This window comes from Parapedobacter pyrenivorans (genome assembly GCF_014636865.1).
GTDB lineage: Bacteria > Bacteroidota > Bacteroidia > Sphingobacteriales > Sphingobacteriaceae > Parapedobacter > Parapedobacter pyrenivorans.
On sequence record NZ_BMER01000005.1, the window covers coordinates 246,584 to 304,254 of the forward strand.

The 57,671-nt window shown below is 52.3% G+C and carries 56 protein-coding genes (1 of these 56 cut by a window edge); 30 read left to right on the top strand and 26 right to left on the bottom strand.

From position 1 onward, the window contains the following. The 5 genes from IEV98_RS20080 to IEV98_RS20100 form a co-directional block, all read left to right on the top strand. The coding region (locus IEV98_RS20080) for a type IX secretion system membrane protein PorP/SprF (protein WP_188507821.1) at nt 1-289 on the top strand (289 nt) is incomplete at its 5' end. Between the two features lie 82 nt (nt 290-371). After that, the gene (locus IEV98_RS20085; RefSeq protein ID WP_188507822.1) at nt 372-662 is read left to right on the top strand and encodes a Smr/MutS family protein; all 291 of its coding nucleotides are present in this window, start codon (nt 372-374) and stop codon (nt 660-662) included. 2 nt (nt 663-664) lie between these two features. After that, nucleotides 665-1,009 (top strand): winged helix-turn-helix transcriptional regulator, encoded by a 345-nt coding sequence (locus tag IEV98_RS20090; RefSeq protein ID WP_188507823.1) that lies wholly within the window; start codon nt 665-667, stop codon nt 1,007-1,009. Between the two features lie 91 nt (nt 1,010-1,100). Beyond that, nucleotides 1,101-1,820, top strand: a complete 720-nt coding sequence (locus tag IEV98_RS20095) for a DUF8817 family protein (RefSeq protein WP_188507824.1) — start codon at nt 1,101-1,103, stop codon at nt 1,818-1,820. An 84-nt stretch (nt 1,821-1,904) separates the two neighbouring features. Next, entirely contained in the window at nt 1,905-3,413 is a 1,509-nt protein-coding gene (locus IEV98_RS20100) for a glycoside 3-dehydrogenase (protein WP_188507825.1), read from the top strand. 14 nt (nt 3,414-3,427) lie between these two features. Here the strand turns inward: IEV98_RS20100 and IEV98_RS20105 are convergent, their stop codons facing one another. Beyond that, complete coding sequence (locus tag IEV98_RS20105) at nt 3,428-4,564, bottom strand: calcium:cation antiporter (protein ID WP_188507826.1); 1,137 nt, start codon at nt 4,562-4,564, stop codon at nt 3,428-3,430. 306 nt (nt 4,565-4,870) lie between these two features. Between IEV98_RS20105 and IEV98_RS20110 the strand changes: the two genes are divergently transcribed. The 7 genes from IEV98_RS20110 to IEV98_RS20140 all read left to right on the top strand — a co-directional run bounded on the left by IEV98_RS20110 (nt 4,871) and on the right by IEV98_RS20140 (nt 15,132). After that, the gene (locus tag IEV98_RS20110) at nt 4,871-5,455 is read left to right on the top strand and encodes an RNA polymerase sigma factor (RefSeq protein ID WP_188507827.1); all 585 of its coding nucleotides are present in this window, start codon (nt 4,871-4,873) and stop codon (nt 5,453-5,455) included. A 51-nt stretch (nt 5,456-5,506) separates the two neighbouring features. Beyond that, nucleotides 5,507-6,628, top strand: coding sequence for a FecR family protein (locus IEV98_RS20115; protein ID WP_188507828.1), 1,122 nt, complete (start codon nt 5,507-5,509; stop codon nt 6,626-6,628). Between the two features lie 121 nt (nt 6,629-6,749). Then, nucleotides 6,750-10,037, top strand: a complete 3,288-nt coding sequence (locus IEV98_RS20120; RefSeq protein WP_229738876.1) for a SusC/RagA family TonB-linked outer membrane protein — start codon at nt 6,750-6,752, stop codon at nt 10,035-10,037. Between the two features lie 11 nt (nt 10,038-10,048). Continuing rightward, the gene (locus IEV98_RS20125) at nt 10,049-11,560 is read left to right on the top strand and encodes a RagB/SusD family nutrient uptake outer membrane protein (RefSeq protein ID WP_188507829.1); all 1,512 of its coding nucleotides are present in this window, start codon (nt 10,049-10,051) and stop codon (nt 11,558-11,560) included. A gap of 10 nt (nt 11,561-11,570) precedes the next feature. Continuing rightward, a complete protein-coding gene (locus IEV98_RS20130; protein ID WP_188507830.1) occupies nt 11,571-12,434 on the top strand; it encodes a PKD domain-containing protein in 864 nt (287 codons plus the stop codon). A gap of 24 nt (nt 12,435-12,458) precedes the next feature. Continuing rightward, nucleotides 12,459-13,574 (top strand): acyltransferase family protein, encoded by a 1,116-nt coding sequence (locus tag IEV98_RS20135; protein ID WP_188507831.1) that lies wholly within the window; start codon nt 12,459-12,461, stop codon nt 13,572-13,574. A gap of 4 nt (nt 13,575-13,578) precedes the next feature. Then, nucleotides 13,579-15,132 (top strand): DUF4832 domain-containing protein, encoded by a 1,554-nt coding sequence (locus IEV98_RS20140; RefSeq protein ID WP_188507832.1) that lies wholly within the window; start codon nt 13,579-13,581, stop codon nt 15,130-15,132. Nucleotides 15,133-15,143: 11 nt separating this feature from the next. On the opposite strand, the gene IEV98_RS20145 is transcribed toward IEV98_RS20140, so the two are convergent. Beyond that, nucleotides 15,144-16,049: a LysR family transcriptional regulator gene (locus IEV98_RS20145; protein ID WP_188507833.1), complete on the bottom strand. Its 906-nt coding sequence runs from the start codon at nt 16,047-16,049 to the stop codon at nt 15,144-15,146. A gap of 96 nt (nt 16,050-16,145) precedes the next feature. Between IEV98_RS20145 and IEV98_RS20150 the strand changes: the two genes are divergently transcribed. Continuing rightward, a complete protein-coding gene (locus tag IEV98_RS20150) occupies nt 16,146-16,745 on the top strand; it encodes an NAD(P)H-dependent oxidoreductase (protein WP_188507834.1) in 600 nt (199 codons plus the stop codon). Beyond that, nucleotides 16,738-17,634: an NAD-dependent epimerase/dehydratase family protein gene (locus IEV98_RS20155; protein ID WP_188507835.1), complete on the top strand. Its 897-nt coding sequence runs from the start codon at nt 16,738-16,740 to the stop codon at nt 17,632-17,634. The genes IEV98_RS20150 and IEV98_RS20155 overlap by 8 nt, the downstream gene beginning before the upstream one ends. A gap of 22 nt (nt 17,635-17,656) precedes the next feature. On the opposite strand, the gene IEV98_RS20160 is transcribed toward IEV98_RS20155, so the two are convergent. Then, complete coding sequence (locus IEV98_RS20160) at nt 17,657-18,574, bottom strand: SRPBCC family protein (RefSeq protein ID WP_188507836.1); 918 nt, start codon at nt 18,572-18,574, stop codon at nt 17,657-17,659. A 146-nt stretch (nt 18,575-18,720) separates the two neighbouring features. On the opposite strand from IEV98_RS20160, the gene IEV98_RS20165 reads away from it, so the two are divergent. The 3 genes from IEV98_RS20165 to IEV98_RS20175 all read left to right on the top strand — a co-directional run bounded on the left by IEV98_RS20165 (nt 18,721) and on the right by IEV98_RS20175 (nt 21,679). Then, nucleotides 18,721-19,719, top strand: a complete 999-nt coding sequence (locus tag IEV98_RS20165) for a GlxA family transcriptional regulator (protein ID WP_188507837.1) — start codon at nt 18,721-18,723, stop codon at nt 19,717-19,719. A gap of 11 nt (nt 19,720-19,730) precedes the next feature. After that, complete coding sequence (locus tag IEV98_RS20170; RefSeq protein ID WP_188507838.1) at nt 19,731-20,420, top strand: DUF1295 domain-containing protein; 690 nt, start codon at nt 19,731-19,733, stop codon at nt 20,418-20,420. Between the two features lie 68 nt (nt 20,421-20,488). After that, nucleotides 20,489-21,679, top strand: coding sequence for an ATP-binding protein (locus tag IEV98_RS20175; protein ID WP_188507839.1), 1,191 nt, complete (start codon nt 20,489-20,491; stop codon nt 21,677-21,679). Between the two features lie 27 nt (nt 21,680-21,706). On the opposite strand, the gene IEV98_RS20180 is transcribed toward IEV98_RS20175, so the two are convergent. Further along, nucleotides 21,707-22,678 carry a hypothetical protein gene (locus tag IEV98_RS20180; RefSeq protein WP_188507840.1) on the bottom strand — a complete coding sequence of 324 codons (972 nt, stop codon included), beginning with the start codon at nt 22,676-22,678 and terminating at the stop codon, nt 21,707-21,709. A 135-nt stretch (nt 22,679-22,813) separates the two neighbouring features. Between IEV98_RS20180 and IEV98_RS20185 the strand changes: the two genes are divergently transcribed. Both IEV98_RS20185 and IEV98_RS20190 read left to right on the top strand, forming a co-directional pair. After that, nucleotides 22,814-23,050 carry a hypothetical protein gene (locus IEV98_RS20185; RefSeq protein WP_188507841.1) on the top strand — a complete coding sequence of 79 codons (237 nt, stop codon included), beginning with the start codon at nt 22,814-22,816 and terminating at the stop codon, nt 23,048-23,050. Nucleotides 23,051-23,087: 37 nt separating this feature from the next. Then, nucleotides 23,088-23,435, top strand: a complete 348-nt coding sequence (locus tag IEV98_RS20190; RefSeq protein WP_229738877.1) for a putative toxin-antitoxin system toxin component, PIN family — start codon at nt 23,088-23,090, stop codon at nt 23,433-23,435. On the opposite strand, the gene IEV98_RS20195 is transcribed toward IEV98_RS20190, so the two are convergent. From IEV98_RS20195 to IEV98_RS20245, 11 genes are all read right to left on the bottom strand, one after another. Next, nucleotides 23,428-23,982 carry a DinB family protein gene (locus tag IEV98_RS20195; RefSeq protein ID WP_188507843.1) on the bottom strand — a complete coding sequence of 185 codons (555 nt, stop codon included), beginning with the start codon at nt 23,980-23,982 and terminating at the stop codon, nt 23,428-23,430. The genes IEV98_RS20190 and IEV98_RS20195 overlap by 8 nt on opposite strands. Nucleotides 23,983-24,045: 63 nt before the next feature. Next, nucleotides 24,046-24,585: a Crp/Fnr family transcriptional regulator gene (locus tag IEV98_RS20200; protein ID WP_188507844.1), complete on the bottom strand. Its 540-nt coding sequence runs from the start codon at nt 24,583-24,585 to the stop codon at nt 24,046-24,048. A 2-nt stretch (nt 24,586-24,587) separates the two neighbouring features. Beyond that, the gene (locus IEV98_RS20205; protein WP_188507845.1) at nt 24,588-25,418 is read right to left on the bottom strand and encodes a helix-turn-helix transcriptional regulator; all 831 of its coding nucleotides are present in this window, start codon (nt 25,416-25,418) and stop codon (nt 24,588-24,590) included. A gap of 96 nt (nt 25,419-25,514) precedes the next feature. After that, entirely contained in the window at nt 25,515-26,684 is a 1,170-nt protein-coding gene (locus tag IEV98_RS20210) for an ATP-binding protein (protein ID WP_188507846.1), read from the bottom strand. A 239-nt stretch (nt 26,685-26,923) separates the two neighbouring features. Further along, entirely contained in the window at nt 26,924-28,936 is a 2,013-nt protein-coding gene (locus IEV98_RS20215; RefSeq protein ID WP_188507847.1) for a hypothetical protein, read from the bottom strand. A gap of 10 nt (nt 28,937-28,946) precedes the next feature. Further along, nucleotides 28,947-29,972 carry a HEAT repeat domain-containing protein gene (locus IEV98_RS20220; RefSeq protein ID WP_188507848.1) on the bottom strand — a complete coding sequence of 342 codons (1,026 nt, stop codon included), beginning with the start codon at nt 29,970-29,972 and terminating at the stop codon, nt 28,947-28,949. 20 nt (nt 29,973-29,992) lie between these two features. Beyond that, nucleotides 29,993-31,252 carry a Gfo/Idh/MocA family oxidoreductase gene (locus IEV98_RS20225; RefSeq protein WP_188507849.1) on the bottom strand — a complete coding sequence of 420 codons (1,260 nt, stop codon included), beginning with the start codon at nt 31,250-31,252 and terminating at the stop codon, nt 29,993-29,995. A gap of 16 nt (nt 31,253-31,268) precedes the next feature. Next, complete coding sequence (locus IEV98_RS20230; protein ID WP_188507850.1) at nt 31,269-31,964, bottom strand: DUF4998 domain-containing protein; 696 nt, start codon at nt 31,962-31,964, stop codon at nt 31,269-31,271. Nucleotides 31,965-31,986: 22 nt separating this feature from the next. Further along, nucleotides 31,987-33,165, bottom strand: coding sequence for a DUF5000 domain-containing lipoprotein (locus IEV98_RS20235; protein ID WP_188507851.1), 1,179 nt, complete (start codon nt 33,163-33,165; stop codon nt 31,987-31,989). 40 nt (nt 33,166-33,205) lie between these two features. Next, a complete protein-coding gene (locus tag IEV98_RS20240; RefSeq protein ID WP_188507852.1) occupies nt 33,206-35,131 on the bottom strand; it encodes a RagB/SusD family nutrient uptake outer membrane protein in 1,926 nt (641 codons plus the stop codon). A gap of 27 nt (nt 35,132-35,158) precedes the next feature. Continuing rightward, nucleotides 35,159-38,332, bottom strand: a complete 3,174-nt coding sequence (locus IEV98_RS20245; RefSeq protein ID WP_188507853.1) for a SusC/RagA family TonB-linked outer membrane protein — start codon at nt 38,330-38,332, stop codon at nt 35,159-35,161. A gap of 215 nt (nt 38,333-38,547) precedes the next feature. Here IEV98_RS20245 and IEV98_RS20250 point away from each other — a divergent pair, with 215 nt between their 5' ends. The 7 genes from IEV98_RS20250 (at nt 38,548) to IEV98_RS20280 (ending at nt 45,038) form a co-directional block, all read left to right on the top strand. Then, complete coding sequence (locus tag IEV98_RS20250; protein WP_188507854.1) at nt 38,548-42,501, top strand: ATP-binding protein; 3,954 nt, start codon at nt 38,548-38,550, stop codon at nt 42,499-42,501. A 90-nt stretch (nt 42,502-42,591) separates the two neighbouring features. Beyond that, nucleotides 42,592-42,834, top strand: a complete 243-nt coding sequence (locus IEV98_RS20255; RefSeq protein WP_188507855.1) for a DUF6364 family protein — start codon at nt 42,592-42,594, stop codon at nt 42,832-42,834. Further along, a complete protein-coding gene (locus tag IEV98_RS20260) occupies nt 42,824-43,240 on the top strand; it encodes a type II toxin-antitoxin system VapC family toxin (RefSeq protein WP_188507856.1) in 417 nt (138 codons plus the stop codon). The genes IEV98_RS20255 and IEV98_RS20260 overlap by 11 nt, the downstream gene beginning before the upstream one ends. Before the next feature lie 39 nt (nt 43,241-43,279). Beyond that, nucleotides 43,280-43,546, top strand: a complete 267-nt coding sequence (locus IEV98_RS20265; RefSeq protein ID WP_188507857.1) for a hypothetical protein — start codon at nt 43,280-43,282, stop codon at nt 43,544-43,546. Beyond that, complete coding sequence (locus IEV98_RS20270) at nt 43,547-44,326, top strand: hypothetical protein (RefSeq protein ID WP_188507858.1); 780 nt, start codon at nt 43,547-43,549, stop codon at nt 44,324-44,326. Continuing rightward, a complete protein-coding gene (locus IEV98_RS20275) occupies nt 44,323-44,742 on the top strand; it encodes a DUF5675 family protein (RefSeq protein WP_229738878.1) in 420 nt (139 codons plus the stop codon). The genes IEV98_RS20270 and IEV98_RS20275 overlap by 4 nt, the downstream gene beginning before the upstream one ends. Then, the gene (locus IEV98_RS20280; RefSeq protein ID WP_188507859.1) at nt 44,739-45,038 is read left to right on the top strand and encodes a hypothetical protein; all 300 of its coding nucleotides are present in this window, start codon (nt 44,739-44,741) and stop codon (nt 45,036-45,038) included. The genes IEV98_RS20275 and IEV98_RS20280 overlap by 4 nt, the downstream gene beginning before the upstream one ends. A 298-nt stretch (nt 45,039-45,336) precedes the next feature. Here IEV98_RS20280 and IEV98_RS20285 read toward each other — a convergent pair whose 3' ends face one another. Then, the gene (locus tag IEV98_RS20285) at nt 45,337-45,531 is read right to left on the bottom strand and encodes a hypothetical protein (protein WP_188507860.1); all 195 of its coding nucleotides are present in this window, start codon (nt 45,529-45,531) and stop codon (nt 45,337-45,339) included. Nucleotides 45,532-45,816: 285 nt separating this feature from the next. Between IEV98_RS20285 and IEV98_RS20290 the strand changes: the two genes are divergently transcribed. Next, nucleotides 45,817-46,047, top strand: coding sequence for a hypothetical protein (locus tag IEV98_RS20290; protein ID WP_188507861.1), 231 nt, complete (start codon nt 45,817-45,819; stop codon nt 46,045-46,047). A 1-nt stretch (nt 46,048) separates the two neighbouring features. Here IEV98_RS20290 and IEV98_RS20295 read toward each other — a convergent pair whose 3' ends face one another. The 4 genes from IEV98_RS20295 to IEV98_RS20310 form a co-directional block, all read right to left on the bottom strand. After that, the gene (locus IEV98_RS20295) at nt 46,049-46,783 is read right to left on the bottom strand and encodes a LytR/AlgR family response regulator transcription factor (RefSeq protein ID WP_188507862.1); all 735 of its coding nucleotides are present in this window, start codon (nt 46,781-46,783) and stop codon (nt 46,049-46,051) included. Next, nucleotides 46,783-47,841, bottom strand: a complete 1,059-nt coding sequence (locus IEV98_RS20300; RefSeq protein ID WP_188507863.1) for a LytS family sensor histidine kinase — start codon at nt 47,839-47,841, stop codon at nt 46,783-46,785. Before IEV98_RS20300 ends, IEV98_RS20295 begins: the two co-directional genes overlap by 1 nt. A 65-nt stretch (nt 47,842-47,906) precedes the next feature. Next, a complete protein-coding gene (locus tag IEV98_RS20305; protein ID WP_188507864.1) occupies nt 47,907-48,779 on the bottom strand; it encodes a lysophospholipid acyltransferase family protein in 873 nt (290 codons plus the stop codon). 92 nt (nt 48,780-48,871) lie between these two features. Continuing rightward, nucleotides 48,872-49,012 carry a hypothetical protein gene (locus IEV98_RS20310; RefSeq protein ID WP_188507865.1) on the bottom strand — a complete coding sequence of 47 codons (141 nt, stop codon included), beginning with the start codon at nt 49,010-49,012 and terminating at the stop codon, nt 48,872-48,874. A gap of 286 nt (nt 49,013-49,298) precedes the next feature. On the opposite strand from IEV98_RS20310, the gene IEV98_RS20315 reads away from it, so the two are divergent. Then, a complete protein-coding gene (locus IEV98_RS20315; protein ID WP_188507866.1) occupies nt 49,299-50,285 on the top strand; it encodes an AraC family transcriptional regulator in 987 nt (328 codons plus the stop codon). Nucleotides 50,286-50,396: 111 nt separating this feature from the next. Next, nucleotides 50,397-51,836, top strand: a complete 1,440-nt coding sequence (locus IEV98_RS20320) for an AAA family ATPase (RefSeq protein ID WP_188507867.1) — start codon at nt 50,397-50,399, stop codon at nt 51,834-51,836. A 5-nt stretch (nt 51,837-51,841) separates the two neighbouring features. Here the strand turns inward: IEV98_RS20320 and IEV98_RS20325 are convergent, their stop codons facing one another. From IEV98_RS20325 to IEV98_RS20355, 6 genes are all read right to left on the bottom strand, one after another. After that, nucleotides 51,842-52,234: a YciI family protein gene (locus IEV98_RS20325; RefSeq protein ID WP_188507868.1), complete on the bottom strand. Its 393-nt coding sequence runs from the start codon at nt 52,232-52,234 to the stop codon at nt 51,842-51,844. A gap of 218 nt (nt 52,235-52,452) precedes the next feature. Next, nucleotides 52,453-52,932: a zeta toxin family protein gene (locus tag IEV98_RS20330; RefSeq protein WP_188507869.1), complete on the bottom strand. Its 480-nt coding sequence runs from the start codon at nt 52,930-52,932 to the stop codon at nt 52,453-52,455. Nucleotides 52,933-52,946: 14 nt separating this feature from the next. Next, a complete protein-coding gene (locus tag IEV98_RS20335) occupies nt 52,947-53,204 on the bottom strand; it encodes a hypothetical protein (RefSeq protein ID WP_188507870.1) in 258 nt (85 codons plus the stop codon). Nucleotides 53,205-53,301: 97 nt separating this feature from the next. Continuing rightward, complete coding sequence (locus IEV98_RS20340) at nt 53,302-54,837, bottom strand: Fic family protein (RefSeq protein ID WP_188507871.1); 1,536 nt, start codon at nt 54,835-54,837, stop codon at nt 53,302-53,304. A 178-nt stretch (nt 54,838-55,015) separates the two neighbouring features. Next, on the bottom strand, nt 55,016-55,846 hold the full coding sequence (locus IEV98_RS24660) for a helix-turn-helix domain-containing protein (RefSeq protein WP_307726872.1): 831 nt from the start codon (nt 55,844-55,846) through the stop codon (nt 55,016-55,018). 24 nt (nt 55,847-55,870) lie between these two features. After that, nucleotides 55,871-57,016, bottom strand: coding sequence for a hypothetical protein (locus IEV98_RS20355; RefSeq protein ID WP_188507874.1), 1,146 nt, complete (start codon nt 57,014-57,016; stop codon nt 55,871-55,873). Between the two features lie 152 nt (nt 57,017-57,168). On the opposite strand from IEV98_RS20355, the gene IEV98_RS20360 reads away from it, so the two are divergent. Beyond that, nucleotides 57,169-57,671 carry the 5' portion of a hypothetical protein gene (locus IEV98_RS20360; protein WP_188507875.1) on the top strand. It continues 403 nt past the right edge of the window, so 503 of the gene's 906 nt are visible here — the first part of the coding sequence; the start codon lies at nt 57,169-57,171; its stop codon lies beyond the right edge, outside the window.

The window sequence follows — 57,671 nt, forward strand, 5'->3', positions numbered from 1 at the left end:
CGCGGACTTCCAGTTCCGGCCGAGCGTGCTGGTGACGTACGCGGAGAGCCTGCGGCCGCAGGCGGAGGCCTCGGCGCTGGTGTTCATCAAGCGGACGTTCGGCATCGGTGCGAACGTGCGGAGCTACGGGGAGTTTGCGGGGATGGCGCAGTTCCACTTCGGGGGCTTCGGATTGGGCTACAGCTACCAGTTCAACCCGGGCAATGAGCCGCTGAACCGGCGCATCGGCAACACCACCCACGAGATCGGCCTGCAATACCGGTTTGCCGGGGTAAGTAGCCTGCTCTGATACGCAGCAATCTTTTTTAGAGACGCGCCTCAAAAACAGAGGCGCGTTTTTTTATGGTGTTTTATATGCCTATCTTCGTACCATGGCAGTCGTACAGGAAGTAGATCTGCATCTTCGCGCATTCATGCGCAACACGTCCGGATTGAGCGGCGAAGACATGGTACGGCTGAGTATCGAACGCATGCACGCCGCGCTGGATAAAGCCATCGCGGATGGTCGGCAAGAAATCCGCTTTATCCACGGCCATGGTACCGGCGCATTGCGCGAGCGCGTATACCACGAACTGCGTGTCTATGAGCAAAAGGGCCTCATTGAATCATTTGAACCCTCGTTTTTCAATCCAGGGATGGTGAATGTGATTATCCGCTATTGATAATGAACGAGTTTATCCACAATAATCGATTATACTACAACCCCATTGAGTTTGCCATGGCCCATATCGGCGGCACCTGGAAAATCCCCATTCTCCGCTGTCTCCGCAATGGAGCGATGCGCTATGGCGATCTGAAGCTAGCCATTCCCCGCATTTCCCACAAAATGCTGATCACCCAATTGCGCGAACTGGAAGATAAAAAGATGCTCACCCGGCACACCTTTAACGAAAAGCCGCCGCGGGTCGAGTACCGGCTCACTGCATTGGCGCAACAGGCATTGCCGGTTATCGACCAACTGGCCGAATACGGTATCGCCCTCATGAAAGAAGCTGGCATCGATAGTTGAATACGTCGACTCCTTTATATACAAAAAAGTATATAAACATGGCGTTGCAGGGCAAAGTGCCTAGGTTTGCGGCAAGCAAAAAACAACGGAAATGACAGACAAAACGCACAGTAAAACATGGACCACCGTGCCTAGCCTACCTTGTGTAGCTATCGAAGAAACGCTATCCTTTTGGGAGATGCTGGGATTTGAGATCACCTACAAGCAAACCCGTCCTTATCAATACGGTGTGGTGGCACGGGGTGGGTCCGAATTGCATTTCGGACGTGTGAAAGGGATGGAGGCCAGCGGCAATGAATATAACGGTTGCCTAGTAGTTGTACCCAGTATCGAGGCCGTGTATCAAGAGTTTACAGCTACGTTTAAGGAAAAGCTGGGCCGGATTCCGCACACGGGCATACCGCGCATTTCCCGGATGAAACCCGGTACCACCCGGTTTACGCTGACCGATGTTTCCGGCAACTCCATGATTTTCATCGATTCCGATTCGGGGGAAGAAGACCAGAATACCTGGGAAAAGGCCGACGACAAAAACCAGAGCCCGCTGCAAAAAGCCATCGCAATGGCCATCCGGTTCCGAGACTACAAAGAAGACGAACAAGCGGCAGCCAAAACCCTGGATGTTGCCCTGCGAAAGGCAGAAAATGAAGAAAATACCACCCTTGCTGAAGCGTTGGCAGTCCGCATGGACCTAGCGGTCTTCATGGGCAACCGCGTCCGCGCCGACGAATGTAACAAGCTATTAAGCCAGTTAGGCCTGTCGCAGGTGGATGTAGACCGTTTGATGCAGAAACACGGCACTGAACGCTAAATCGCGGCTGGAGATCAGCATTCCAGCGGATTTGATACATTGGATTTTTTTCCCCATTATTGTGTTGAAATAGCCATATATGCCATGAGCAATATCCTATCCAGAAGAAAATTTTTACGCAACACGGCAGCCGCCGCCGGTTTTTCGATTGTTTCCAGTCATGTTTTGGGCAATGTAACCGGCCATGTGGCGCCCAGTGACAAACTCCAGATTGCGGGCATAGGCGTCGGCGGGATGGGCCGCCGCAACTTAGCCAACATGGCTACCGAAAACATTGTCGCCCTCTGCGATGTCGACTGGCGATATGCTGCCAAAACCTTCGGCGATTACCCCAATGCCCGTCGCTTCAAGGACTGGCGGGTAATGTTTGATGAGCTTGGCAAATCCATCGATGCAGTGATGGTAGCTACACCGGATCATACCCATGCCGGTGTCACTGCCCACGCCATCACGCTAGGCAAACACGCCTACACACAAAAGCCGCTCACCCACTCGGTCTACGAATCGCGGTTATTGACCAAACTGGCCAAAAAGTACCGGGTAGCTACGCAGATGGGCAACCAGGGAAATTCTTTCGATTGGTGCCGGCGGATAACCGAGTGGATCCAATCCGGGGTAATCGGCGATGTGCATGAAGTGCATTGTTGGACAGACCGCCCCATTTGGCCGCAAGGGCTTATTGCACCTACAGAGGGCCAGCCCGTTCCCGATACGCTCGATTGGGACCTGTTTGTGGGGCCAGCCGTCAAACGCCCCTACCATTCGGTGTACACCCCGTGGAATTGGCGCGGCTGGTGGGATTTCGGTACCGGCGCCCTTGGCGATATGGCCTGTCACATTATGGATCCGATTTATTGGGCGCTGGATCTGCAATATCCGATTAAGGTAAGCGGCAGTTCTACACTCAGCAACCTCTACTCGCCGCCCCATGCACAGCAAGTACACTACACTTTTCCGGCCCGCCCCGCAAAAGATAAGGTAAACATGCCCGAGGTAAAGGTCACTTGGTATGATGGTGGCTTGCTGCCGGAGCGTCCGGCAGAACTTGCACCGGGCCAGATGATGGGCGATCCCAATGGCGGTATCATCTTCGTGGGCACCAAAGGTAAAATCATGACGGGCTGTTTCGGGATGAATCCTACGCTCCTGCCGGTTACGGAAATGGCTCATTTTGAAGAACCAACACCGTGGATACCCCGGATACCAGGCGGAAACGGCGACATCTGGGAAACCAACGCTCACGAGCAGGACTGGATTCGCGCGGCTAAAGAATCGCCACGGCGCCGAAAAGAAGCCTCCTCCCATTTCGGATTCTCAGGTCCTTTCAACGAAACCGTCGTCATGGGCGTATTAGCCGTGCGGCTACAGGGGCTGTACCGCGAGCTTCAGTGGGACGGTGAGCACATGGCGTTTACCAATATTGGTCCCGATGAAAAGATCAATGTAGTCTCTGTAGATAAATTCGAGGTGATCGACGGTGATCCCCGCTTCGACCGGCAGTTTACCGAACTGAATGCCGCGGATGCCGCAAGGGAATGGATCAATCATACGTATCAAAATGGTTTTACCCTGCCGGCCATGCCCAAAGAATAATGGATGTTTACTAATTAGGGATTAAAAATCAATAGGATAAATACAGCGAATAAGACGAGATGCATCACCCCCACAATGGGCCTGGTTCGCTTACCCAAGAATGTCATCACGCTCAGCAGCAGTGTGATGACGAAAAGGATGGTTTCGGTAGCGGTCATGCCGAACAATACGGTTTTTCCCGTGATGAGCCCGATGATCAAAACCGAGGGGACGGTGAGCCCCACGGTGGATACAAAAGCGCCATGGCAGAGGTTGATGGCCCGTTGAAATTCATTATTCAACGCTGCTTTCACCGCGGTCATCGATTCGGGCGTAAACACGATTACGGCAATCAGCACACCACCCAGCAAGGGCGGCAAATTGGCGGCTTTTATGCCAAAATCCACCACCACGGCCATGCTGTGGGAAAGCAGCACGATAGGCAATATCATGGCTATCAGGATGATCGAGCTGATCCATGCCACGCTGTTACTGCCACCAGCTGCTTGGTCATTTTCCCGATGGGTGAGGTTTTCGTCCATTCGTGCCTTAAAGGGGATCTCCATAGCACCTTGTTGGGGTTGCATATACAGATGCCGGTATCCCTTCATCTGCATAAATAGAAAGAAACCATATAAAAGGATGATCAGGGTGGATAACGAAATCGCCTGGGCATCGCTGAATACGCCATCCCCGGCACCTTCGATGTAATTGGGGAGCATCATGCCCAGGCCGCCCAGCATAATGATCATCGCCAGGTAAGACGTGGTGCCCTGTGCATTGTATTCCTGTTCCCCATATTTCAATCCGCCAAATAGGATGCACAGGCCGATGACCAGGTTCATGATGATCATCATCACCGAAAAAATGGAATCTTTACCGATGGTTGGGTTTTCTCCCGGCCCCAGCATCACCGCTGAGATCAGGATGACTTCGATAGACACGATAGACAAGGTGAGAATGAGCGTGCCATAAGGCTCCCCCAATCTGTGCGCAAGTTCGTCCGCTTCCTTTACCACGCCGAAAGCCGCCCCGATGATGGTAAACAAGAGGACCAGAAAGACGACAATGGCTCGCGTGGATGACATGGACTCCCCCATGATGGAATGACCGAATACCATGAAGAGCCCAACGATCAACCATACGAGTAAAAGACGGATGCGTGTTGACATAATTTGCACATGTTAAAAAACAGCACAAAATTATAATGAATAGCTCGAAACAAATTTATCATATGTTAAATAATGAACGGTAACCATCAAGCCAACGGCTTTCTGGAAAAGGATGATTTTTGAAAGTTAGGCAACCGGTTGCGTGCGCGTTGCCCTTGGCAGATTGAATTTCTTTTCTTAACGTTGCATTACGTTAAATACGCCAATTGTAAAAACGAAATCAAGATTGAGGTTGTGTGTTAGTGCTTGGCAGCGGCTATATCCGCGTCGGCGCTGAGGGCTGGAGCGATTATAAAAGTGAAGCGCATGGATCAAACGGATTTGCTGCACCGGATCAGTCAGAACGATGAGTACGCGTTCAGCGAACTCTATCGGGTATACCAGCCTGGGCTGCGCGACTTTTTCCGGCGATATGTACATGCCGATACGCTGGCAGACGACCTCTGCCAGGAGCTGTTTATCAAGCTCTGGGATAACCGGCGGCAGCTTGCCGGAATACGAGCATTCCGCCCCTACCTGTACGTCATTGCCCGCAACCTCGCCCTCAACTCCCTCAAGCGCATTGCCGTCTCGCAGCGTGCCATGGGCGAACTGCTTCGGCATTATCCCGTACAGCAGGAAGCCACGGAGCAAACGGTGATCGACCGCGAATACCGGATGCTGCTCAATCAGGCGCTCGCCCGCCTGCCCCGCCGGTCGCGCGAGATCTTTGCCCTATGCCGCGAACAGGGCAAGAGCTACGATGAGGCAGCCAGCGCCCTCGGCATCTCCCGCAATGCCATCAAAAACCACATGGTGAGCACACTCAAGGTATTGCGATCCTTTGCGGAGAAGCAATTGGGGGTAACCATCGGGTTGATGATCGGAATAATGAAATTTTTGCTACCCTAAATTCCGCTTGAGGTGTCCTTCTATCAAAAGGAAGGAATGCGACACCCCAAGATGGACAAAACTGAATTCTATAAGTTGCTCATCCAGCGGTATAAAGACAAAACCGCCACGGATGAAGAAATCGAGGTATTTTTCCAGCTGATTCGCGAAGGAACGCTTAGTGCCCCCCTCATGGATGAAATGGGCATCGATCTGGGCGATATCGGAGGGAAGGAGCAGCACGTCCGCCACAGGCGACCGTATTACATCGCCGCTGCCGCGATGCTCTTGATCGGACTCGGTGTAGCCTATCTGCTGATGGATCGTTCAGCTACACCGTCTACAGAATCGTCCTATTCATCTACTTCAAATGACGTGCCCGCAGGCGGTAGCCACGCTACGCTGACCCTGCCGGATGGTTCGCGCATCGCGTTGGATGATGCAGCGATCGGTGCAGTGGTACAAGAAGGAGGGGTGCGCATAGCCAAAACCGAAGATGGGCAGTTGGTTTACCAGGTGGCGCCGTCTGTGTCTGCCGGCACGGACCAGGGGATTGCGCCGGCATTGCATGAAATCAGTACCCCCCGGGGTGGCCAATATCAGGTTGTGCTGCCGGATGGCAGCCGGGTATGGCTCAATGCAGACTCCCGGCTCCGTTTCCCGCCGGTTTTTGCCGCTGGCAACCGCGAGGTGTTCCTGGTGGGCGAAGGTTTTTTTGCCGTAGCACACAGCAACCAACCGTTTATCGTTCATACCGAGGGTCAGCAGATCGCGGTATTGGGCACCGAATTCAATGTGAGGGCACATCCGGAGGAACCTACGGTCCAGACCACGTTGTTGCGGGGGAGTGTACGGGTCGATCTGGAAAATGGCCAGGCCAGCTACGTCCTTCAGCCCGATCAGCGGTCCGTGGTAGACCGACAGGCCCAAACAGCCCGTGTCGAAGCGGTGACAGCCTCCGAATACGCCGCTTGGAAAGACGGATACTTCACATTCCGCAACACGCCGTTGGCTACCGTGATGCAGGATGTCGCCCGGTGGTACGACGTGACCATCGATGCCGATTCGCTGCCAGACAAACGCCTGTACGCGGTACTTCCCCGCGATGTTTCGCTGGCCACACTGCTCGAAATGATCGGGTTGACCAGCGGCGTCAAGTTTGAGTTAACAGAAAGGAGGGTGTCTTTGGAGTGATAATACACGATCGGCAGGAAGCCAAAAACCGGAAGTGCGTCAACACCCCCGGTAAGCGTTAGGCAATCCTTGTCAACTGAATAGCGATCATTAACAATTTAACCACCTAATTCACAAATGTATGAAATTTAGCAAACATGCATGTAGCATTTTCCTTGCCATGAAATTAACCCTTTTCTTTGTGCTTTGGTTCAGTCTGTATGCATCAGCCGAAGCCTTATCGCAGGAAGTGAGCCTGCGGGTAAAAAATGCTTCGCTGGAAGAAGTCCTGCGTGAAATCCGGAGCAAAACCGGATTTACGTTCATCTACGACGCGCAGTACCTGCGCGAGGCAGCGCCCATTACGCTCAACCTTCGGGAAACACCCGTAGATGAAGCGCTGAAAGCCGTCTTTTCAGGCCAGCCATTCCGCTATGTGGTCCGGGAGAAAACGATCATCATTATCCCGCAGGACGGTACACGGACGGCTCCGGCCCAGGTCACCGTTAGCGGTACCGTGCTGGATGAGCGGGGCGAACCGATCGATGGGGCGAGCGTGCTGGAGAAAGGCACCACCAACGGAACGTCTACCAATGCCCGTGGCGAATTTACCCTCACGCTGCGTGGGCAGGGCGCCACGCTGGTTATCCAATCCATCGGCTACGGTACCCGCGAAGTTGCCGCAGACGAATCCCCGCTGCGCATCATGCTGCAAAGCGAAGAGGCCCTGTTGGAAGAAGTGGTGGTCAGCGTGGGGTACAGCCAGGTCAAACCCGAGGAGCTAACGAGCGCGGTGAGCGTCGTGAAGGCCGACAAACTGCTGGATGTGACCGCCAACAACGTCGGCACGATGCTTCAGGGGAAAATTCCCGGTCTGCAGATCATCAACAGTTCGGGCCAGCCCGGGGCAGCTCCCGAGATACGGCTACGGGGCGTGTCCTCCATCAATGCCTCACAGCAACCCCTGGTGGTGGTAGATGGCATCATCGGCGGCAATTACGATCCGAACGATGTGGAGAGCATTACCGTATTGAAAGATGCCGGTGCCACAGCCATGTACGGTTCGCAAGCCAACGCCGGCGTATTGATTGTTACCACCAAAACCGCCACGCAAGACCGGAATACGTTCGAAGCCCGTTTAACCACCGGCATCAAGACTGCCGATTTCGGTACGATGCAACTGATGAATGGTGCCGAACTTTACGAACATCAAAAGCAGCTCTACCGCGATTACATCGTGGGCGGTACGGCCAATTCGTATAAGATCGACCTGCTTAAATTTTACAATGAGCGCCCGCTGACGCTCCGCGACCAGAATTTCAACTGGACGAAAGAATCGTTCCGCCCGGCGCCGACAACCACCGCCTACGTGTCGCTACGTGGCAAGACCGAGAAAAACAGCTATTATGCGGCAGCTTCCTATTACAACGAAACCGGCAGCTTCCTCAATACGGATTACCAGCGGCTCAACCTGCGTGCAAATACCGAATACCGCTTTTCGGAGCGGCTCAAAGTGCGCAACAACCTCAACCTGAGCGCCAGCATGGGTAAGAGTTACGATTACATGGATATGTACTATACGTTCCTCAATCTGCCTTGGGACAATCCTTATGACGAAGCCGGCGCAGCACGCTACGTCGATGGCAATGTGCCCTTCCGGTGGTGGTCGCGCGATAAGGTCAACCCCGTGCATACCATCGAAAACTCCGATCACCCGTATAAAGGGTTTGATGCCAATTACGATTTTGTGCTCGAGTATCAGATCATGCCGTGGCTCACGTTCTCGTCATCCAGTCGTTTATCGGCCGGATACAACAAGGGTACCAACTATTTTTCACCGGTTGTTGCCGGGCAGTACCATGGCACCGGCTTCCTGGATGAAACCAACTCGTTATTTTACGGGGGCATTACCAACAACCTGCTACGCTTCGATACCGATTTTGGCCGTCATTCCCTCAATGGTTTAGCGGGCGTTGCGCTAGAAGGCGGTCGCAGTGAATATTCCGGCGGTTCCGGCCGGGGTCTTCCCGAGGGTCTCCGCGTGCTCAACGTGGTCTCCAACAGCCAGGTGGTGAGCGGTTATTTTGACCGCTCGGCCCTCCAGTCGCTCATTTCACAGGTCAACTACAACTACGACAGCCGGTACTTCCTTACGGCTTCCTACCGCATAGACGGCTCATCGGCCTTTCCCGAAGGCAACCAGTACGCCGGTTTCCCGGCCGTCTCCGGTGCATGGTTTGTGAGCAACGAACCGTTTCTGGAAAACCATCCGGTGGTCAGCTCGCTGAAGCTGCGTGCCAGCTACGGGGTTACCGGCACGCAGGATATCGGCAGTTCGCGGTTTCTGGGGCTGTTTGCCCTTTCCAGTCAATACAATTCGGCGGTGGCTGCCATTCCATACCAGCTGGCCAACCCCGGCCTTACGTGGGAAGGCAAGCATCAGTACAATGTCGGGTTAGACCTGTCGCTGTTCAAGCGTGTCAACCTCACGGTGGATGCCTACCGGAATGTAACCAAAGACCTGCTTTTGCAGGTATCCCAACCGCCGTCTATCGGCTTTGAAGTCCGCTGGGAGAATGCCGGCAATGTGGTCAATAAAGGCTTGGAAATCGGTATTGATGCCAATCCGGTTCAGTCCACCAACTGGGACTGGAATACGGGGGTGGTTGTCAGTTTCAACGACAACACGCTGTCGGGATTGCCCAGCGAGATCATCCGCACCACCTCACGCAGCGTTTCCCAGATTTACCGCAACGACGGGCAGCTGTACGAATTTTACATGCCCAAGTGGGCCGGTGTCGATCCGCAAACCGGCGCACCGCTTTGGGAAAAACTGGTGTACGATACCGACGGTGCGGCTGTGGGCCGCGAGCTCACTTCCAATTATGCCGAGGCCACCCACCAGGAGGTCGGGTCGGCATTGCCCCGCTATCAGGGCGGTTTCAACAATGCCCTGCGTTACCGCAATTTCGCCCTGCAGGTCAATACGGCGTTCAGTTACGGCAACAAGGTGTTCAGCAACGACCTGCGGTACGTCTTCAACGATGGGCACGAGCCCTATTACAACCAGGTGAGGCGGCCCGAGGGCACGGTCATCTGGTCAAAACCCGGCGACATCGCAACCGAGCCCAGTCCGCAGAATGCAGCCAATTCGGCTGAGCCCTCATCGCGGTTCCTGATGGATGCGAGTTACTTCCGTATCCGCAACATCGCACTTTCGTACAACCTGCCCGGCGCCACCGTCGAAAAACTCGGGCTGGCCGGGTTGACCGTCTCCCTTACCGCAGACAATGTGTATACATTTACCAACTTCCTGGGGCAGGATCCCCAGACCTCCATTGTCTCCGAAAGCTGGACCATGCCCGGGGTTGCCGACTTCAAGTACCCCAACAACCGGCAGTTTCTGATCAACATCAATTGTAGGTTTTAATGATAACGAACATGAAAATCCATCTATATTTTCTCGGCTTATTCTGCGGCCTGCTGTGCAGCAGCTGCGACCTCGTGGTCGAGCCTTCAGACTCCCTCACCACCGGTACGTTGGTTACCACCAGCGATGGACTCCGGAATGCCCTGAACGGGGCATATTCTCTCTTCAAAGATCACGTTGAATTCAACGGGGTGGTCAGCGCCAATAACATGTACCTGCGGCAGTACTTCCAGCTTTCGGACTTTGCCAGCGACGACATCGTGTGTGGCCAGGTAACCACCGACCCCTTGTGGTACAGCTTCACTCAGGATCATACGCCCACTCAGGCCAATACCCGTTTCTTCTGGTATATTTCCTATAAGATCATCAATACGGTCAATACCGTCATCGAGGCTGTTGAGCAGCAGGGCGAAATCAATGCCGAAACCGAGCAATTGCTGGGTGAGTGCTACTTTCTGCGGGCCTTTGCCCATTTCAATCTGGTGCGCCTGTTTGCCAAACCCTATACCCACGATCCTAATGCGCTGGGCATCATCCTGCGGCTTTCGCTTGATGAAGCCGCCGCCAAGGAGCGGGCCACGGTGAGCGAGGTGTACCAAGCCGTCATTGCCGATGCCGAGCGTGGTGCTTCGCTGATGAATAATGCGCGTGGCACCCAGTATGCATCCAAAGAAGCCGCATGGGCCTTGTTATCGCGCATATACCTGTATATGGAAAACCACGAGCAAACCATCCAGTATGCCGATCAGGTGATCAATTCGGGCCGGTTTACGTTAACAACGGCCGATACGTACCCCTCGCTGTTTCCCAATGCGGTATCGGGCAGTGAAACCATCTTCTGCGTGGCATTCACCAGCGTGGATGACTACGGGCGGGGCTCCATTGCTTCCATGGTGTATTCAGATGGTAATTCGGGTTGGGGCGAGGAGTTTGCCTCGGCGTCCCTCCGTGCACTCATGGAAGATACGCCCGAAGACGTACGCTGGTCTTATATCGAATCGTCGACCGACGAATCCGGAGCCGTGAGGCGGCTGAATGGCATTCCCATCCACTACATCCGCAAGTTCTCTTACCAGGATGGTAATCCCAACCTGAGTTCACCCATTATGTTCCGGCTCGCCGAGCTTTACCTCAACCGCGCGGAAGCCAAGGCCAAGAGCAACCGGGCGGGCGAAGCGCTGGACGACCTGGACATCATCCGTACCAACCGGGGGCTCTTAGGCCACCTGTACCAAGGGCAGGCCCCGGCCGGTCTTACGGCGCTGGAGGCGGTATGGAACGAACGGCGCATCGAGCTGGCCTTCGAGGGGCACCGCATGTTTGACATTTATCGCAACAAGCAGGACCTGGTGCGCGATTACTGGGGGTACCACCTCGTAGGGCTGCGCGAGTCCGATATCGATCTGTCGCGGAAGCCGACCGGCTTTGCTAACATCCGGCTGGACTGGCAACATCCCCGCAGCATTTATCACATTCCCATTGACGAAATATTGAGCAACTCCTCAGCTACCCAAAATCCCTAATCGTAAGCTCATGAAAAAATTCAGTTATATCATCACAGTGCTCGCAGTCGGACTGGCGGCGGGCAGCTGCACCAAGTTTCAGGCCATCCCGGTTCCGGAGGTCGATATTTTATTCGAACTGGCGGTAGACGGGAATGAAGTATCCTTCGCCAACAAAACCGAAGGCGGCGAAAGCTATCGCTGGGAATTCGGAGACGGGAATGAATCGACGGATGAGCACCCTACACACCAGTACCCCGGCAAAGGTAAATACGTGGCCACGCTATATGTTACCGTTGCCGGCGGAAAAACCTTCGAAGGCTCTACGGTGATCAACATCGCCAAAACCTCCCCGGTCCGGATCGGTGACAATACACTTTCCGATTGGGCGGCCGTCAGCCAGCATGTCATTGATCCGGGTGCAACAGGGGGCATTGTCAACGAAGTCAAATTAGACTACGACGGCAATTACGTATACCTGTATATCGATCTCGATACTCGGCCCGCGGCAGGAGACATCTTTGATTTTTACCTCGATACCGACAATAGTGCCGGTACCGGTTTGCTCACAGGTTCCTTTTCCGAAGGGGGCTACGACGTGCTGTTGGAAGGGCCATTATTGGCAGGGGGCTTGGATGTGTTTTACCACGTAGGGGAGCAGTCGGCCTTTAGTTTCGCCCAGCAGTCTATCGCAGATTACTACACATTAGGTACCGTAGAGACGACGGGCAATACTACCCGGTTCGAAATGCGCATCGAGCGGGGCAAGCTCAAATTCCTTACCGGCGGGGGGCTGCGGCTCGGTATCGCCGTTACGAAGAGCGACTGGTCGGCAGAGCTGGGGCGTGCGCCGGGTGCGGGGCAATCAGCGTATGAGCTGCTCATGGACGAATAAGAACGACAACTAATCGATAAATCGATGGAGCCAATTACCGGAAAACCACCAACCGTGCGCGTTTTGTCACTGGATGTGATGCGCGGATTGATTATGCTACTGCTTGCTGCCGAGGCCTGTGGCGTGTATGAAGCATTTGCCCACGTGTTTCCCGCTGGGCCGGGCCATGTACTGGTCGAGCAATTCTTCCACCACGAATGGCACGGGCTCCGTGCGTGGGACCTGGTCCAGCCCGGTTTCATGCTGATTGCGGGCACGTCGCTGTACTTATCGTGGAGCCGCAGATCCCAGCAGGGCATCCGTTGGTCTACCCATTTCCGGAGTGTTGCCTGGCGCTCGCTCAAGCTGTTTGCCTGCGGCGTGGCGCTCCACTGCGTGTATTCCGGCCAGCTGGTTTGGGAGCTGTGGAACGTACTGACCCAGCTAGCGGCCACCACGCTGATTGCCTACCTGATAATCCGGTGGCCCACCATCTGGCAACTCCTATTTAGCTTGGTGCTGCTGGTGCTGACCGAATGCCTGTACCGCTTCATCCTAGTGCCCGGTTTCGAGCAGCCCTTCGTCAAAGGCGAGAATTTCGGCGCGTATTTCGATTACCTCATCATGGGCAAGCACAATGGCGGTGGGTGGGCGGCCATCAATTTCATTCCGACGGCCGCCCATACCATCTGGGGCGTACTGGCCGGCAAGCTATTGATCAGCAGCCAACCTGTGGCTGCCCAGATCCGGAAGCTAATCTGGGCCGGTTTGGCAGGGCTGCTGGCCGGCTACCTCCTAGACTGGACCGCTGCTACGCCGATCATCAAGCGCATCAGCACCTCATCGTTTGTGCTGGTTTCCGGCGGCTACATCCTGCTGCTTATGGCTTTCTTCCGGTGGTTGGTAGATGTACGCGGGTACAACCGGTACGCTTGGGTATTTGTGGTTATCGGCATGAATCCGATTTTTATTTACCTGTTTTTCGAAACGGTGGGCAAGCAATGGTTCAACGGCATCGTCGGCATCTTCGTGGGCGGTGGGCTGGAGCTGCTTGCCGCGCCCTCCGGGCTTGTTTTGGTCGCCGTGGCCTTGGTCTCCCTGTTTTTGGAGTGGCTGCTTTGCTATTGGCTGTATCAGCGACGGATCTTTTTTAAACTTTAATGCGATGCACAGACTATTCACAATAACCAGCACAGCCAGCGTCACGCTGTTCGCTGCGCTGCTGGTATACACCTGCAGGCCGGCCACCAAAGATTTGCCGTTGGTGAGCGGGGTCCACATTACTTACACGGCAAGCGATGCCGATTTCCCCAATCCCGAGCGCGGATTTTACCGGTATTCCGAAACCCGTACCAGCCAGTTCACAGGGTTGGATGCTACCGAGCTGCAGGGATACCGTAGCCCGCAGCAAACATCGTCGGCCAACTATGAGGTGGTCAGTACGCTGGTATTCCGGTACTACATCCTGGATAATTTCAGGGATGGCCCCATTTCGGATGCCATCCTCACGGCACTGGATGCCGATATGGATGCGGTGCGGAGCGCGGGCGTCAAGATCATCCCGCGGTTTGTATATACTGTCACCGCTGCGGCCGGCAACTGCCCCGAGGGATTCATCTGTCCGCCCTATGGCGATGCGCCCAAGGCGGTCGTGCTGAATCACATCCAGCAACTCAAACCCTTTTTCGAGCAGCATGCCGACGTAATCGCCAGCGTACAAATGGGTTTTATCGGTACATGGGGTGAGCAATACTATTCCGACTATTTCGGCGATCCTTCGGGCAACGGTGGGCAGGACTACCGGCTTACGGATGCCAATTGGCAAGACCGTTTGGATGTACTGCGTGCGCTTTTGGAGGCAGTTCCCGAAGACCGCATGGTGCAGGTGCGCTATCCGCAGATCAAGCAGCGCTACGTGTATGGCATCGATGCGCCGATAGGGTCGGAGCCGTTGGCTGCCGCCGAAGCCTTTACCGCTACCGATAAGGCGCGCATCGGCTTGCACAACGATTGCTTTCTCTCCGGGCCGAATGATATCGGCACGTATGAAGACTATGGCAACAGCAGCCGCCCGCGCAGTTCGGATGCGGCGGTGGTGACCACGTTACGCAACTACATGAAGGAAGAGGGGCGATATGTCGTCGTTGGCGGCGAAACCTGCAGCGACGACTACAGTCCGCAGAACGATTGCGAATCGGCAGGTATGGCCCAGCAGGAATTTGCAGACATGCATTACAGTTACCTCAATGCCCATTACAACAACGCGGTCAACAACGACTGGCAGGATGGAGGCTGTATGGACGCCATCAAACGCAACCTCGGTTACCGGTTGGTGTTAAAAGACGCCACGCTGCCCGACCAGATTTTCCGTGGTGCAGAAAGCCGGATCACCCTACGGCTTGAGAACAACGGCTATGCAGCCCCGTTCAATGCCCGGCCGCTGCTCTTGGTACTGCGCAATCAGGCTGATGGGGCCATCGTTTCGATTCCCGTTCCGCAGGATGTGCGGACGTGGCATACCGGAGCCGTGCAATTTACCGCAGCGGTTTTGATCCCGCAGGAGCTCCCGGCCGGCACGTACGAATTGTTGTTGCACCTGCCCGATGCGTACGAGCGCCTGGCAGGGCGGCCCGAGTATAGCATCCGGCTGGCCAATGATGGTGTGTGGGAAGAAGCTACCGGCTATAACCAGTTGCATCATGCTGTTCAAGTCAAGTAGGCAGCGCGCAGCTAGGTCTTCTCCCATTTTTCACGGAAAAGTTCCTGCAGTGTGCCGATCTCCTGCCCATATATGGTTTTCTTTCGGGTGCCGAAATACAATGTATTTTCCACGGGCACTGCTCCAGACCATATCCACTTCATATGCCCGGCCTCCATTTCTTCCCGGCACAGAAACTCCGGGATGATGGAAAAGCCCGTGCCACCACTCAGGCACCGGATGATCGAGCAGATGTTGGGCACGATATAGTTCGGGCGGAAATCCGGATGTTCGCCGAAATTCTTCAACCAGAAATTTTTCAGGTACTCCATATCCGCAGCGGTGCTGTACCATAGCTGATGCCTCAGGAATTCGGCAACCTCAGCCAAGCGGCCATCCTCCAGCAGTGTTTTCACCGCTGCGGTATCCGTATGATTGCCGGCCACCAGAATGATGCGTTCCTTAGAAAACGGCACGTACTGCAGGTTTTTCTGGTTCCCCTTCTGCGGGGTGATGATCAAGTCCAGCAGGCCGGTATCCAGGTCGTGCTGCATTTGCGGATATTCCCCAAACTTAATGATCAGGTTAAACGGCAAGCTGGCAATGTGTTCTTCCAGCGTGTACTGGAATGTCTCAAAACACATGCCCACGCTGATCGTCGGTCGCTCGGACTGCGAGCGCTTGTGGAAATGCTGCTCGGCGATTTCCAGCTTCCGCAGCGGCTCCACCACAAAATTATAAAGCATTTTTCCCTTCTCCGTGGGTACCATGCGGCGGGCAGAGCGGTCAAATAGTTTACTGCCCGTGTAGGTTTCCAGCGAGTTCAGGTGCAGGCTCACCCCCGGCTGTGAGATGTACAGTTCCTGCGCGGCGGCAGAAAGCGTGCCCGTTTCGTAAATTGCCCTAAAGGTACGGAACCATTCCAGATTCAATTGCATATCTATCAGTATTATGATACAAATATACAACTTAAGTTATTTTAATAATAATTTTTACTTCACCACCTTTGCATCGGTTTAACTAAAGAATCAACAATGAAGCATATATTTATCATCAACGGCGGGCAGCATTTCGCCCACTCCAGCGGAGCGTTCAATGCGACGCTCACCCGGTGGACGGCAGATTTACTTACGGAAAAAGGCTATAGCATCCGCATCACCGACATCAATGACGATTTTGACGCGATTGCCGAAGCCGAACATTTCAAGTGGGCAGATACCATCATTTACCATTTCCCAATCTGGTGGTTTCAGGTACCCAACAGGCTGAAACGGTACATCGACGAAGTCTTTACCGCTGGCCACAACAACGGCATTTACGCCAGCGATGGGCGTTCGCGCCGAAACCCCGCGATCAACTACGGTACCGGGGGGTTGATGCATGGGAAGACATACATGGTTACCTCCAGTTGGAACGCCCCGGATACGGCCTTCACACTGCCGGGTGAATTCTTCGACCAGACTCCGGTGGATGAGGGCGTGCTATTGGGCTTTCACAAAATGAACCAATTTACGGGCATGGCGCGTATCCCCGGGTTCCACTTCCACGATTTGGAAAAGAACGTTACACCGGAACGCATCGAAAACTATAGAGAACAATACATACACCACATCAACACGTATTTCCATGGCTGATCACACCTCTCAAGTATTCATCACCGGCATTACCGGATACATCGGCGGCTCGGTGGCCACGAAATTGCAGGCCATGGGCTATCAGGTCAGGGGCCTTGTGCGCAGGGAGAGCGACCTGCAATGGCTCCGCTCCCAGGGCATGGACGGCCTAGTCGGTACCATCCATCAAACCGATATCGTAGCAGCCGCTGTGTCGCGGGCTAACATCATCATTCACACTGCGGATTCGGCGGACGACCCCTATGCAGTGGATACGTTCCTGCGTCTCCTGGAAGGCACGGGCAAGACGTTCCTGTTTACCTCCGGTTCAGCGATATTGGGCGGAAAGGAAAACGGCGAAGCCAATCCATTTGCGTACACCGAAGATTTTCCGCTGGAGCCCCGTCTGGAGATGGCCTCCCGGGTACTGATCAACAGCGCCATCCTCCGTTCGGCCCAACGTGGTGTGCGAAGCATCGTGATGGTGCCCACCATGGTTTACGGCGAAGGCCTCGGCCGCAAAAAAGAAAGCATTCAATTGCCGGCGCTGGTGGCTTATTCCAAAGAAAAAGGGCACGGGGTTTATTTTGGCACGGGGGCTAACATCTGGTCAAACCTGCACATCGAAGACCTTGCCGACCTATATATCCTGGCCCTGCAGCGCGCAAAAGCCGGATCGATTTATTATGCCGAAAACGGGTGGTCTACCCTAAAAAATCTGGCCGAAAATATCAGCGCTCGCCTTGGCCTCCAGCCGGCACGTTCGGTCAGCATCCAGGAAGCCGTGGATCGGTTTGGCCCAGCCGGTGGCTATTTCGGCTTTGGCTCCAATAGTTTCTGCAGCGCCGATAAGGCCCGCAGGGAGCTCGGCTGGGCCCCGCAGTATTCATCCATCGTTCCATTCATCTAGCTTTAGCGCCCCGGCAATGCGGCTATTTGTTAAACTCAGGATACGGAAACCCCTTTCCGGTTTCACACCAGAATTTCAGGCTTCTGAAAAAGAGTGCCCAGTCATACGAGCACGAAGCAAATTCCTTGGTATGTGCTGCCCATCCCTCGTGGCGGAAGTATAGCACCGCCCCTTTGGCGTGCGGCTCCAGCTCAAAGGTCAGCGTAGTGCCTATCCATTCTTCAAAAGCCTTCAGGCAGCGCCATGCCACCTTGCTGTAAGGCTCCAGCGCTACCACCTGCATTTCCTTGAAGTAGTCGGGCTCAAAGCCGAAGCGCAATATGCTGCCTACCTCCGGTTTGGCTAGGGTATCCGGCGTCCACCAGCCCGCCAGGCCTTCCTGCGTGGTGAGGGCGGCATAGACTTTTTCCACCGGCGCTTCGATAAGCAGCCGGTGGCAGATGCTTTTCAAAGATGTTTCTTCGGGTACAGGTTGTTCCAAACGCTCCCCTTCGGTCTCTTTTGGCGTAGGGCTACCCTTGCCTGTTAAGATCAGTTCTTTTAAGCTTTCCTGTATATAATGCGTCCATGCATCGTGGCAAATCTGAAAGCATTCATACGTGGGTACCAACCCTTGATGCGTAAATTCCAGCAGCGTTTTTCCATCTCGTTCGGAAATTTCAAAACGGATGTGGGTACCCGTCCATTCACGGGAATCTTTTGTGAACTTAAAATAATTGTCAAGTACCTGCCATTCAACCGTTTTATTGGGAATCCATTTAACGATCCGCATGCGGGATCGGTGCACATCCTGGTAATGGTATACAAATTCACTGCCCAGTTTATCGGTATCGCCCTCGATATTTTCAGACCACCATTCGCGCACATTATTTACGGCAGCGAATACTTCCTGTGGGGTTGCCGTAACTGCAAAAGTTGTTTTAAAATCTTGATTGTCCATGACGTTGAATTTTTTATGAATGAATCGTTTTAACAAAGGTATTGACAACTATTGCCCCGCAGGTAGGTGTGAAATGGACATTATGACGGGTTGATTTGGACATTGGAATTACGTAGGTTTGCATAACGACAAACAACGATGACCCCATGAAACACGTAACCATTTTAGTGCCCGATGTGCAAACGGCCAACAGCACGATCGCATGTATCGTTGGGGCTTACCAGGTATTCACCGGTGCCAATGCGTATTGGCAAGAGCAGGGAAAAGCACCGTTGTTTACGATCGAAACGGCCGGCGTAGCCGAAGAATCGACATTCATCAACGGGTTACTGACGTTCAAGCCCCAGGTCAACATCGCCTCCCTGCAGCGCACAGATCTGATCCTTATCCCATCCATCACACCCGCGTTTGAGCAAGCCGTGCAGGGCAATGTGTTGTTGATCGATTGGCTGCGGCAGCAATATAAAAACGGCGCCGAGGTGGCCAGCATGTGTACAGGAGCCTTCATATTGGCATCATCCGGGCTGCTTGAAAAGCGGAGTTGCTCCATCCACTGGAATTCGGCAAACCACTTCCGGGCATTGTTTCCGGATATCCAGCTGAAAACAGAAAAATTAATCACGGACGAACGGGGTATCTATACCAACGGCGGGGGCTATTCGTTTTTGAATTTATTGTTATACCTGGTTGAAAAATACTACGATCGGGAGACGGCGATTTATTGTTCAAAGATCTTTCAGATCGAGCTCGATCGGCAAACGCAATCCACGTTTGCCATATTCACCGGGCAAAAATCGCACAGCGACGACGTGGTAAAAGACGCCCAGCAATATCTTGAAGATCATTTTCATGAAAAGATATCGGTAGAAGACCTTTCCAAGCGATTTGCCGTAGGGCGGCGGAATTTCGACAGGCGGTTTATCAAAGCCACCGGCAATACCCCGCTTGAATACCTGCAACGAATCAAAGTCGAATCGGCGAAAAAGGCGTTTGAGACCACGCGAAAGACGGTCAATGAGGTGATGTACGAGGTAGGCTATTCGGATGTCAAAGCATTCCGCGAGGTATTCCGGAAGGTAACCGGCATGTCGCCATTGGCATACCGCAATCGATACAACAAGGAGGCATTGCCCCATCAGCTATAACGGAAATTGACATGGAACTATACGGACAACAAAGCAGCAGTGTGCCACAGAAAGTCGTTATTCACCTCATTGAGGCTTTGCTATTGTGGCTGTCGTTTTGGATTCTCTTTCAAGAGGGAGGCGCCTGGATTGCGGGTAAATTAGCGACCCCCAATGCGGAAGAGCAGGTCGACCGGAGAATACTGATTTTTACGTTCAACATCGTCACGTTCGCCAGGCTCGGCTACATGATGATTGTACTGTTAAAACGGAGAATCCCTTGGGAAGAAAGCGTCAGCGTGCCCTTTGCATTTGCCTTGTATTATATCGGATTCTCGCTCCTTGTCCTGCCTACCGCCAAGCCCTTGGATACGCTCGATTTCTTTGCGATTGCCTTGTTTATTGTGGGGTCGGTATTGAACAGCGGGGGAGAGATTTTGCGGGATAGATGGAAAAAGAATCCTGAAAATAAAGGAAAGATCTATACCGGAGGCTTTTTTAAATATTCTAGGCACATCAATTATTTCGGCGATATCCTTTGGGTAATAGCCTACGCCGTCGCGACGCGGAACGCCTATGCGGCACTTGTTCCCGTATTTCTTTTCTGTTTCTTTGCGTTTTACAATGCGCCGAAACTCGATAAGTACCTCAAAGCTAAATACGGAAGTGATTATGACCGCTACGCAAGCAAAACCAAGATGTTGATACCGTTTATCTATTAGCGAAATAAGCCATTTTGTTTATTGCGATAAACAAAATATGCATATATTTGTGTATCGCAATAAACAAAATGGATAGGCTAATTGAAAAATATCGGCAGAAAATCGGTCGTACATCGTTGGATTTTATGCGAAGCACGGTGGAATCCATTAATTGGAAAGCCCGGCTGATTGGTATTAAAGGCCCGAGAGGTGTAGGAAAGACTACCTTGATGCTTCAATACATCAAAACACATCTTAGCGACCGACTTGCGCAGGTTCTGTATGTGAGTTTAGATGACATTTGGTTCAGTAATAACCGGTTGGTAGACTTGGCGGACGATTTTGTCAAACAAGGAGGCACACACCTTTTTCTGGATGAAGTACATAAATACCCGAACTGGTCGCAGGAGCTGAAGAATATTTATGACGACCATACCGGATTGCAAATCGTATTTACGGGGTCGTCACTGCTGGAAATCCTCAACGCACGTGCCGATTTAAGCCGCCGGGCAGGTATTTATCTGATGCAAGGGCTTTCTTTCCGCGAATATGTGTCACTTGAGTACGGACACTCCCTGTCGGCACTCCATTTATCAGATATTCTGGAACACCATCTGGATATATCAGGGGATATCGTGTCAGATTTCAAACCCCTGCAATACTTTTCCGATTACCTAAAGCATGGCTACTATCCCTATTACCGGGAAGAGGCTGATTTGTATGCCCAACGTGTAGAAGAGACCATCAACATGATTCTGGAAATCGAACTGCCCATGCTTCGCGCGGTCGACATCGCCTACGTATCAAAAGTCAAACAGTTGCTGCTGGTTATTGCGGAGTCCGCTCCGTTTATTCCCAATGTTAGCAAAATCAGTGAAAAAATAGGCATCAACCGGACCACTTTACTTTCCTACCTGCATTATCTACAAGAGAGCGGACTTACTCACAACCTATTCCGGTCTGCCAAAGGTATCAGTCGATTGCAGAAGCCGGATAAAATCTTTCTGGAAAACACCAATCTAGCTTATATCATTGGCAATGCCGACATTGGCAATGTCAGGGAAACTTTTTTTGCCAACCAGCTCTCCTATCGTCATCAATTGGAATTTCCGGAGAAGGGCGACTTTTTGATTGATAGCCAGTATGTATTTGAGGTAGGCGGAAAGGATAAAGCCGCAAGCCGGCTCAAGGGCGTTGCCGAAGGATACGTTGCCGCAGATGGTATCGAATACGGTACATCTCGGAAAATCCCCCTTTGGCTTTTCGGGCTTTTATATTGAAGGAGAAATTCTGCCATGCTATCCGGATTACTCCAGCGCGCCCCAGCCACTAAACAGGATGGCCAGCATCTTCCAAGCCACAGCCGTATCGTTATAGTCGTAAACCGGGTCTTTTACCTGGATTTGCAGCTCAGCATCGGTGAGCGTGCGGGGCGTGATGTCGTCCGGCTGCATCACCAAGGTGGGCTCCTCGCCGTTGTCGTAAAAGATCTCGAGCTTCAGGATGCCGGCATCCTCCGGCAGGTAAAACGGGTGGGTAAAATTGATGGTTTTATTGAATGCGTCTGATGTATACACCGCCAGTTTGTAGCAGATCGGTGTAGGCGGGAGCGGATTCTCAGGGTCGGGCTCCGGAATATATTGCGATTTGATGGTATAGGTAGACACCTGGCATGAATAGCCGGCCACCACTGCTTTTTCCGATGATACCTCGCGGTCGTACAACGATGCGTCTATGGCACCACCGCTACCTACGCCAAGATCGACGGACGGGACGTAATTGACCGACAGTTCGCGGTCTTCCGCAGGGATTTCATCCGTTTGTGACAACGTGCGGAGGAAAAGCTTACCTTCGTCGTTTTTTACATCGTGGTAATTGTCAAAGTCGTAACCAAACCCGCGCGCTTTGCCCAACACCACATCGTCTTTAACGTAATAGGTACAGATGACGCCATTCATCATCAACCCCAATGCGGCAAACGGATTGGACGCTGAATATTCCTGCAGGAGCGCCAGGAATTCCTGCGCTTCTCCGTTGTTTTCGGCCAATTCCAAAAACTGTTCGGAAACATCATCCCGGGAGAAGTCGATTTCCCTGATGAAATAACCCAAGTCTATGCCATGGCTGTACATGCCCATTTCGATCGTCCCTTCCGTAAACGGGGTATTGTCGCCGGGTTGATCATCCGGGCCTACCGGATCATTTTTGGCGCAAGAGGTAAACAGGAGCAGGGCAAGGACAGCAAGTTTTGAAAGGCTCGAAAGGGTAGAAGTCATCATGTCTTAGACGAGTTATTTCCGGCAAAGTTAATGGATTTGCTGTAGGTTGACAATACCCGAAAACAAGGAGTTTGGTTTTCGAGTTAATTGCACCATACCGGCAATTTTTATGAGAAAAACACTATCTTTGACATTATGGATACGCTGCAAGTAGATATTTTGAATCCCAAAGCAAGTAAGCTGCTAAAAGATTTGGCGTCACTCGGTTTAATAGCAATTAAGCCTATTAGCAACGATGGTTTCCAAAAGGTAGTGGATAAATTTCGATCAGCCGCTGCCGATGACGTGCCTAGCTTAGCGGAGATAACAGAAGAGGTGGAATCGGTAAGATCTCAACGTTATGCCAAAAAGAAGGCATCGGATAATCATTGACACTAATCTTTGGATAAGTTATCTCCTTTCTAGCGGATTGAGAAAGCTGGATACGATCCTTGTAAAGAGGGAGATTGTCCTGTTGTTTTCCCAAGAATTATTAGATGAACTTGTTGAAGTAACTCAGCGTCCAAAGTTTAAGAAGTATTTTCATTCGGAAGACGTATCATCACTGCTGTACCAATTAAGTTTGCGGGCGGAATTGATAACCGTTGTTAGTGATGCGACTGATTGCAGAGATGATAAAGATAATTTTTTGCTAGCATTGGCAGGAGATGGCCGTGCAACCCACTTGATAACCGGAGACAATGATCTGTTAGTCTTGGATAGATATAGACAAACAAAAATACTCACGGTTGAGGCGTATTTGCAAAGCCTTAATTAACCACCCGCTCCACCGCTCGCTGTGCCTGTTGGATGTGGCGCTCATTGTGGTAGATGACCACCCGTAGCGTATCCCCCAGGCGGAGTTTGATGAGCGGGGTGATGCTGATGGCGGTCTTAACCTTACCCAGGTGCACCCGCCTTGCACGATCCAGCAGCACCAACAGCTGCTGCTGCTGCCGGATGAACCGCGAGATGACGCTCCCATCGAGCGTGCTGTTTGCCGGGTCCATGCTTTTGAACGTTTTCATCCGGTTCAGTTTGGGTTTGGGCTTCATGCTTTCCGCAAAATAATGCCCTAGCCAGCCACTGCGATACACGCTATCGGGTGCAGCCTTGGCGGTATCCAGGCGCTTGGCGATTTCGGGCAGGTAAAAATTGCCATAACGGTTGAGGTGCTCCAGGCATTCCAGAGCGCTCCATCCGCCGGCATCGGGTTTGGCATTCAGCGTGGCTTCGGGCAGGCCCGCCAGCCGCTCGGCTTCATGCAGGTGTTTCCGCGTCAATTCTTCCAGTTCGGTCAGCAAAGCTTCAGCGCGCAGTTTCATCGTTCCTAATTTTTTGTCACCGCCAAAGAACCGCATTTTCCGTCATCCAGCCATTGATCCAAATCAAGATTTTTTCAATCGCGAGAGTGTCTCCGGCGTCATGCGCAGGTAGTTGGCGATATACTTATGGGGTATCTGCTGGAATAGCTGGGGGCTTCTTTTCAATACCCGCTGGTACCGCAGGCTGGGCGAGCTGATGAGGAGGTCTTTTTCACGTTCCAGCTGCTGCACCACCAATGCTTCGAGTGCGGAGCTCCAGAGCAGCAGGTGGCTCAGGTCTGCCTGCACAAACTGCATCAGTACGTGCTTGGGCAGTACCTGAAGCGTGGTCTTTTTGATGGCCTGTATTGCAAAGTCGGAAGCCGCACCGGTGAGCAAGCAATCCAGTGCCACAATGAGGTCATTTTCATAGCCAAACCGCACGATGCGCTGCTCCTGCCCGTCCAAAATAAACACGCGGAGGCTACCCGCTTCCACCAGGTAAAGGTTGGTATCGATGCTCCCTGCCTCTTTGAGGTAGGCATTGCGCGGCAGCGTGATGGTCCTTTCAAATAAGTTGGCCTCGCGGATGGCCTGCGCCAGGGTTAAGTTTGAATGTTGCATAACTACCCCTCCCCAGCCACCTGCACTTCCTCCGCCTTGGATAGGTATTCGTACCCCCGGTAAAGGATCAATATTTCGATCACTACCGCAGGGATCATGATCACATAGCTCACAAAGAAGAGCACCACGGTAACCAGCAGGCAGCCCACGATGATTTCCAGTATACCCGCCACGCGGGAGAGTTCGCCCATGCCATCCTGCAGGCGGATAAGCGATATCCCGAAAACAATGCTCAGCGCGCCAAAGAGTACCGAGGCTACGGCATAAGGGAGCAAAAAGCGGTCTGCATCCGCGGCAGATAACGACACCACATCCAAAACACCCACGGCGGCCGTGGCTACGACAAGCATGTAGGCCACGGTTTTCAGCAGCTTGTTTTCAAACAGATTACCCAGGGCGATGAATCCCCGCGCAAATAGCGTGTACGAGCCGATCATTAAAACTGTAAGCGCGATGTAGAACGTATTTTCATTAAACCCCCAGTTCCGGCCCTCGGTAAACCAAGCGATGTCCATCGCCCCGAGGATGGTTTCGGATACGAGGAATACCGCCCCGGCCAATGCGGCTATGAGCACGGTGTATCGGTTTACGTGGGGCGCGTTGTTTTGGTGGGTTTCCATCTGTTGTGGTATTTGGTTTGTAAATGATTCGAAAGTTTCTCCCAGTGCTGCCAGCAGGATTTTTACAGTATATACCCGCGGCAGCACTTCGCCCGCCTCGATGCGCTGTATGGTGCGCACGCTCACGCGGCTTTTTTCTACCAGTTCTTCCTGCGTGAGGTTTTTCGCTTTGCGCAGGGCGGTGAGTCTTTTTCCTAATGTTGGTTGTTGCATGGCAAATTCGCTTTGATGGTGCAATATTACAGGTTTACGGAATAGGAGTGTGCAATTTGCGCCCGCCATTTACCCGTCATTTGACCAATCGTGTGCCTAAGGTGTGCTATAAATACTTTTCCAACTTTGCACCCTGTAATTGGTGCGTTGCTGATCTTCGTTGCCCCCATATATCAAGGTCTTAATAACGTTGATCGGAGCAGCTGCATCGGCAAACTTGTCTAGCCCTTTGAAAAGGTCGCGACTGATGGTTTGGGTGGCTTTAACTTCATATGCACGGAAGCTATCGGCCGTTTTCTGCAATATATCGATTTCGTTGGCGTTGCTATCTTGCCAGAAGTAGTATTGCTGATGCAAGTATAGGTGTTGGTTTGCCTTGTTAAACTCAGCCAACACCATATTTTCGAATACATTGCCCTTTAGCCTGTTCACTTTTAGCTGGCTACCGTTGGAAATTCCCAACAGGTGGCAAAGCAGTCCTGTGTCATAAAAATAGAGTTTCGGTGTTTTTACCAGTCTTTTTCCAAAATTTTCGTGATAAGGATATAGCAGAAATGTGATGTAACTGCTCTCCAGTATAGCCATCCAGGCTTTTGCCGTAGCATATGCAATGTCACATTCGTTAGCCAATGCATTCACGTTGAGTAGCTGTCCGGCCCGGCTGGCACATAAGCCCAGAAACGTCCGGAATCCTTGTACATCTTTGATATTGATCAATTCGGTCACGTCCTTTTCGATATAAGTTTGTACGTAGTTGGCGTAGAAGACCGTAGAATCAATCCCCCGATGAAAGAGGGCTGGGTAAAAGCCCCGTACTGCCGCATCGGTATATTCCTGTGGCAGCATCCCCGAGTCGTTTAATTCTTGTAGATCCAATGGCAGCAGTTTGAATAGTGCCACTCGGCCGGCAAGCGTCTGCGTGATGTTTTTCAGGAGGTGGAAATTCTGCGAACCCGAGAGGATGAATTGGCCCATCTGCCCACTTTCGTCTACAGCCGTTTGTATATAAGAAAATAATAGGGGTGCACGCTGCACTTCGTCCAGTATAACATTGGCTTCATATTCGGCCATAAAAGCTACCGGATCATCCTTAGCGAACGCTCTGATATCCGGATTTTCCAGTGAGACATATCTATAATCAGGAAATAATGATTTCAGTAAGGTTGTTTTTCCGGACTGCCTTGGCCCAGTCACTGCGAGTACCGGGAATTTGTTGCGCTGTGCCTCGATGTGTTCTGCTATCCGTCTGCTTATAAATGATTTCATTCAACGAAAGTATTTATAATTTTCAAAATTGCATAGCTATTTTTTCAAAATTACATAGACTATACTTATAGGATTACATAATTCATACTAATGAAATTACATAATATGCAGTGGCAGTAAGGCGTGAGGCACTTCCAAATCACACCGAAGCGGATGGAGCGCAAGCCCTGCCTGGCAAACAGCGCGCCAGGTGATGCCGTGGATAAGCTCTTCGCGGGTGTATCCTTCCAGTTCTACTTTTATTCGCCTACCGATACATTGATGGTGTCGCCCGGTTTTATTTGCGAGGTATGGATAAGTTTGCCTTTGTTTGACACCGTTACTTCGAGTTTGTCTGCCACACGGGCAACCTTCACACCCAATTCGCCTCCAAATGCCTTTATCGCGCTAAGCTCCATCGTTGGCCAATCTGCAGGTAAACGGGGCGAGAGCGCAAACGAGCGTAGGCCGGTTGGGCGGATGCCAAACAACCCTTCCGTGATGATCCGGACGTAAAGTCCGCTTTCGGCCGATAGGTGCCGCTGGTTGCCTTCGGGCCACGCCTCAATGGGGTAGGGCACATGCTGGCCGGTGAGCCGGGTTTTGGCATAGTGCTGCAAGTAAAGAAGGGCTTTTTCCGTTGCTCCCCCGGCAAATGCCCCGCGCAGGGCATAGAGGGTAGAGCGATCCCAATAGGTGGTGCTACCTTCCTGAGTCAATAGGCCATTTTCACTCCAAAGCCGGTCTGAAAACAAAGCTTGGACCGTACCTTCCACCCGATCATAAATCCCAACCGTGAGCGGCATGGCGATCCACGATCGCAGCAAGTCATTGCCAGCATAGTAGCGGTAGGTTTCGAACCCATGCATGCTCGAACCGAAGTGGCGCTCGATAGCGCGCCGCAGTGCGGTTGCTTCCTGTTTGTATTGCCGCAGCTGCCGGGCTGGGATCTGTAAATGACCGCCTAGATAATAGGCCGATAAAAGCGCGTCATAATAAAGGCAGGACGTTGTCAGGTTCGCGTCGCCAGCAGGAAAGCGCCCCTCGAGTTCATCCGAGTCGGAGGCAACCACCCCTTGTGCGTTTAGTTGCCGTTTACAATAGGCGAGGCACCATTCGATCAGTGGCCATAAGGTGGTCGCGTCTTCCAAGTTTCCGTTGGCCAGCGCATATCGTGCGGCGCCGTAGCCAATCATAGCTGCATCGCCACGATCGCCGGCACCGTTCCAGATATCCGTGCCCTCGGCGATGATTGAGCTCGGTATCGGTTTAAACTCCGGATTCATAAACCGACCAAAATGTGCAAACGAATTCATGGCCGACTGGTTGCCGATGGAATAGCCGATATAGGGGAACATCGGATTGACGTACTCGGCCTGGTCGTTTGCCCAGATGGCGGCGTAATAGGCTTCGCCGCCCGGCCCGTGCATATAGCCGCCCTTGGTTTTGAATATACTTTCGGATGCCCGGATTTTCGAAAAGCGGAAGAGTTCATCGATCAGCGGGTCGGGCGTTTCCAAAACGAGTGCCGATGAGATGGTCTGTAGAAAGCGATCCCTACCAGCCAACTCGGCACCCACATCGACGGCCAATGGCGGTTCCGTAGCGCGGTGAGCCTGGATGCTTAAGCTAAAGGACAGTGAATCGCCCGGAGCGACTCGAAAGACACCGGCATTGCCGGTCCGCGTAGCGACGACGTAGGTACCATCCACGCCCCGGTCGGCCGGGGCGTGGCTATCCATGCGCAAGTCGGGGATGCTGACAACCATTGGGTGCGCTGAAAAGTTGACTAAGGAGTAAGCCTCGCAAAGTACGGGATGGACCATCGACGGAAAGACCGTTCGGCTAACCTGCACGGTTGGCGTCGAGGCATGCTGTACGTGGTATTGCGAAACCACGTTTAACAAACCGTTGATCGCTATGGTCTCTACCCGTTCGTGTTTCAGGGGGGTTCCATTTACCGTAATCAGCGCCGGCAAATCCAGCGCCGAGCGCTGCATAAAACTGCCATGGGTATCATTGGGGATGGTGCGCAATAGGGGCCAAACCAGCGATCGTTCCAACGCGAAGGTGCCGTCTTGGCGTACACCGTAGCGCAGTACCGTAGCGAGCTGTTCGCCGCTCAGTTCGATGTGGTCGGAATGGGGTTGGTTATGCGTGACGTGCCACACAATCCCATTGCCAACCCCGGGTCCAAGCTGCCAGCGCTGTTGGGCGAAGGCACCCGGAATAGACAAAAGAAAAAGGAGAACGGTTTTTAATCTGCAAAACATCAGGTGCGGTTTAACGGGTTTTATTCAATTGTGTGGCTAATTCTACCCCATGGCCATACTGTTCGGCAAATCGCCAAGCAGCCGCCCGGAAGCGGGCGTCCGCATCTTGCTGCGCTTTCGCAGCCACGGCTGCCGCATGGGATGGATCGGTGACCATGACGAGCTGCAACGCGGCAATCCGGGTCTGATGGGCTTGTTTTTTGCGGGCGCGGTTCATTAATTTACGGGCTTCTTTGCCCGCACGTTCCACATGGCCCAGGGTAGCGACGCGGTTTATCAATGTGAGGTAAGCAGCGGTTGCCCCTAGCCGGTCATAAGTATAACCCGCGGCCTTCGCCGCTGCCGCCAATGCGGGTAAGGATACAGCGGTTCCCAATTCGCCCAGTGCATAAAATACCGCACGTTGCTGGTTTTCCTCCCCGGTTCCCACCAATCCGAGGATGAGGGTCTCCGCATCACTGGCTTTGGCTTGTGCCAAGGCCAGTATGAGCTGCTCCTTGGCGCCGGGATCGCTTTGATTCGGCACGGCCGCCATTAGCGCCCGCAGCGCATCCGCCGTGCCGATATTGGCGAGCGCGTGAGCTGCCGGGCCCGCCAGTGCTGGGTCATTCAGGCAGGCCACGAGTGCTGCGGTGGCTTCATCGCCAGCCATCCACTGCAATTGCCGGATCATAAACAGCTTTGCGGCGACTTGGTCTGTACCTGTTAGTACGTGTGCATACGCCGAAGCGATCTTCGCCCGATCGGCTTCCGTTCGCGTGGTGGCGTAAGCCGCCAAACCCGACAGCGCGTACGATGCCCGTACCCGCGTGGCCGAATCCGGTGCAGCTAATAAAATGGCCAGCGCCGTGACGGCAGGCCTGCCGCCTTCGGCAAGTGTGGCCATTAAGCGGTGCTGTGCCGTGCCATCTTCGGCGGGCAACAGCGCCAATACGTTGTTCACCACGGCGTCAGCAGGTAGTGGTGTCTGGCCGCTAACCGGACTCGTTAGTCCCACTACCAGGGCTATTACCGGCATCCAAAAGTTCTTCATCATTATCTTGTTGCTATATGTTGTTAAATACCCCAAGGTGTGCGCATGGGTTGGTCAATTAATCGGTTTGCCGCCTCGTCATTGATGAACCGCAGGCCGACGGGGTCGAAGTGCAGCGTCCTGTTCAGGCGCAAAGCCGCGAGCCCAAGGTTAACGATTGTGCACGACCGGAACCCATTTTGTTCATTGAGCGCATGCTTTTCCCTTGTTTTTACGCAGTGGATGAAATCGGATGCCTGCTCGTCGGGCTCGGGGAATTCAGCGAGCCGCTGTTTCCAGTTTGGAATATCGCAAACGAAATCGCGGTATACATTACCGTGCGGGCCTGCGATGTAAGGCGTATTCGGATCGCCATGATCTCCTCCCTGCAATACGATCTGGCAGCCGTCGGCAAAGGTATAGGTGATGGATCGCCACGTACCGATGGCATCGTGATGCTGTTGCGGTGCATCCACCTCCACTTTGATGGGGCTGGTATCGTCTTTATCCAAGAGGTACTGCACCGGGTCGATGTAGTGCTGGCCCATATCGCCCAGCCCGCCGCCATCATAATCCCAGTAGCCCCTGAAGGTACTATGCACGCGGTGGTGATGATACGGTTTGTACGGGGCCGGGCCCAGCCAGCTGTCATAATCCAGCTCTTGCGGCACCCGTTCGGGTTGCAGGTCTTCCTTGCCCACCCAATAGAATTTCCAATCAAAGCCGGTATGGGCGCTGATCGTTACTTTGAGGGGCCAACCCAGCAAGCCGCTCTGCACCAGTTTCTTCAGTGGCTTTACAGGGGTGCCCAGGCCATAAAAGCCACTGTCATACCGAAACCAGGTATTCAGCGTGAAGGTGTTACCGTAGCGGGCTATTGCTTCTTTCACCCGTTTGCCTTCGCCGATGGTGCGCGTCATCGGCTTTTCGCACCAGATGTCTTTGCCCGCACGTGCGGCCTCAACGGCCATAGTACCATGCCAGTGCGGTGGCGTTGCGATGTGCACGATGTCGACGTTTTCGTCCTGGATAAGCTCCCTGAAATCGTGATAGGCTGCTATGCGTTCATTGACAAGCCGCTTGCCGACCTCAAGGTGTTTACGGTCTACATCACATACGGCCACCAAGCGGGTGCCCCCGTAGTTGAGGTGGTCGCGACCCATGGTTCCCGTACCGATAATCCCCTTGGTCAACTGGTCGCTCGGTGCGATGTACCCCCGGCCAAGTACGTGCCGCGGCACGATCGTAAATGCGGCTACGGCAGTGCCTAACGCCTTAATGAATGTTCTTCTATTGCTTTGCATTGTTAAGTGGTTCTTGTTATTCGGGCAGCGCTATCGGGTCTGACCATGCGGTATAAAATGTATCGATTGCCTGGGGCTCGGGTATGTAGAGGCTGCGGTAGCTGAACTGGTTTTCTTTGACACGGATTGCGTATGTACTGGTCGACTGCGCAGGCTTACGCACCACCTTTTCCTGTCCGGTGGTGCTATCCACATACCTCAGCTCGGTAAAAATCAGCGTTTCATCCGCCGCGAGCCATGATACCTCGAATCCCCCCTCCTGCATGTGGATCTCCCTGATCCGACGATTGGTGATCAGCGATTGGAAGTCGCTGCCGTATACCGAGCCAAACGCGCTGGCTAGCACAGACCGGTTTCCGTTCCCGTCGATATTCTGGAGATAGAACGAGTAAGCGTTTTCCGGCAAGTCCGGTACGATCACGTCGATGGAATCCATCCCCGATTTGATTGAAAACGGAATCAGATCAATGACCAGTGAGTCCTGCTGGCTATTCCAGTAGACAACGGTTTCCTTCAGGTTATGGCCATTGTAATACCACATAGACAGCGAAACCCGATTTTCTCCTGCCACCACCGATACCGAATCCAGTTTGGGCGCATAGACGAGTTCGCCGCCTTCGATAAACTCTTGGTGTACGTCTGTAAATTTGTCGCAGGCGTAGGCCATTGCTGCCACAGCCCCGAAAAGGCTAATAATTAGGTAATTCTTCATATCCTCTGTTTCAATTGGTCTTTTATTCGTTGATGACCTGGCCAAAAAAGTCAAACTCAGCAATGTGTGCAAACGTCGTTTCAGACCACGTGCTTAACACTTTAAAACGGAAATAACGGACAGGCTCATGCTCGATGGGAATAATGAAATCAAACCCGAGCCCATGTGCGATATCTTCGGGCGTAACGTCCGTACCGGGCAAGCCCGATGGCTTAGTGACCTCACTTTTGAGCAGTTGCGTCCACTCGGCCCAATTGCCATCGGCCGATGGCGCTTCGGCCCTGCCGTATACTTCAAACTCCTTGACGTTGCCCCATGAAAAGGCGTGCCCCCATACATCGCGGCTGTGCAGCGTGAAACGGCTGAGTTTAACGAGCTGGCCAAGGTCGATGGTTAACGGGCCGGGCATTGACCCGTTTACGGAATGGCCAAAATTGTCCAGATCGTCATCGATGAGGTAGCTATCGGCCCCGTCAAAGTAGTTGTAAGATACGTCGCCGCCCGACATCAGCATGTTCATCTTCATCGTTGACTTTGCGATTTTCGTTTCAAATAGCGGTGTCAATAGCCTGTTGCCGGGATAAATGGTATCCGAGACGTTGCCGAAGCGATCCCTAACCAATGCGGCCACGGGTATCGGCTTGGCATCGTAACCGCGGACCACATGGAACATGGCCAACGAAGACGTTGCGATGACTTTGGACAGCCCGAGTACGCCCGTCGAATCCGGCACGTACAGCTCGATGGTAACGGGTGCCTTGTTTTCATTGTCCCAGCTGAAACGGGGACCGCCGAAATCGGGTTCGATGATCATCGATTCGCTTACACGCCGAACGTCTGATTTAAGCGGGGTAAAGGTTATTGACACGGGATCTGACAGCTCCTGTGCGCGGTTTACGGTGTAGAGTTTTGCTTCGTGTACATTTTCATCATTAAACCCCTCGATGAGGAGTTTGTTGTCATAGAAGGAGGCCAGCGTAGACACCTCCCTGCCGTTAGACAGGGTGTAAAGTGCTTTAACACCAAGGATGTCTTTATTGCCCGGCGTCTGGAAGGTCACGAGCGCTCCCCCAGCTTTAGGCTCCACCTGTACCTGTGTGACAACACCGGGCTTTCCTAAGCTTCCGGAAATCGGGGCCAGTTCTTTTTCCGAACATCTCATCAGGAAAATGGCCACTATCATGATTGTTAACAAGCGCATAGTTTTCATGTTTTTTCAAAAATCAGTTAACACCATCCGGCTACCATCCTGGATTCTGGATCAGCGCCGGGTTGCGGATTATCTCATACTCGGGGATCGGGGCGAAATAGTCGCGATGCGAGAACTTTTGGCTGAAGAGGATCTTCACTTCGTAATATTCAGCAGCATCCTGCCGCGTCACATTCCATCCCCGCAGCTGCCGGTTCTGTTCGCGGATAGCGGTTTTCCATCGGCGGCTATCCCAATAGTAAGCGCCTTCCATGGCCAATTCGATACAGCGTTCACGTTGGATGATTTCACGCATCCCGTTTTGGGTCATGTGTTTCGTCGGTTTATTGCTGTGTGTAGACCAACTTTCGTCTACCCCTTTTAAGCCTGCGCGCGCGCGAACGGCATCGACCCACTGGTATACGGAGGCATTTGGTGTGGCCATGGTTTCATTCAATGCCTCTGCGTATAAGAGGTAAAGGTCTGCCATCCGCATTTCGGGATAAGGATAGGCTTCGCCACTGAAATCGTGCTGCGAAACGAAACCCGAATTGACGGAAACAAGTTTCTTGGCGAAGTAACCGGTGGCCGAGTAGTCAAACGGGTTGAATACCGAGGAGTACTCGTTGAAACGCGCGGCGATGGCCGGTGCATCCACATCGCGGGCTACCCAGCTCCGTTCGCCCACCAGGTTGTACCATTTGCCGCGGTCGAAGCCCAGGGAGGCATAAAAGCGGTTTTCGCGTTGGTAGTGCATATTGGCGGTCAGTCCCCCATCGCGGACATTATAAGGTTTCACCGCAGGTGAGTTGATGTGGGTGAGGTATCTGTTGGCGTAGTCGTAAGCCAGATCTTCCTCGGTAGGCACACCGTTTTCGGTATAGAACAGCTCAGCCACATTCATCGTTGGCGAAATCCAAGCTGCGGTAACCGAATGGGTTGCGGGCTGCAGGTGGGGAATCATGTTGGCCTGGCTGCCTCCGGAGACCGTGCTTGAGCTGTTACCCCAGATGATTTCGGGGTTCCAGCGCTGGGAAAGTGCGCTGCGGAATGCCAGCTGTACTTTCGAATCGTCAGAAAGTTCATTAGCCGTTACCAGGTCGTTTACGCTGTATAGGGCATGACCTGCCGCTAAGCACGCATCAATGGCGTCTTTACACGCCTCGGCAGCGCGTATCCACCGCTCCGGATCGGGGGTTTGATTGAAAAAAACATTGCCTTCAGCATCTTTGAAGTGGGCATATTCCGTGTTGCCGTTGAAGAGTGGGCTTGCCCAGGTTACCAATAACCGGGCGCGGATTGCTTTGGCCACGGGCTCGGTAATGCGGCCGAGCTCCTGCCTGGGCTTATCGCTGATGGATTGCAGGTGCCCACTATCGATCACTTCGTCCATCAATCCGACGGCGTATGCGAAACACTCGTCGACCGGTTTGCGTACCATGCGTATGTTGTCTGTTGCCGAGGCCACATCGGTATTGGTATCCATGATGTGGATGGGCCCATAGTACCGCAGCAGGTAAAAGTGGTAATATGCCTTCAGAAACTTGATTTCTGCTTTCCACCTGTTTTTTTCGTTTAGGGTCAGGTCATTTACCTTATCGATATTCTCCAGGAAAATGTTGCAGTCGCGTATGCCGGCCCAGAGGCTGTTGCCGCCGTTGCCGCCGCCCCACATGTTGATCAGTTGGTCTGCGGCCGACTGGGCACCGCGTGCGATCTGCATGCTGGTTGTGATCCGTTCGCGGTTGTGCATGAATTCGCCCGCACCCATGTAAGCCGGATTGGTATTCGGATCGCCCGAGCGGGGTAGATGCCAATAGCAGGAGGCCAGAAACCGTTCGGAAGTGTACCGGTCTGAAAAGGCGTGATCGATTGTCGCCACGTTATCCGGCACGACATCGAGGTAGCTGCATGAGCTGGCCGATAATAGCAGCGCCAGCCAAGTGCTTAATATGGGGTAGTTCTTTACTCGTTTCATGATTGTCTTCTTTTGGTCGTTCTTTTGTTAAAACCCGACGTTCAACCCAAGGTTAAACACACGCTGCACCGGATAGCCAAGGCCATTGCCGGCCATTTCGGGATCCCAGAGCTTGAAGCCGCTGAACGACAGCAGGTTCAGTCCGCTCACGTAAATCCGCAGGTTGGTCATTTTCAACCTTTTGGCTAGGGGCTCAGGCAGGGAATATCCAAATTCGGCAGACTTCAGGCGAATGAATGTCGCATCTTGCATAAACCAGGTATTGGTACGCGTGTTGTTGCCCACCAGCGTGTTGGAGAGGCGGGGCCATAGGGCGTACACATCGCGGTTTGATTCGGACCAATAGCTGTTTGCGTATGCATTCAGCAACGCATTGCTACCCACCGTGCTTCCGTCGATGGCATCGATAAACGGTGCGGTACGAACCGGGTCGATCCAGAACGACTGCCTTGCGGACCCTTGGAAAAAGAATGAAAAGTCCCAGTTCTTGTAGCCCAAAGAGGCACCAAACCCGTAGTTGATCTCTGGGCTGACGGGGTGCCCGATAGGCACGAAATCCAGATCGGATATTTTGCCGTCGCCGTTGATGTCGCGGTATTTGATATCACCCGCCATGTACTCGCCAAATTGCGTGGGCGAATTGTCTACCTCGTAGTCGTCTACAAACAATCGCTCGGCGACTAACCCCCACACCTGGCCGATGGGCCGGTCTACGCGTGATAGCCATGGAGTACCGGTATAGTCTGGCTCTTCCCATATCGATACCAGCCCCCGGGCATAGGTAAACGTTCCGCGCAAGGTTAGCCACAGGTTGTTGTTAACGTGTTTCTGGTAGTTCATTTCCATATCCACACCCCTAGACCGCGCTTCACCCAGATTGGCCTTTACGCCCGCGTTGAGTCCCAGTGCCGAAGGGATGATGCGGTCGATCAAGATGTTGGTGCGGCGCTCGGTAAAGTAATCGGCAATCAATGTAAAATCGCGGCCTATGGTGGCTTCCATGCCCAGGTTCATCTTGTAGGCCACTTCCCAGCCGATTTTGTCATTGGCATACCGGGTGATTTCCACCCCATCAAATGAATGGTTTAAATCCCTCCCGAAAAGTACCCGGCGGTTTGCCGTATTCATATCCACCTGGGATAGGTAGTAGAACCGGTCGTCCGCGCTGCCGATCTGCTCATTGCCGACCAACCCATACGTTCCGCGGAGCTTCAATACCGACACATAGTCTTTTACGGGCTCAAAAAACTGTTCGTTTGATATCAACCAGGCGGCACCGACAGACGGGAAAAAGCCCCACCGCTCCTTTGTTGAAAAGCGTTCGGACCCGTTGTAACCGAAGTTGGTTTCAACAAAGTATTTCGTATCGTAGTTGTATGAAAGGCGACCCGATACCCCCAGGTTGCGGCTGGGGAGCGTGAGCTGGAGGCGGCTACCATTGGCCGTCTTATATTGCCTCATCACAAATACGAGTAGACCGGTAAGGGTGTGTTTCTCGCCAATCTGCCGATTGTAGTCTGTAGCGGCCTCGAGGTAGGTGGTCGTATTGATATACTTGGCGCCTTCCTGGTAATCGATCCACTCACTTCCTTCGGCCGGGTTGAGCCTGCGGAGGTTGTAGCTACCGGTCTGTTGGTCAAACCGGTTCATCGCGTAATAAAATGGCGCGTACTGGCGGAGCACGTCAAATTCCGAATACCGGTTTGTATTGAACAGCACGCGAGCAGACAATCCTTGGGCGATTGCGTTGAGGTTTTGCTTCAGCTCGAGCTGTACCAGCATCAGGCTCTTGTTGTAATCCTTGTACCCCTTGAGCATCTCCGCATACGGATTGATGTGCTGCCCGGTTCCGTAATTTCCGAATAGGATGTGGTTGGTATTCATGCTTTCCGCATCCGGCGCATAGGCCGGAAGGAAAAAAACGGGATTGGTGCGCAGCACATTTTCATACACGGATGCACCGCCGCTCAGCGGTCCGGTATAGTCGTCAAACGAGCCACTCATCCGTACGATTGCTTCCGTCGTTTTGGTAAGGTTGATATTAACGTTTGATCGAATGGTGTATTTACGAAGGTCTATGTTGGAATTGAAGTTATTCCGCTTATCCATGCGCAGGTTTCCGTTGTCTTTGGTCAATGAACCAGCCACGTAGTACCGCGCCACCTTACCCCCGCCGCTCAGGCTCATATTCACCCGTTGGTTAGACGTGTACGGCTTTAGCATGGCGTTGTACCAATCCGTTGCTGGGTACATCGTAGGATACAGCCCGCGCTCGGTCATGGCAATCTTCTCTTGCCGGTAAGGCTCTTCGGCCAAGGGATCGCGGGTGGCCACGGCTTCATTACCCAGGCGCATGTAGGTAATCGGATCGGCCAATGCAACCCGATCGGTGGGTGCCGAAAACGAGTTTTCCATACGCAGGTTTACCTGCACCTTGCCTTCGCGCCCCTCTTTTGTCATCACCAGGATCACACCGTTTGCACCGCGGGCGCCGTAGAGCGAGGTTGCCGCGGCATCTTTCATGATTGAAAAGCTGGCAATATCATCCACATTGAGCCTGGCCAAGTCTTCCGTACTAAGCTCTACGTTGTCGATCAGGATCAAGGGGTCTTTCTTGGCGTCGGCTCCGAACGAGGTGATGCCCCGGATAAAGAAGCGGGCATTGTCTTGCCCGGGTTCTCCGCTTTGTTGGTAGGAGATCATTCCCGCCACACGTCCCGCCAATGCAGTGGTAAGGTTACTGGCAGGTACCCGCAATTCCGAAGGTTTCACGGTTGTGATTGCCGAGAGGACCGATTCTTTTTTCTGTTTGGCAAAGGCCACCACGGTGACGTCTTCCAGCATGTCGGCTTTCTCGGGCAGTATCACCGTTAGCGAGGACTTGCCATCCACCGCAATCGTTACGGTTTCTTTTCCGATATACGAAATCTGGAGGCTTGCTTCCGGGGCTACGTCGGCCAGCGTAAATTTACCTTCCTCATCGGTGAGCACCCCTCCAGACTGGCCGATCACCGTTACCGTGGCACCGGCAATCGGCAGGCCGGCCTCATCAGTCACCGTACCTTGAATCCGGATTGATTGCTGAGCCACATGGACGTGGTTCGTTCCGGAACCGTATGCCGCTACGGTAAGCGGCGGGCCCAAGAGGAGCATCGCCCCAAGGCCGGGGCACACCAAACATTCGAGTAGTTTTCTTTTCATTTCCGTTCATTAGTTGGTATCATAATTTCTGAGTCGCCAAAAGTGATTGATTTTGCGTGCGGGTACTATCAATACCATCCAATTAAATAGCACTTCTTTACAAATGACTGAATATCAGTGCTTAAATATGGGGCGCCTTCAGGCGTTTTTTTTCAGTTACGTCTTCGAATATTAATACTTTTGTGGACTAGCTCATTTGGAAGCGTAACCTTTTTATGATTAGGACTATTCTGTTACTGGTGTTGATCTGCCTTGGTGTAGTTGGGCGCACACAAACCGGTTCCCTACCATTATATCTTCCCCAGTTTAAGTATTATACCACCGAAGACGGGCTGGTGACGAATACGGTTTTCAACATTGCACAAGACGATCGGGGGTTCCTATGGTTTGGCGGTTCGGAAGGCCTGAGCCGGTTCGATTCGTACAGTTTCAAGAATTACCTTTCGCTTGATGAACAGGAAGGTACGACCGCTCAAGTCACCGCTATTTCGGCTCTTGGCACCGATTACCTGTGGGTGGGTTCCTCAGGCCGGGTATACGTATATGATTACTCATCGGCCCGTTTTGCCGGCGTAGCGGCGCTCAACGACGAGGCCTTAGGCGTTATAACCAGCATAGCAGGTCGTGATCATGAGGCTTGGATTGGGTCGGCAAGTGCGGGTATATACCGCTACAACCACCTTTCTGGCGAAGTAAAACACTATGCTTCGCCCGAAAATGTCAGCAAGCTATTCCGCACCGGCGAAGCGACCGTACTCGCGCTGACTTTTCAGGGAGATCTCTTTCAATACGAGCCTGCCGAAGACCTATTCCAACGTATTTCGGCCTACGACTCGAAGGCATATCAGATGAATATCGCCTGTGGTATTTTTGCGCAGGATGGCGATTTATGGATGGGAGACTGGTCGCAGGGCATTTTCTGCTTTAACCGGGAAACCGGTCAGGTAAAACAGTATCGGATTACGCATGAAGGGCGTCCGATTGAACGTATACACGCCATCATCGAGTATACGGATGACCAGCTGATGGTGGGTTCTGATGAAGGACTTACCATTGTGGATAAGAAGAGCGGTAGCAGCCGCACCATCACGTCCAATAAGCTGCCTGGCCAGACGGGTGCGTTAAACAACCGGTTTGTGTATCCCTTATTCAAAGACCGCGATCATGGCATCTGGATTGGCACGTACTTCGGCGGTGTGAACTACCTGAGCCCGAATAAAAGCTATTTCCAAACGCGTGAACACCCACGGTTGGATACAACCGACTATGGCCAAGTGGTAAGCCGGTTGTATGAAGACCACCGGGGCACCATCTGGATAGGTACCGATGACGGTGGCTTGCAGCGTTTTGACCGGCAAACGCGGCTGTTACATCGCGTACCCATTGGCGGAGCCAACGAGCCCCTCAATGTGCATGCACTCAGCGGAAGCGGCGATACCCTATGGGTAGGAACGTATCAGCGTGGCGTTTACCGGTATCACACCAGGCAGGGACGGGTACATCACTACCCCGAGATCCAAAGTGTTTACGCCATTTTTTTGGATCGCCAGCACAACGTCTGGGCGGGCTCGCCCGATGGGCTGTTCCGATTGGACAAACCGTCGGATCGATTTGTCAAGCACGAGCAGGCATCCGGCGTGTGGGGCATCGAAAAACTGATGGAAGACGACAAAGGCCATATCTGGTTCACATCTGAGTCACATGGGTTGTCTAGCCTGGACCCCGGCTCGGGGCAACTCGTAAATTTCGACACCTTGTTACAACGAACTGGGATCCTGGGCAGGGTCAGCACGATCCATGTGCAGCAAGATGATCTTTGGATCGGTACCAATAGACGGGGGCTTTACCACCTCGACCTCGCTTCGAATACCATTACGGTAGCACCCGTGCATGCTGACATTCTCCATACCACCACCATTCAGTACATGACGTCTTCTCCAGGCCGGCAACTTTGGCTCACCACGGGGATCGGGTTATTCAGGTACCAAACCAATGATCATACCCTTCAGCTTTTTAATCGCGATGACGGACTGCTATCGGACCAATTCAATCATGGCGCCGGATTGCATAGCCGCTCAGGAACGATTTTCGTTGGCGGAAATCAAGGGTTCAACTTTTTCGAACCTAAAGACATTCCGCCCCAATCGGCTACTCCAACGGTACGCATCACGGATTTCACCGTACATAGCAAAAAAGCGGGCGTTGTTCATCCGCCATTGTTGGAAACCATGCAGTTAAACCACACCGAAACCGTTTTTAATATTGCATTTTCGTCTATGGACTATGCGACGCATGGTAAATCGCGCTTTCGTTACAAACTGGAAGGTTTCGATGAGGATTTCATCGAAACGGCGCAGAACAACGTCACCTATACCAATGTACCCGCAGGTAACTATGTGTTTAAAGTTGCTGCAATGAGCAGTTTTGGGGTTTGGCACGAAGACCCGACGACGATAGCTATCGTTGTCTTACCCCGTTGGTGGCTTTCGCCAGCCATGCGTTTCCTGTACTTAATCTGTTTGATTGGAGCGGTGGCATTTTCGGTATACTTCGCGGCCAGCCAATCGCGCAAAAAGCAACGTGCGCGATTAGACAAACTCAAAATGGAGAACGAGCAGCAGATCGCCGAATCGAAAATGACTTTCTTTACGCATATCGCCCACGAAATTCGTACCCCGGCTACACTGATTGCGGCGCCGATTGAGGTCATCCTGCGGTCCGGGGATCTGCCCCAACGGTTTGCAGCGGATTTGGATATCATTCGAAAGAACAGCAATCGGCTTATCAGTCTGATTAATCAGGTACTCGATCTGCGGAACGTTGACCATGGGCACACGCGTATCTATAGTGAGCATACCGTTATCAGTGGTTTTATCGAGGATGGTGTGTCGCAGTTCAAGCCTTTTTGCCACAGCAATGGCATTACGCTCCGCTATGAGGTGCATCAACCCGAGGCCCTGTTGGGTTATATAGACCGGGACATCGTGCACAAGATTGTTGCCAACCTGCTTTCCAACGCTATTAAATTTGCCAAAGATCTCATCACGGTGAGGCTATCACCGTCCGATAACGGCTTTACCTTGCTCGTGGAAGACAACGGCCCCGGCATTGCCGAAGAAGACCTCCCCCGCATTTTTGAGCCGTTTTTTACCAGGGCGGCTCCGGATAGCCACTCCCTGAAGGGGTTTGGCGTCGGTCTTTCGTTGGTAGCCAAACTGGTTGCCGTCATTGATGCCAAAATTAGCGTAACGAACCTGGACGGGGGAGGCACACGGTTTGGTTTGGAAATCCCTTATGGCGAGCCCAATGAATCGGCGGCAGCGTTATTTGTACGCGATGCAGCGCGTTTCGGAGCCGATGATAACCGATCGGGGCATCTTATGCCGCCAGCTTTCGTGCCCGATGCTCCGCGTGACGATCGGCATACCGTATTGATGGTTGAAGACCATGTTGAACTATCAGCTTACTTGGGCAAGTTTGTGCAGGCCGATTATAACGTGCTGTTGGCCAGCAATGGCGTTGAAGCGTTACGTATCCTAGCCGCCCAACCGGTAGACCTGATCATCACGGACATTGCCATGCCAGAGATGGATGGAATTACCTTGTGCGAATATATCCGGCGGGATTTCAGTATCAGCCACCTTCCTATCATCATGTTAACGGCCGATACGAATGTACAGTCAAAAATCGATGGGATTGGCAACGGCGCTGATGCCTATTTGGAGAAACCGATATCGCTTAGTCTGCTTGCGGCACAGATCGGCACGATTCTCCGAAAGCGCGATTACTTACGCAAGATGTTTTCACAGCCCGATCCCGGTCGGCTTTCCAGCATCGCTACGCACGATCGTGATCGAGAATTCCTGGATCGGATCGAATCCATCATCCTAGACAACCTATCCGATCCGGATTTTTCTGTAGACCATATCGCTAAACAACTTGCAATAAGCCGGTCTGGACTATACGCAAAGCTCAGCTCACTTTCGGAGACCCCTCCCAACGAATTGATCCGGGTTGTGCGTCTGCGCAAGGCTGCCGAACACCTCGAGACGGGCGAGTACCGTATCAACGAAATCTGTTACTTGGTTGGTTTCAACAGCCCATCTTATTTTACGCGTTGTTTTGTAAAGCAGTATGGGAAGACCCCGAAAGAATACCAAGGCGTATAGGCAGGTGTGCGGTTTTTTTATAGAAAAAACAGGGCGACGTGCGCATATTTATTTTTTATGCGTATATTTGTAATACAAACAAAGCGACGTATGAAGGCAAGATTAAATTTAACGATAGACGAAAGCCTATTAGAAAAAGTAAAAAGCTACGCAGCGTCTAGGAAAAGCAGTGTTTCGGAACTGGTAGAAAGCTACTTCAAGAGCTTTGTTCAGCAGCCGAAAACTAAACGTATCGCTGACATCGTGGAGGAGCTTCCTAAACCCGACTTGCGTGTTGACGGCGATCTGGAAAAGCAATACTTCGAGAAAAATGCCAACAAGTATGGCTTTTAAGGTGTTTTTGGATGTCAACATCATCCTCGATTTTATTCTGCAACGGGAAGGGTATGAGCAGGGTAAAACCATCGTTTCTTGGGCAGAGGATGGCAAGGTTGCGGGCTTCGTTTCGCCCACCGTGGTACAGATCTGTTCCTACTGGATTGCAAAGGCTTACGGGACCGAAAAAGCAAAGGAGATTATGGCTACACTGCTGGCATTTGTCCGTACAGTTGATACCCCGCATGAGGTTGTACTCACCGCACTGCATTCGTCGATGAAGGATATTGAAGATGCCTTACTGTACTTCACCGCGTTACATCATGGGATGACGCATGTCATCAGTCAAGATCGAGCTTTCCAAAAAGCGGCACTTCCACCGTTACCGGTGGTTTCCCCAACGGATTTCATCGATATGATTTAGTAAAACCTGCCTAATCCGCTTTATACATCTTCCCGCAAAATGCCAATCACCTATGGTTGGCCCATTCCCCCTTCTTTACCGATACCTTCCCGATGGTTTCCCCTTGAAGTGCCGTCTTTTGGCCTTTTTGCCGGGATACGGTGGGGTATCGCAGGGATAACGCACGGATATGGGATAGGGGAAGGTGGGCTCATGCATAGCCGGGCAATGGGGAGACAAAAGCGTCATCCAACGACATTTGCGTCATTTCGCGACATCCGCGACAAAGCTCCCTGCACAGCTGCCGACCTTTGTGCTGTTGTTTAAATGATCTCATTTATGGCACAACAGGAAAGTATCATTAAATTAAAAGGAAAGATCGGGGATCTGACCTTTTACGAAACCAAAGACGGGTACCAGGCACGGCAAGCCAAGGGGGTAGACCCCCGGCGCATCGCCACGGAGCCCAACTACCAGCGCACGCGGGAGAACAATGCCGAATTCGCTACGGGCGCTGCAGCAGCCAAGCGCCTGCGCGACACCTTGCGGCCGATGATCCTGCTCACGTATGACCCCAAGATGCCCGCTCGGCTCTTCAGCCGGGTGATGCGCGTGGTGAAGGCCGATGCGGTGAGCGACCGCGGTGAGCGTCGTGTATTGCCCGATAACCTGGGGCTGCTCGGGCAGTTCGGTTTCAACGTGGTGGCGTCGCTGACCAACACGCTCTTCGTGAGGCCACAATGCACGGTAGACCGCGATGCGGGCACCGTGACGCTGGACATTCCCTCGCTGGTACCTGCGCTTACCATCGCGGCACCCCAGGGAGCCACGCACTTCCAATTTAATTTCGGTGCGGCAGTCATCGATTTCGACACCGAAGGGGAAGGCAATGGATCGGCCATTGTCCTAGCTGAAAGCGAGACCAGCGTGCTGAATTCAGAGCCGTTTGCGGGCACCAGTCTCACGGCGGCGGTCCCTCCGGCGAGCACGCTCCCGCTGTTCGTGCTGTTCGGCATTTCCTTTTACCAGGAGGTAAACGGCAAGCCGTATCCGCTCAACAATGGGGCGTACAATCCCATCGATGTCTTCCGGATTGATGTGGCATGATGGAGCTCTATTTGAAGCGCCAGTATCACCCTGACGGAACCAATGGCGAGATCGCGCATCAGCACCATGCGGTATGTGCATGTATTGAGCTGCCCTGGCGGGATAACCGCCGGTTCATCAGCTGCATACCGGAGGGGCGCTACCGCTTAGTGAAGCGCAGGCATCCCCGCTGGGGTGAGCAGTTGGCTGTGGCCCATGTGCCGGGGCGCGAGGGTATCCTCATCCATCCGGCAAACGATGCGCTTACTCAATTGCAGGGATGTATCGCGCCCGTCACCTCGTGCACCGCGCCGGGCGTAGGAAGCTACAGCCGTGTGGCGTTGGAGCGGCTCAAAGATCTCGTGTATCCCGTATTGGAAGCAGGGGAGGACGTGTGGCTGGTGATTGTGGAGGCGTCGGTGGTTAATGAGGCGTGATTCCAATTAACGATGGAAAACAGCAAACCGGCATCCGCCCCTCGGGGAGCGGCGGATGCCACGCCCGCCCAGGCGTTGAATGGGCCACCCGCCACACCGTGGTGGGTATCGCTGCGGCGGGGGCTGCAGCTGGCCAGCCAGCTGATCGTGGCCTCGCCGGTGAAGCTACCGATGCAGGTTGTCACCGCCGCCAAGGTGTTGAGCGTGGCTTTGGGCATCTGGCAAAGCTTCGAGCCGCAGCCTGGCGAGCCGCTTGGTGCAACCGCTGCGCAAGGCGACGGTGCGGAGGCCGCTGATGCGCCATGACCTCCGGCTGGGCACGGCTGCCGGTACATTGCTGAGCGCCCTGCCCCACATCGGCACCAATGAACTGCTGAAGACGGCCATCCTTGCCGCCGTGGGTGCCACGGTCAGTTTCGTGGTGAGCCTCGTGCTCCACCGGTTGCGCAGGCCGCGCCGCCGGTAATCCAACCGCCCCCGATTTGCGGGGGCGGTTTTTTGTTGCAGTGCAATTCCGTGTCATATAACCTTGAAAAGCCAGTATGATTATAGTTTGTGGGAATATTAGCTAAAGTTATAATCATGATTATAACTTTAGTATACCACCCGCTCCACCTCTTCCACCTCCAATCCCATATAATCCGCAAATTCGGGTATCGATACCGGCTGGTGCGGCAGTTTGCCCAGCACGAAATGGATGTCTTTGAGCAGGCGCTGCGCCTGCCGGATGCTTTTGCCCGTGATGATGCTCACATCATGGGGCAGGATGACGAGTCTTTTTTTCTTCATAAGTAGGTATTGGAGCCTAAAGCGGATAATTTCGTATCTTAGCGACGAATTAAGGTTTTAATTGATTTACGTTAAAAAACACATAGTTGATTAGATAGAAGATTAAATAGACATATCACTAATAGCGACAGCTATTTTTCTCGTAACCGAAATACTGCTAAATTTTAAACTACGCGAAGAAGAATCTGCTGGACGCCCGGTCATGCGGGCGCCAGGTTCTTTGCGTAGACCGTTTAGCAGCGGTTCGGTTGCGGGAGTTTGGTTGCCCGCAGCTGTTTCATAGCCATGATCGTACCACTCCCCACAGACATCCTGAAGGTTCCCATCGCTGATATCCCCGAGCTGGGTAGAAAATTCCAAGCATGCTGCCAGGCATGCGGATTCCATACCCTGCGGGAGGTTTGCCAACTAGGGGCTTATGAAGCTTCAAAAGACCGGTACCTCGGGCCTGATCATTTCCGCAAGCTGGTGGATTTCTTGCAGGAGCGCCGGATACTGCGCGCCCTACACGACTAGCTTACTGGCCTGTACCCTGGGAGTCATCCCGGAAGCGCGCACGCAATTCGGCGCGATGGGCCCTGCTCACCGGTACAACCGCATCCGTACCAAAGAACGTCACGAAGTCCGGCCCAAGCCGGCGCAATTGCCATAACGAAATGATATAACTTTTATGCACCTGCAGGAAGTAGGTTTTAGGAAGCATGTCCGAAACTTCTTTCAGCGTTTGGCGGAAAGAGACCTTGTCGTCATTTCCCAGATGAATCGTTGTTTCGTTGCCACGTACCTCTATAAACCTGATCTCAATTGGCAATACCCGCTCTTTTATAGCCCCTGTTCCAAACGTGATGTGTTCGGTAAGCGAATGATCCGTTTTCGGTTTGCCGTTCATCCGGTCTACGGTCCGTTTCATCGCCTCTTTAAAATCGCCAAACGAAAACGGCTTGGTCAGGTAATGGATGGCATCAAACTCATGACTCTTTGTTGCCGTCTTTTTAGAATTGTGTCCCGTCATAAACACAACAAGCGGTTTTTTTGGCAGGGATTCTATCATTTCCATCCCATTCATATCGGGCAGTTGGATGTCGGCGATTAGCAAGTGTACCGGATTTTCAAGCAGGAAATCGCGGGTTTCCGTTGCGGAAGTAAAACAACCTTTGCATTCAAAATTCGGCAATTCCTTGAAATACAATAATAACAGTTCATGGATTTTGGTGTCGTCTTCCATGATAACGTAGTAGATGATTGGCTCCATTAATTATATATTATGGTTAAATAGACGGTGTATGTGTGCTCCTCTTCCCGGATTTCCAGCTTTACATCATGCCTATCCAGCAAGGCAAGCTCTTGCTTCACGAGCTCAAGGCCCTTGCCCGTGCTTTCCACCTTCTTGCCACCTATGCGCTTGGCATTGGCGCAAGAAAAAGCCATCATTCCCCTGTTGAAAACAAAGCTTACGTTTATTGGATGCGTTAGATCTACCAATCCATGGGTGTCGCTGTTTTCAAGGATCGTAGTGAGTGTCAATGGCCCGATGGTCTGCATGGTCGGCTCACCCTCCGCTGTTATGCGGATAATCCGCTCATCGTTGCCCCTCCGCAGTCGGATAGAGGTAACCACCTGGTCGAAATAGCCGAGTGCCCTATGGATGTCTACCAATGGTACACGCTGCTGCACCACACCCGCTATATAGTCAAACGTTTTGCCGATATGCGTTACCTGGTCAGCCGTGTACGTATCGCCCGCCAGTGTGGCACGGGTAGCTACATCGGTCATCACGTGCTTGGCATAGTGCGACTGGCCTGCATTCAGCAGCTGATCATTCTTTGTTTCAACCAATTCCTTTTCGCGCAGGGCAGTTTGGTGTTCCAATGCAATAACCCGCTTGCCCATCATTTCTTTTCGATAAAATACATAGTATAAGCCCGCGCCAATCCATACGGTCTTTAGCCCTATAAGCACCTTAGCCGAGAATTCTTTTACGTCAAATTCGGCGTGGGCGTACTGGAGTTCAATGCCCAGTAGCGGAAAGAGTACATACACCAACACCGGTGCCGCCAAGGGGAGCACCAAGGAGAATAGCAATGCTATTTTGCCGGCATACCGCCGTCTGCCCCGGTCAAAAGAAATCCGGATGAGGTAACAGTACCCATAAAACGCCGCGATCTGGGATCCACCCACCGCCAGTGAATGTGTGAAATCGGTATTATCATGCAAGAAACGATTAACGATATACGTCAACACGATAAACAAGGCGCCAAAGGCAACCTGCAATCCAACAGGCAAATGCAAAGGTGTTTTTTTCTTTTCCATTAGGTATGGTTTGTTATGAATCGGTAAAAATGAGCGTTTAAATTACAATAAATATCACAATTACCCTAGCTGGCATGCACATTCAACCATCCCTCCCATTCATATGGGCGGAGGCCTGCCACTTCCGCCAGCATGGCGTATAGCGTTGCTGTTGCACGTGCGGCATACGCCGCTTCATCTTCTCCCTGCAATGGTAGTAGCGGAGCAAGTTGCCTGTACAACAGGTGGTTGCTGCGCCCGGCAGTGATGCCTGTGGCCTTGCGTGTGCAGATGATGGGATACAAGGGCAATCCCAACCGGTAAGCCAATACGGCTGTGCCTTTCCGTACGCGCAGTTGCCCGGCACAAAACGGCAGCGTCAGTAAATTACCCGTATTTTCCGCATCGCCCGAGCCCGTGTTGCCATCCAAGTACACCAGCAAACAGCGCCCCTGTTTAGCGGCCCGCGCCATGCTTATCAGCGAGCTAGGAAGCGAGGCATTGATAAAATCGATGTCGGGCTTGATGCCGATATGCTGCGCTGCAGGCTCAAAGCGGTTTTCGAAGGTCTCTTTTTCCTGCTTCAGCACGTCGCCGGCCACGACCAGGCTGAGGGGTGTGCCGGCATGGGCAAGCAGCAAGTTCAGGAAACGGTATGACCCCGTATGGAAGGTGCAGATAATGCCCGGGCGCTTCTGCAGGGCGCTGGCATAGCTAGCATCCCATCCGTGTACCTGCATGGCGCAAGCCTGCTCAATGTCCAGGTCGCTCAGCATCCTGTTGGCCTGCAATTGGTTAAATAAACTCAGGTAATCACGCTGGGGTATATGCGGCAATAGGCTATACACGTTTGCGCTAAAGTAGGCAAACTCCCGCTGCATGCGTTGGTTGGTGTTTTTCAGATCGTGTTGCAGGTAGGCATCAATCCGTTTTGTCCGGTCTGTAAGTATGTTTAACATGGTTTTTCGGGTTTATGGTGTTATCATTGTGTTGTGGTCGCGTTAAAAAAACGGGGGCAGCATCGGCCGCCCCCGTATCACCATTCCGTGCATTACAGCGGGGTAAACCCGCACTTCGGCACTTTAGGCTCATCTTCCTCGTCAGCGCTCAGCAAACCAAACAGGGCCTGCAAAGGCATTGGGTTTTCCATGATCGTACCTGCACAAGACTGGGCTTTGCTATCGAAATTCATCGTTTTCATTTCGTGATAATCCAACTATTAAACCATTACCCGCTTTGGTGTTTACCGGGGCTTCAGGCACCTTCCCCGTACCTGCGGCCGCAGGGTATTTGTGTGATCACGATGCAAGGATAAGGAGCCGAAAACACATATGGAAAGGGTAGGGATACATAGCCGGATATCGGTATACGAACGGCGCAAATTTGTGATAACCTGCAACAGCTACCGGTTATCACAAATACATGCCGTTCATCACAAGGTCTTTGCTATGCGGAGATCGGTTGGCTAGTTTCGAAGCATGCGGCTATCCATCCACATCGCCAGGCCCGATGCCCGCGTACGCGACGAAACCGCCATACGCGCGGCCGTGGCGCGCAGCGCCTACCCGTTGCCGGGTGCGGAGGTGCGGTATTGGGCAGCGCACGGATGGAGCGTGCTGGAGCAGGGGTACGACCTGCCCGACGTATATGCTTGCAGCATCGAGGTGGAGGCCAGCAGCGATGCCACCATACCTATCCATTGCCCCAGGCACGATTTGTACGGATTTTACGTATTGGCGGGGAGCCTCCATATTACCGGTGCCGATGAGCAGACCGCTGTGCTGCGCACCGATGCCGGGCACTACCGGCTCAGCTACCTCCCCGCGGCCGCCTACAGCTGTCACTTTGCGGCAGGTAGGCACCATATTTTTTACTTCGTAGCCAAGGATAGCGTGCTATTCCGCGAGGCCAGCCACGAGCTGGAGGAAAACATTGCGCCCGTGGAAGCCCTGCGGGCCAAGCTCGGTACACCGGCGGTGAGCGCCAGCCTTTCCACGGCCGGCGCGGCAACGGATGCCATCCGGCGATTTATGCACCATCCTGGCAGTAGCTACCTGCGGCGTTACATTGCTATTCAGACGCTCGTGATCACGCTGTTGTTAGCAGCCTGCGAGAAATTGCATGTGCAGGCTGCCACAGGGCGGGTCGGCTTCGTACTAGCTACGCGTATGCGTGCGTATATTGATGATCAGGTGGCCGATGGCGACAATGTCGATGCCGCCAAGGTGGCGCGGCGGTTTGGGGTATCCTACGCCTATGCCAAGGTGATTTTCCGTACGCACGTAGGCCAGGCCATCGGCGGGTACATCCGTTGCAGCAAGTTGGAGCAAGCGCGCCGTATGCTCCTAGCGGGCGAAACCCCGGCGCAGGTAGCGCGGTATGTGTGCTGGACGTATGGGCATTTCAATAAGGCGTTTAAGGCGCGGTATGGGGTGCCGCCGGGGGGCTATCGGCAGCATACATAAATTCCGCCGCCAAAACCACCGCATAGAACATACATTTGGCAATATATAATGTTATTGCTTGCCAAATGTCCTAAGAAAAGCATACATTTGGCAAGTAATAAGCCAGCGGATATGGATAGAAAAATGATTATCGGTAGGGTTGAGGAACAAGAAATACTGACACGCTTATTGAAAAGCGATCGGGCAGACCTACTTGCGATATATGGCAGGCGCCGCGTGGGAAAGACCTTTTTGATTACCCATTACTATGCACAAAATCTAAGGTTTTATTGCAGCGGACAATTAGAAGGCAACTTGCAGGTGCAACTTTACAATTTTAAAGAGCAACTAGAAGCCCACTTCCCCAACGAAGCGCTTCACTTGCCAAAAAATTGGCAAGAAGCCTTTTCACTTCTCCGCAAATGTCTCGATGGATTACAGGGGCCCGACAAAAAAGTACTGTTCTTTGACGAGCTCCCCTGGTTAGATACGCATCGATCAGGTTTTCTCTCGGCTTTTGGCTATTTTTGGAATGTATATGCATCTCAACGTAGAGACCTACTGGTGGTCATCTGTGGTTCTGCCGCATCATGGATGATCAGGAAAGTGGTTAATAACAAAGGCGGACTCCACAACCGCATCACGCAGCGTATACGGTTAATGCCTTTTTCGTTGCATGAAACCGAAGCCTATTTAAGGGCAAAAAATATCCATTTTAATCGATATCAGTTATTACAACTTTACATGACCATTGGAGGCATCCCTCACTACCTCAATGCCGTACAACGCGGTTTGAGTGTACAACAGGTCATCGAACAGAACTGTTTTCAAAAAGACGGGGTACTATACCACGAGTTTAATAACCTTTATCAAGCTCTTTTTAACAACGCCACCACACACATTGCCCTCATTCGTGCGCTCGCCAGCCGGCCTATGGGGCTTACCCGAGCGCAACTTCTTGAAATCTCCGGCCTTGATACCGGGGGCGGAGTCACTTCTGCACTGGATGAACTCGAAGAGAGTGGATTCATCATCAGGTTGCATCCATTTGGAAAAAAGCTAAAGGACACCCTTTTCCGGCTTGCTGATGAATATTCCTATTTCTACCTCCGATTCATTGAACATAAAACCGTTGCCGAGCAAGGACAGTGGATAGCGAGAAGCCAGACACCGGCCTATCGATCTTGGTGCGGATATGCATTCGAAAACTGCTGTATCCGGCACATCAAACAAATAAAACGGGCGCTCGGTATATCCGGTATCGTTACTACTCAATCGTCATGGTACACTTCGGGCAGCAGCATTAACGCCGGCGCGCAGATAGACCTATTAATTGACCGCGCAGACCAGACCATCAATCTCTGCGAAATGAAATTTAGCGAACAACCTTTCGCAATCACTAAGTCATATGCCGCTATATTGCAACAGAAAATATTAGCATTCAAACAATATACTCAGACCCGAAAAAACACGCAACTCACGCTTGTTACGACATATGGTGTTGTAGACAACCCCTATAGACAACAATTGATTGATAGCGAAGTAAACATGGATTTATTCTTTATTGATTGATCTTGCTACTGCGGCCGCTCACGCACCTCTACAGAACCCCCGTAATCCAGCACGGGGCACCGTTTGGCCAATTCCGTAGCTTCCGTCATATTCTCTGCCTGCAGCACCACGATGCTCACTACCTTCTGCCCGCCCCAGGTAATCATCCCCGGCTCCGCGTGCTTATCCCTGCCGGAGATGATATAGCCCGGTTGGGGGAAGGCAAAACTCTCTACATATACCCCTTGGGCTTTCCAGTATTCGATGGTCTTGTCCCACTTTGGGCCAACCTTTTTAGCCAGTTCGGTATCATAGGTTTCCGGCACACGTACCACCACCACAAACTTTTTCAGATCGGTTGTTGCCTTTGCCTGGCTTGGCACCACGGCTGCGATCGCCATTAAAATTGCAGTCATCATGTTATCGTTGTTTTTCTACAAAGGTCGGCGGGAGTAGCTTGCCATCCTTGTAAAAAATCATTGATTACCACGTTTCGTCGATGCACACATGGAGTAAATATCCGGTAAATATTCTTCGATCCAGGAAGGCATTTCAGTTAATGGCGAAAATTCCTTAATGAGCCCATTTTCCATTATTATAAGTACCAGGTGTTCTGCCTCAGACGTATCGATGATTCTCAGTGAGTCAAACAACTGAAACGGCGGTTTAGCTGACGTAAATTTCCGTAATAATTTGTTCGTAGCGTCAATGAATCCACAAAATGTCCTCCCTCTTTAGCTCTTATTAAAACCCGGTCTGCCGATAATTCGGGACTTTCAACACCAAAAAACACCATGTGAATCTCATAACCAAGGGTTTTAAATTTTAAAGGCACTTCCCAACTTTCGTCATTCGAAAAATGCCCTTCATAAGCAAAATGGTCACCTTGTGAGGTAGCATTTGACACGAGGTCATTAAACGTCTGTTCGACAAACTCAGAAGCTTGTTTTGCAAGTTCTTTTTGCACCCTGAGGCCTGTTTTCCAAAGCGCTGAGCGCTTCTTAAGGTATAGTTTATCACCATCAAAGAACATTCCGGCTTCTTGAGGGAAATAAATGGGGCCGACTGTCGATTTTCCAGCACCGTTTGATCCGGTAAGGATAAAAAGTTTAGGCATTTAACAAGAGCTGGTTAACGCAATTGATAGCGATCCCGCAGTGCGGAGGCTTCAATGGGGGTCAACGTACGAATTGTTTCGAAGTCTGATCCGGAGGCCGATCTTTCAACTTCAATAATACTGCCATCGGGATATTCCAAAAAACATTTTATCCCCGCCAATTCCCGCACGTTAATCATGAAAGGCAGGCCACTAATCAAACGTTGTTTGCGGAGCTGTTTTACGGCACCACTACCTTTTTCATTTAAACTGACCAAAGTTTCCATTGTCATATCACAAACTTAATCATAGTAAATGAAAACCACAAATTGAGTAACCCTTACTGCGACCCTTCACGCACTTCTGTGCAATCACAATTCTTGTAAAAAATCATTGATTACCAGAATCGGGATTAGCTGAAGAATGCGGTTGGTGCTGGTTTTGACGGTAGGGGACAATACGCAGTATGTGTTCCTCCCCTTCCCTGAATGCATTGCTTGCTTCGAGGACCTGTTGCATAACACCGATACTTTCACCTGTAATCGTTGCACTAAACTGCTGTGCGCGCAGTAGCATCCGGATAAAGGTGTCTGGCTCCTGCCTGCGGGTCAGTTGTCGAAGTGCGCCCAGATAGTCCTCACGGAAAACTGTGGGGATGATGATCTTCGTCTGTCCGGCGCTAACGAGCTCAGCATTCATCATGACCCTTGCCAGTCTTCCATTGCCATCCAAAAATGGGTGCACCTCACTGATCAAAAACATCATGTAGGCTGCTTTGGCAAACGAGTGTCTAAGGGCATGGTAAAAGTCAAATCCCTGAATTAAAGTTCCTCTCACCAATGCATGATCAACAAATTCGGTGTCACCCGCACGGTTGTTTTTGTCTTTAAACTCCCCTGGTTTTTTAGACGGCCGCGCTGCAAGTAGAATCCGGTGCCGGTACAAGAGAATCTGTATGAGTTGCGCCGCATTGTCAGGCGTTACGCCCATCTCCTTGCGGTTTCCAACGATCTGATAGGTACCCAGCACATCGTGCGAATCCTCGTCCCTTGCCGGAAGCGGCTGTCCGGTCTCAAGAATTTGTAGGGCTTCTTGGACGTCAAAACGTGTTCCCTCGATGAAATTGGAAAAATATGCCTCAAAAAAAGCAAAGTTTCGGAAGGCTTTAGGCGTTTTGTTTGCATCGCTTATCTCTGTAAATTCGCGCTGCTGCAATTCCACGAATAGTTTCTCGAAGAGAGCCAACCGCTGCGGATCGTAAGGATGTCCGAATACTCGCGCAATTGTGACCGGCGATTTAAGTATATCAGCTGGTTTGGTGGATAAGATTGCGCCGATTAGCCTATTCAGCTTATCATATTCTTTTTCCATACCGAGCGCGCCGCTGATTTCCTTAGCCCGGTCACGCAGTTCATTCAGGCTTTCTTCACCCTTTACCCTTACAATTTGATCCAATTTTTCCTCGATTTCGGGAAGGGTCAGCGTTTTAGATTCCCCACCAACCTTTCGGGATTCCTGCAGGTTTTCTAACAAAGCACGTTCCTGTCCAGCAACATACAGCCCGTCAGTAAGGAGGTAATCGCCTGGTATTGGCCGGGAGCCCTTGAGGATATTCAGTGTCAAACCCGGCAATTTTACTTTGCGGTCGTACGTATACGTTAGAAACAGATGGTCAGCAGTTGTAGGCTTAAACTCCAATGCAGAGCGATGGCTCAGCAAGATGCCAGGATACAGTCGCCCAATGATTTTGAACCTGTTCCTTTGGATCAGTATGGCCGGATCTTCTTCGAGGTTGGGTGAATAGACCTTAGGGGCGAGCTTTCTTAGCCTGCCCTCTTTTACCAATGCGGTTATTTTTCTGCTGATATGCGGCTCGCTTGATGAAAAAATGATTTCCTGCAAGTGAAGCGGAGTATTCTTGTCCATAACTGTTGGGTTGGTACAAATTTTTCAAGCTAACCTTTTTGCTATTTATATTATTTGCAAATTTTTCCGATTAATTTAAACAAATATACAAATTTATCAAGTTACTTGTTTGTCGGTGCGGTTATAAATTCAATCGCAGACAAGCGTGATTTTTGGTTCCAGTATAAAAAATCATTGATTACCAAAGGCGGGACTGGCTGAAGAATTGGCGAGGGGGCAACCCGGTGAACCGTTTGAAGGCCCGGTTGAAATGCGCTTGGTCAAAGTAGCCGCCTTCCAGTGCCAGGCGCTGGATAGACCGGCCGGGCCGGTTCGCATCGATGAGCGCATTGAGGCGCACGATATCTGCAAACGGCTTAGGCGAAAGGCCTACCGCGCGGCGGAATCGCTTTTCAAATGCATCCTGGCTCAGGCACATGCCGCTGGCCAGTTCGGCCATGGGTAGCCAGCCTTTCGCTTGGCGGATCGCCGCTACGGCATGTAAGGCCGTGGGGTCTGGCTCGTGCGGCCGTAGCTTTGTCAGCAGGAAACGCTCCAGGATGGCCAGCCGCACGCGGTGATTGCACGCTCCGAAGAGCTGCTCCTGCACCCGTGCTATTTCGGAGTGCGCAAAGAAGCTGTCCAAACCCAGTGTAAGGCCCTTCATCTCGTAGAGCGGCTCGCGGAGAAACGCAGGGGCCATCCCTTCCCTCAGCAATGCCACGATGGTACCCGAGTGCGGCCGGTAGGTAATGAGGCGGGCCGATTGGCGCAGCCCGGCCAGCGATGCTTCGGGGATCACGGTGTGTTGCAGGCCATGCCCATCGGCCACCTGCCCGCCAAAGCGAAAGGCCAGCGAAATAGCGGTGCCCGGCAGCACACGGTTTTCGAGCGGCAAGCCCTGGCTCTCAATGACGTGAAACGCCTTGATATACGGTTGCAGCGCCGGGCTGGGTATGTGGGTTTCTAGGATCATCACCTGCTCAAAAATAACCGGTTTTGTGCATACCATTGATAACGCCAACGTCATTTTTGCAGACAACAAATAGCACCACTATTTCGACGAGTCGCTAAATTTGATGTCCATTTTGAAAAGTTCTAAAGCCGCCTCCTTCGTCTTTTGATCCGGTTGTTTCCCCGCTTGATAGTTTCGATCCACCCGGCCGAAATAGAGGTCCATTTTCTCCGAACCGTATTCCGCTTCCAGCTCTCGCCATTGGGCAGGCTGCAGGCACGCCATCCATTGATAAGCATGTTCAGGCTCGCTCAACAATTTGCAATGGCGGAGTTGATAATCCGGCATCAGCAACAAGGATAGCTCGCCCATCATCTCATTAATTGTCGCTACGGCTTCCGGGTGCCGAAAGCGGACGTTACGAGACTTGTACGCCATTTCCAGGTAAGTGCCGTCTTCAAAATCAGGAACATCACGGATGGTGATGTGCCCTGTCTTTACCAATGAATTTACGCGTGCCAGCATCGCCTTGTAACCATAGGGCGGCAATACGCGAAAGATGTAGGGATCCGGGATTTGATGGATCGGCCGTGTGAACGCATCGGGCGCTATCCCGAGATATTTTTCCATCCCCTCTTTCCACATGAGCGGCAATGCCTCGCGGAAGCGGCTGAGAAAAGACTCATCGGAAAACTTCTTCCTGAAATGCTCCAACTCCACTATGTCTTTTTGAATTGACGATAGCATTTCGTCAATTTTTTCTTCGGCCACCAGCGGTTTTACAGCCTTAGCCAATAGGAGCAGCATTACCGAAAACAATAACATTACCGGAAAATGGACGAATGCCCAATGCTTCGCGGCGATTTCGATAGGCGAATCCGGTCGTTCTTGAAAAGACAGCAGCATCGGGAAGATCGTCATATGGTAGCACACCGCAGAAATTAAAAGCGGGACAGCCGATTGGAGCCAGAGCTTGCGGTACCACGTCATATCGATCATCTGATAGATTTTTGCATACCGGTAAATCGTTTCATTCGCCCATACCAATCCTACATAAGCCAAGGCCCCCATACCATAAAACCAGCTATCCGGAATATCCGGCTTTGGCGAAACAGACCACACCAGCCATGCAAAAAGAAAGAATAAGAAAGTCGTGAACGCTATCCTAAACGGGAAACGCGGAGATAATGCGGAGCCCGGCATAAAGGACATCCAAAAATTCTTGAAATACGGTTTACTTCTCATTGGTTAGTTGGGTTTTTTATAGAAAAAGGTAATAGACAGGCGATTATAAAAAAAATAATTTGATTTAGCAAAATAAATGAACCTAAAATAACCACAAACGCCGTAGCCAAAATCACCTAACGGGGCTTCAGGTCTGCCCTACATTTGCCTGTATGAACGAAACAAACCCCATAGTAACCTCCAACATCACCCCCGGGATGATCGGCCACTACCGGCAGCTGCTCAGCCTGCGGCACGAAAATACGGATTGGCTCCGCGGCTATAGCGGCTTCGGCTACCAGCTGCGTGCGTTTACCGCAAGCCATCTTTTTATCATCCGGTTTGATCATGGCTATAGAGAAGGGAGCACGGCGTATTTATCAGTGGTAAACGGTGTTGCCGAATGGCGGTATGCAGACTTGGATTGCGGCTATGCGCGGTGTCCTGTAGTGGTTGATCCCGAGGCGATCCGGCAGCTTGACGAGGTGTTTCTGCGCTACTATCGGCAAAACCGGCTCCCCGATGTGCTGAGCGACGATGGCCAGCACCTATCCGAGCGGCTGGCCTGGCTAAACGAGCATTTCTTTTCGACTGGCGAGGTGGTCGATTCCACCATCGTGCAGGATGAAGATATGATCGGCGAACTCTTTTGCTGGGACGGGGTGTGGGAGTTTCT

Coding starts and splice junctions, on each gene's coding strand:
- IEV98_RS20265 (WP_188507857.1), top strand. CDS start 43,280: ATGCCAATCACCTATGGTTGGCCCATTCCCCCTTCTTTACCGATACCT.
- IEV98_RS20115 (WP_188507828.1), top strand. CDS start 5,507: ATGGACAAAACTGAATTCTATAAGTTGCTCATCCAGCGGTATAAAGAC.
- IEV98_RS20185 (WP_188507841.1), top strand. CDS start 22,814: ATGGATACGCTGCAAGTAGATATTTTGAATCCCAAAGCAAGTAAGCTG.
- IEV98_RS20175 (WP_188507839.1), top strand. CDS start 20,489: ATGGATAGGCTAATTGAAAAATATCGGCAGAAAATCGGTCGTACATCG.
- IEV98_RS20270 (WP_188507858.1), top strand. CDS start 43,547: ATGATCTCATTTATGGCACAACAGGAAAGTATCATTAAATTAAAAGGA.
- IEV98_RS20165 (WP_188507837.1), top strand. CDS start 18,721: ATGAAACACGTAACCATTTTAGTGCCCGATGTGCAAACGGCCAACAGC.
- IEV98_RS20305 (WP_188507864.1), bottom strand. CDS start 48,779: ATGTTAAACATACTTACAGACCGGACAAAACGGATTGATGCCTACCTG.
- IEV98_RS20215 (WP_188507847.1), bottom strand. CDS start 28,936: ATGTTTTGCAGATTAAAAACCGTTCTCCTTTTTCTTTTGTCTATTCCG.
- IEV98_RS20180 (WP_188507840.1), bottom strand. CDS start 22,678: ATGATGACTTCTACCCTTTCGAGCCTTTCAAAACTTGCTGTCCTTGCC.
- IEV98_RS20355 (WP_188507874.1), bottom strand. CDS start 57,016: ATGAGAAGTAAACCGTATTTCAAGAATTTTTGGATGTCCTTTATGCCG.
- IEV98_RS20120 (WP_229738876.1), top strand. CDS start 6,750: ATGAAATTTAGCAAACATGCATGTAGCATTTTCCTTGCCATGAAATTA.
- IEV98_RS20200 (WP_188507844.1), bottom strand. CDS start 24,585: ATGCAACATTCAAACTTAACCCTGGCGCAGGCCATCCGCGAGGCCAAC.
- IEV98_RS20155 (WP_188507835.1), top strand. CDS start 16,738: ATGGCTGATCACACCTCTCAAGTATTCATCACCGGCATTACCGGATAC.
- IEV98_RS20160 (WP_188507836.1), bottom strand. CDS start 18,574: ATGGACAATCAAGATTTTAAAACAACTTTTGCAGTTACGGCAACCCCA.
- IEV98_RS20095 (WP_188507824.1), top strand. CDS start 1,101: ATGACAGACAAAACGCACAGTAAAACATGGACCACCGTGCCTAGCCTA.
- IEV98_RS20315 (WP_188507866.1), top strand. CDS start 49,299: ATGCGGCTATCCATCCACATCGCCAGGCCCGATGCCCGCGTACGCGAC.
- IEV98_RS20220 (WP_188507848.1), bottom strand. CDS start 29,972: ATGATGAAGAACTTTTGGATGCCGGTAATAGCCCTGGTAGTGGGACTA.
- IEV98_RS20225 (WP_188507849.1), bottom strand. CDS start 31,252: ATGCAAAGCAATAGAAGAACATTCATTAAGGCGTTAGGCACTGCCGTA.
- IEV98_RS20240 (WP_188507852.1), bottom strand. CDS start 35,131: ATGAAACGAGTAAAGAACTACCCCATATTAAGCACTTGGCTGGCGCTG.
- IEV98_RS20285 (WP_188507860.1), bottom strand. CDS start 45,531: ATGAAGAAAAAAAGACTCGTCATCCTGCCCCATGATGTGAGCATCATC.
- IEV98_RS24660 (WP_307726872.1), bottom strand. CDS start 55,846: ATGACGTTGGCGTTATCAATGGTATGCACAAAACCGGTTATTTTTGAG.
- IEV98_RS20130 (WP_188507830.1), top strand. CDS start 11,571: ATGAAAAAATTCAGTTATATCATCACAGTGCTCGCAGTCGGACTGGCG.
- IEV98_RS20170 (WP_188507838.1), top strand. CDS start 19,731: ATGGAACTATACGGACAACAAAGCAGCAGTGTGCCACAGAAAGTCGTT.
- IEV98_RS20335 (WP_188507870.1), bottom strand. CDS start 53,204: ATGACAATGGAAACTTTGGTCAGTTTAAATGAAAAAGGTAGTGGTGCC.
- IEV98_RS20210 (WP_188507846.1), bottom strand. CDS start 26,684: ATGAAATCATTTATAAGCAGACGGATAGCAGAACACATCGAGGCACAG.
- IEV98_RS20085 (WP_188507822.1), top strand. CDS start 372: ATGGCAGTCGTACAGGAAGTAGATCTGCATCTTCGCGCATTCATGCGC.
- IEV98_RS20320 (WP_188507867.1), top strand. CDS start 50,397: ATGGATAGAAAAATGATTATCGGTAGGGTTGAGGAACAAGAAATACTG.
- IEV98_RS20310 (WP_188507865.1), bottom strand. CDS start 49,012: ATGAATTTCGATAGCAAAGCCCAGTCTTGTGCAGGTACGATCATGGAA.
- IEV98_RS20195 (WP_188507843.1), bottom strand. CDS start 23,982: ATGAAACTGCGCGCTGAAGCTTTGCTGACCGAACTGGAAGAATTGACG.
- IEV98_RS20150 (WP_188507834.1), top strand. CDS start 16,146: ATGAAGCATATATTTATCATCAACGGCGGGCAGCATTTCGCCCACTCC.
- IEV98_RS20245 (WP_188507853.1), bottom strand. CDS start 38,332: ATGAAAAGAAAACTACTCGAATGTTTGGTGTGCCCCGGCCTTGGGGCG.
- IEV98_RS20325 (WP_188507868.1), bottom strand. CDS start 52,234: ATGATGACTGCAATTTTAATGGCGATCGCAGCCGTGGTGCCAAGCCAG.
- IEV98_RS20295 (WP_188507862.1), bottom strand. CDS start 46,783: ATGGAGCCAATCATCTACTACGTTATCATGGAAGACGACACCAAAATC.
- IEV98_RS20090 (WP_188507823.1), top strand. CDS start 665: ATGAACGAGTTTATCCACAATAATCGATTATACTACAACCCCATTGAG.
- IEV98_RS20205 (WP_188507845.1), bottom strand. CDS start 25,418: ATGCAACAACCAACATTAGGAAAAAGACTCACCGCCCTGCGCAAAGCG.
- IEV98_RS20290 (WP_188507861.1), top strand. CDS start 45,817: ATGATCGTACCACTCCCCACAGACATCCTGAAGGTTCCCATCGCTGAT.
- IEV98_RS20105 (WP_188507826.1), bottom strand. CDS start 4,564: ATGTCAACACGCATCCGTCTTTTACTCGTATGGTTGATCGTTGGGCTC.
- IEV98_RS20145 (WP_188507833.1), bottom strand. CDS start 16,049: ATGCAATTGAATCTGGAATGGTTCCGTACCTTTAGGGCAATTTACGAA.
- IEV98_RS20140 (WP_188507832.1), top strand. CDS start 13,579: ATGCACAGACTATTCACAATAACCAGCACAGCCAGCGTCACGCTGTTC.
- IEV98_RS20255 (WP_188507855.1), top strand. CDS start 42,592: ATGAAGGCAAGATTAAATTTAACGATAGACGAAAGCCTATTAGAAAAA.
- IEV98_RS20135 (WP_188507831.1), top strand. CDS start 12,459: ATGGAGCCAATTACCGGAAAACCACCAACCGTGCGCGTTTTGTCACTG.
- IEV98_RS20275 (WP_229738878.1), top strand. CDS start 44,323: ATGATGGAGCTCTATTTGAAGCGCCAGTATCACCCTGACGGAACCAAT.
- IEV98_RS20230 (WP_188507850.1), bottom strand. CDS start 31,964: ATGAAGAATTACCTAATTATTAGCCTTTTCGGGGCTGTGGCAGCAATG.
- IEV98_RS20125 (WP_188507829.1), top strand. CDS start 10,049: ATGAAAATCCATCTATATTTTCTCGGCTTATTCTGCGGCCTGCTGTGC.
- IEV98_RS20235 (WP_188507851.1), bottom strand. CDS start 33,165: ATGCGCTTGTTAACAATCATGATAGTGGCCATTTTCCTGATGAGATGT.
- IEV98_RS20260 (WP_188507856.1), top strand. CDS start 42,824: ATGGCTTTTAAGGTGTTTTTGGATGTCAACATCATCCTCGATTTTATT.
- IEV98_RS20330 (WP_188507869.1), bottom strand. CDS start 52,932: ATGCCTAAACTTTTTATCCTTACCGGATCAAACGGTGCTGGAAAATCG.
- IEV98_RS20340 (WP_188507871.1), bottom strand. CDS start 54,837: ATGGACAAGAATACTCCGCTTCACTTGCAGGAAATCATTTTTTCATCA.
- IEV98_RS20100 (WP_188507825.1), top strand. CDS start 1,905: ATGAGCAATATCCTATCCAGAAGAAAATTTTTACGCAACACGGCAGCC.
- IEV98_RS20300 (WP_188507863.1), bottom strand. CDS start 47,841: ATGGAAAAGAAAAAAACACCTTTGCATTTGCCTGTTGGATTGCAGGTT.
- IEV98_RS20250 (WP_188507854.1), top strand. CDS start 38,548: ATGATTAGGACTATTCTGTTACTGGTGTTGATCTGCCTTGGTGTAGTT.
- IEV98_RS20110 (WP_188507827.1), top strand. CDS start 4,871: ATGGATCAAACGGATTTGCTGCACCGGATCAGTCAGAACGATGAGTAC.